We start from the raw sequence: 51,969 nt of genomic DNA, 5'->3' as shown, positions 1-51,969 counted from the left end.
GCATTGCCTCCAGGAGACTGTCGATCTCCTCGGTAGTGTGTCTCCCGAGTTCGCCGCCCTCGATCACGGGGTGTTTGATGCCCTCGTGACCGCCGCGGGGGGCGTGGAGCCGGAGCGTCGGCGAGATGCCCTGCTCGCGCAGGGTCGTCTCCTCGTCGACGAGCGCCTCGGCCAGCGCCTCCAGGTCGGCGTAGTCGGTGTTGTCGTCGATCCACTCGTCGTCGATATCGGCCGAGCCCTCGACGGGCTCACCGCGTCGCGCGACGGTGCGCGCGACGCTCTCGACGCTCGGTTCCCCGAACGCGACGACATCGTTGACCTTCGTGATCATGCCGCGGTACGAGTCCGTCTCGGGAACGAGCGTCGCGTGGTTGACGCGCCCGATGTTCAGCATGTCGAGGGTGTCCTCGACGCCGTGCCCGAGGTTGACGTCACCGCGGAGCTGGACGATCGCTTGCATCACTCGCTCACCTCGTCGTAGTGGACTTCACGCGCGTGCTGCGGCGTACGGGACTGTGCCGCGTTCTCTAAGGCGTTGAACGTCGCTTTCGCGAGGTTCACAGTGGTACGCGTGTTGCCGTCGGAGTTCGTCCAGGCGTCCTCGACGCCGGCGAGCTCCAAGATGTTTCGAACCGTCTCCGCGGCCGCGAGGCCCAGCCCCTGCGGGGCGGGCTTGATCTCGACGGTGACGGAACCGGCCTTCCCTTTCGCCGTGCGGGTCAGGGAGTTCGTGCCGCCAGGCTGGTCCTCCCACGAGCCCGAGCCGCGGTCGACCTGAATCACGTTCAGCTTCGCGACGTCGATGGCCTTCTCGATGGCGCCGCCGACCTGATCGTCGCGGGCCTGCGCGTAGCCGAGGTAGCCGTCGCGGTTCCCCACGGCGACCACACAGCGGAATTTCACGCGGCGACCGGAGTCGGTCATGCGCTGGACCATGTTAATGTCCAGCACTTCGTCTTCGAGCCCCGGAAGGAGCTGGTCGACGATCTCGGCCTCCTTCAGCGGGAGGCCGGAGTTGAGCGCCTGTTCCATCGACGTGATGTCGCCGTCCTGTACCTTGCGGCCGAGTCGCGTCCGCGGTTCCCAGCCGTCGTTGTGTCTACTCATGGTCCTCCTGGATGGTCGCGAGCACGTCGTCGAAGTGCTCGGGTAGCTCGCTGGCGTCGAACGAGCCGCTGTACAGCGGCTCGTCGAGCTGCTCGGCGTACGAAGCGATGTGCTCGCCCCGCGTGCGCGACCAGTCGGCCAGCACGTCGTCGTTGTGCGGGATCTCGAGGCCCGCGTCGATCGCTCCTTCCTGTACCGCGAACGTCTTATTGCCGGGGGTCGCCGTGTTGAGCCCGATGTCGAGGACGGCCTCGTCGAGGCCGGCTTCGACGGCGCGAGCGCCCGCGAGGTACCCGGTGAGGTACGCGCTGGGGAGGTTGCCCGTGGGGGCGTCCCAGCCGTACTCGCCGAGCTCCTCGCTGGAGGCGGCCGCGTGGGTCTCGTCGCCGTCGGGTCCGGGGGTCACCAGCTGCGCCCTGACGTGAGCGTTGCTCACCCGGGCGACCAGGCGAGGCTTGCCCGATTTCAGCAGGCGCAACCTCTGGTGGTAATCCGTCCGGACCTCTCGGCGGCGCCGCATCGGCACCTTGTATCGTGGTCCTGTCGCCATTAGTCCGTCACCTCGTAACCGTACTGCGTCCGAATGTACGCCTCGAGACGGGCGACGTCCTCGAAGTCCCCACCGCTCGCCTTGTTGTAGAGCGTGCGGTACTCGGAGGCGTCGAGCACGTCTTCATCGTCGCGAAGCTCCTTCAGGCGCGCCCGCTGTGCGCGGATCCGCGCCTTCCAGTCGTCTTTCGTGTTCTGCCGCGCGCCGGACTTCCCCTTCCGGGTACCGGCGCCCGACTGATGCCCGTACGAGCGCTTCTCAGCGCGCTCACGGGCGCGACCGCGCGAGTTCGTCTTCGAGTCGGCCTCGCGGATCGTTCCCTGTTCGATGAGCTCGCGGATGTCCTCGCGGGTGATCGCGTCTTCGATCTCTTCCTGTGCGTCGGGGTCGAGCCAGACGCGGCCCTTGCCGACGTCCAGCTCGTCCGCTGCGAGTCGTTTCTGCGCCTTCAGATCACTCATCGTCGACCTCCACTTCGACGTAGGTCGGGTTCAGCACGCGAATTCCTCGCTCCTCCGCCTCGTCTTCGATCAGTTCGCGCTTGCGGCCGCCGACCTTCGAGGCGATACGCACCGCCTCCGTGTCCCCGTCGACGCCCTCGAGGTCGTCCGTGTTGTGAACGCGGACTTCCTCGAAGCCGCTCGGGTGGAGGTCGCGCGACGCCGTCGGCGAGCGGAAGCCGGCCTCGACGACCGGCCCCTTCGATTTCATGCGGCGGCGCTGCTTGGAGAGCCCGCCACGCGGCTTGCGCCACGACGTCGGGATCCGCTTTTTCTTGTGGTAGTCCTGCCGGTTGAACTGCGGTTTCCCCTCGCGGTGCTTCTGTGCGAGCGCGCGAGCGGTCTCGTCGTCCAGTTCCGGCGTCTTGTCGGCGTGACCGCGGGGGCGAAGCTCCGTCTCGACGGATTCGGACTCCTCGGTCTCCTCGACCGGCTCCTCCTCTTCCGTCTCGTCTTCGATCTCCGCGTCCGCCTCCTCGTCGACCTCCAGCCCGCCGACGTCGGCCTTGATACGCGCGGCGAGCGCGTTCCCGACGCCGTCGACCTCGGAGAGCTCCGACTGGGAGGCGGCCTTCACGTCTTCGACCGTCTCGTAGCCGGCCTCGCGAAGCGCGTCCGCCTTCGAGGGACCGACACCGCTGATGTCTTCCAGTTCGTCTGCCATGTGTTAGGCACCTCCGGTGGGCTTCTCGACGATGTACACGCCGTCTTGGAAGACGCGCGTGTCCTTGTCGGTCACCTTCGTCAGCTGTTCGATGTCGGCGGCGGTCTGCCCGACGGCCTCCTTGTCGGAGCCCGAAAGCGTGACCGTCTCGCCGTCGACCTGTACGTCCGTGTCTCCGCGGATCGGGGTGCGCCGCGCGGCGCTCTCTCCGAGGAAGTTCTCGATGACGACCTCGTCGCCCTCCACGGTCACCTGCATCGGGAAGTGGGCGTAGTACACTTCCATCGCGTACTCCCATCCGTCGGTGACGCCGTGGATCATATTGGCGACGTGGCTCTCGAAGGTACCGACCGTGGCGTTGGTCTTCGCGTCCTCGTTCTCGGAGGCGATGACCACCGCACCGTCCTCGACGGTGACCTCGACGTCGGGGTACCAGAGGCGTCGCGTGACGCTCCCGTTCGGCCCTTCGACGGTGAGTTCGAGGTGATCGATCTCGGCGGAGACGTCGTCCGGAATCTCGATTTCGACTCTGTTCATTGTTAGTAGACGTATGCGATCACTTGGCCACCGATGCCCTCTTCGCGGGCCTCGTAGTGGCTCATGACGCCGTGGCTCGTCGTGACGATGAGCGTCCCGTAGTCACGGGCGGGGAGGTATCGCTTCTCCCACTTCTCGAACTCGTCCGCACCCGCCGAGTAGCGGGGCTTGACGGCGCCACACTCGTTGATCGCGCCTTTCAATTCGACCTCGAACTTCCCGGCTTTCCCGTCGTCGACGTACTCGAAGCCGTCGACGTACCCGCGGTCGTAGAGGACCTCGAGGACGGAGCCGATGATGTTCGAAGCGGGCTCTACCGTGTACGACAGGTGGCCAACGCTCTCGGCGTTGTCCATGCCGGCGAGCGCGTTGGTGAATGGATCGTTTCCCGTCATAATCAGCTGTACTTCTCGAATCCCATGTCTCGAGCGACCTCGCGGAAACACTGCCGGCAGAGGTTGATGTCGTACTTGCCGACGAGTCCCTGCTCGCGGTCGCACCGCCGGCACGTGTGCCGGGAGTCGGTGCGTTTCGCGGCGTGCTCGCCCGTGTCGTTGTTCGCTTCGCTCATTCGGTTACCTCGACGTCGAAGTTCGTTTCGAGGAACGCGGCCGCGTCCTCGGCTGTCATCCGGTGGCGCGCGGGAATCGTTCCCGTCGCCTTGTCGCGTTTCGAGACGCGGTAGCCGGGACGGACGATCGTCGTCGTCACGTCGAGGCCGTAGATCCCGGTGTTGGGATCGTACTCCTGGCTCGGGAAGTCGGTGTGGTCCTCGACCCCGAAGCTGAGGTTGCCCGTGTCGTCGAACTGGCTCCGGCCGACGTCGACCAGGTCCAGCGCGGTCTGGAGGAACGCGTGCGCGTCCTCGCCCCGCAGCGTCACCTTGACGCCGATCGGGTCACCCTTGCGGATGCCGAACTCGGCGATGGTTCGCTTCGAGGTCGTCCGGACCGACTGCTGGCCCGTGATCTCCTCGATTATCTGCTCTGCGTCGGCGAGGGGTTCACCGCCCTGCCCGACGCCCATGTGGACGACGACCTTCTCGAGGAACGGCTCGCGCATCTCGTGAGCGGCGCTCTCGGATTCACTCATCCGAATCACCCGCCGTCTCGTCGTCGGTGAAGTTCTCGTCGATCACGACGACGTACTCCTCGACCGTCTCGTAGCCGTCGTCCTCGTCGGCGACGGAAACGGTGTTGTCTCCGGAGCCGAGCGTCACGTCGATGGCGTCGATCTCGCCGATGTGGCCGGCGTGCTGGCCGGCGACGGCGGTCACGAGCGCCCCCTCTTCGTACTCGAAGTGGGCGACGATCTCCTTCGACTCGTTGTCGACGACGATCGAGTCGTTCGTCTCGTAGTCGGCGTCGTCGTCGACGAGCACGTTCGTCCCGTCGTGGAGCGTCAGCTGGACGTCTCCGCCGGGGACGACGGTCTTGTTCGTGATCTTCCCGAGCCGGCTGCTCGCGGCGTCCTCGTCGACGGGAGTCAGCGCGAGCCGACCGCCCTCGTCGGGGAAGACGCGGAAGAACTCCCCGCGCTCGGGGAACGCCAGGATGTCGAACATCCCGATCGGACGCTGTTCGTCCGAGATCGCGTCGCCGTTGACGAGGATCGAGTCGTTGTTCAGCGCGTAGCGCGCCTCCTTCGTCGAGTCGACGTAACCGAGCACGTCCCGCAGCAGGACGACGAGCGGAACGCCCGCCTCGCCGTGCGGGCCCGCGCCCGCCTTCACGGTGAACGTGTCGGTCTTGCGCTCGACCGGCCAGGAGTTCGGTACTGACAGTCGCTTCTGGTGTCGCGTCATTCGTTGTCCTCCTGGAGCCGCGCCTCACGGCGCTCGTCTTCAAGGTCCAGTTCGGTCACCCGGATGTTACTCGCCGGGATGGGGCGGGGAACTTCCTCCCCGTCCGCCTTCTCGACGGTGACGTCCTCGACCGTGATCCGCTCTGCGGACAGGTCGACCGAAATGACTTCGGCCTCCGTCCCGGCCGCGTCGCCGCGAAGCACCTCGACGGTGTCGCCGGCGTTGACGCGGACGTTCCGCTGCCCGTACTCCTCGCGGAGATCCTCGGTGAGGGTGGCCCGGACCTGATTCTGCCGCTCGTGGAGCGGCGCGGTCTCCGACCGTTTTCGTTGTTTGCGTGGCTGTTTCGTCATAGTTAGACGATCATCGTCGCGGTCGAGGCGATGCTCCCGAATCGTTCGGCGACCTCGCGGGCGACGGGGCCTTTGATCTCAGTGCCCCGCGGCTCCTCGAGGTCGTCGATGATGACGGCCGCGTTGTCCTCGAACTTCACGCGCGTGCCGTCCGGACGGCGGATCGGCTTGCGCTGGCGGACGACGACCGCCTCCAGCACCTGCCGCCGCATCTCCGGCGTCCCTTTGGTGACCGAGACGGTCACCTTGTCGCCGATTCCTGCCTTCGGGTGGCGGTTCTTCGTGCCGGAGTAGCCCGACACGGAGATCACCTTCAGCTCACGGGCGCCGGTGTTGTCGGCGCACGTGATGAGCGAGCCCTTCGAGAGCCCCTGCGTGACGTCGGCCTTGAGCGCCTCCATCACTGATCACCCGACAGAATCTCGACGACGACGTGGGACTTCGTCTTCGAGAGCGGTCGCGTCTCCGCGATTTTCACTTCGTCACCGACTTCGAGCGAGTCGAGCACGCCCGGCACGTGAGCCGGGATGCGCGAGCGACGCTTCATGTACCGATCGTATTTCGGTACGAACACGTCGTACTCTCGCTCGACGATGACGGTCTTTGCCATATCCGTCGACACGACCGTTCCCTCGCGGGTCTGGCCGCGGACGGAGAGCTGCCCGTAGAACGGGCACTTCTCGTAGTCGTAATCCTCCGGGTTGTCTGGCTCCGGAGGCGTGGGTACGTCGATTCCTATCGCCATTGTGTGGCACCTCGTTCGGTGCGTTCGGCGGGTCGATATCGCAACCGATCGCCATCCACCGTCGCGTAGACCGCGTCTTTGCACTCGCCTCGTCGGCTCGCCGGACCCGCGCCGTCACCGGTGACGACGCTTGTGGACCCGGACGGGCCAGACTGACGGGGGCGTACCCCCGTAGTATCCGACCCGAGTTGGGACGCGGACCCCGGCGACTGATCGTCGCCGGCGGCTTCATCTGTGCGAGCGGTCGGCGTCTCGACGACGCCGAACTCGAACGTCGCGCCCGACTTGGGCACGCGTTTGTCCCCCGACGCCGTTCGGACCACGAGGGTGCCGAACGTCTCGTCGAGCACGCGACCGGCGATACCCACGTGGGCGTCGCTGTCGGCGTCGACCACCCGAACCGGGAGGCCGACGAGTTCGTGTCGAACGAGCTGGTCGGGGGAGATCATCTTACTGTTCGTCCTCGTCGAAGTCGCCTTCTTCCGCCTGGATCGTCTTGATCCGCGCGATCGTCTTCTTCAGCTCGTTGACGCGTCCCGGGCTCTCCGGCATGCCGCCGGCCGCCCGCTGCGCCTTCGAGTTGAGCAGCTCGGTCTCGAGCTCCTCGAGTTCGACCTGCCGCTCGGCGGCGGTCATGTCGCGGATCTCGTCCGTGTAGAGTATCGCCATTTACTCGTCCTCCTCGTCTTCTTCGTCGGCCGCTTCCATCTCAGCGACGAGGTCGGCCGCCTCGGACTCGATCTCCTCGTCGAGTTCGTCGAGCTCGTCGGCTTCGACGTCGTCGTCGCCGACCGGCTCCTCCGCGGCGACGTCGGTCGCCTCGGTGGCCGTGTCTTTGGTCTCCTCGACGACCTCTTCGACGACCTCCTCGTCGATTGCGTCGGCCGGGTCCTCGTCGGGCACGTCGACGTCGTCGTCGGCGCCCACGTCCGGGACCTCTTCGGGCTCGTCCTCGAGGAGCGCCTCGACGCCCTCGTCGTCGCCCGCGTCGACCGTCGCCTGCTCGACCTCCGGAACCTCGGCGTCCTCTCGGATGTCGAAGTCGTCCGGGAGCTTCGCGCCCGGCGGAATGATCTTCACGTTGACGCCGATCGTCCCGAGCTTCATCACCGCGACGCCCTGACCGTGGTCGACGACCTCCTCTGCGGGCTCGCCGTTGTGCTTGATGTAGCCGCGGTTGAACTTCTCGACGCGCGAGCGCGCCCCGGTGACCTTCCCACTCAAGACGATCTCGGCGCCCAGCGCGCCGGCGTCCATGATCCGGTCGATCGTGGTGTGACCGGCCTTCCGGAAGTACCAGCCGCGCTCTAAGGCGTTCGCGAGACGGTCCGCGACGATCTGCGCGTTCAGGTCGGGCTCGTCGACCTCCTGAACGTCGATCTGCGGGTCGTCCATGTCGAAGCGGTCCTCGAGCTCGGTGGTGATCTTGCGGATGTTCTTCCCGCCCTTTCCGATCACCATCCCGGGCTTTTCGGCCTTCAGGACGATCTGCGTGCCCATCGGCGTCTGGGCGACGTCCATCCCGCCGTAGCCGGCGCGGCCGAGCTCGTCCGCGAAGAACTCGTTGATCTGGGAACGGCGCAGGCCGTCCTCGATGAATTGGTGTTCGTCAGCCATTAGTTGTCAGCCTCCGGCTCCTCGATGATCAGTTCGACGTCGGCGAGCGTGGTGTTCCACTGCGTCGCGCCCGCGGCGCGGGGGTTCCGGCCGGGTCGTTCGCCGACCTTGTGGGGGGCGACGTGTTTGATGATCATATCCTCGCCGTCGAAGCCCTGTTCGATCGCGTTGTTCTTGACGTTCTCGAGGAGCTTGAGGAAGTCCTTGGCGGCCTTCTCCGGGTATCGGCCGGCGTCCCAGCCGTCGATGTCGGAGCGGTGGCCCGCGCCGGCGTTGTGCTGGCGCATCGGCACCGACGTCTCCTCGTCGATGACCTCCTGGAGGAACGCTTCCGCGTCGGCGACCGTTTCGCCTTTGATCTCCCGGGAGATCTCCTTGCTGTCCTTCACGCTGATGGGCCGGTCGCGGAGCATCCCCTTGGCGGTGGTCTCCGGGTCGGCCTCGACGCTGTAGTTGATTCCCATGGGTTACTTGAGCGGCACGAACTTCGAGGACCGGGTCGCGCCGATGCCGGCCTGACCGTGTTCGACGGTGCTTCGCGTGAGGTGGAACTCACCGAGGTAGTGCCCGATCATCTCGGGCTCGACCTGAACGCGCTCGAAGCTGTGTCCGTTGTACACGGAGAAGGTGACGCCGACGAACTCCGGCAGGACCGGCATGTCGCGCAGGTGCGTCCGGATCGGGTCGTCCGCCGTCGTCTCCTTGTCGCGGCTTCGGACCGTCTCCAGCAGCTTCTGCTGTTCGGTGCCGAGACCGCGAACGATGCTTCGCCGCTGGCGTGCGGGGAGCAGTTCCGCGACTTCGTCAACGTCCATCTCCTGCAGCTCGTCGAGCGAGTGACCGCGGTAGGCGAACTCCTTGTCCTCGCGGCCGGTTCGGTAATCTGAACTCATTTGTTGCCACCTCGTCCGGTGCGCTTGGATGCGATGTCACCGACCTTGCGTCCCGGCGGGGCGTTCCGCGAGACGGACTTCGGCTGTCCGGGGTGTTGGCGACCACCGCCACCGAAGGGGTGGTCGACGGCGTTCATCGCGACGCCGCGTACGCGCGGGTACTTCGTGCCCCGCGACTTCATCTTGTGGTGCTTGTTGCCGGCCTTGACGAAGGGTTTCTCCGTCCGGCCGCCCCCCGCGACCACGCCGATCGTGGCGCGGCACTGCGGGTCGAGTCGCTTCACTTCGCCGCTGGGGAGCTGAACGACCGCGACGTCGCGGTCGTGGGTGAGCAGCGTCGCCGACACGCCGGACGCGCGGGCGAACTTGCCACCGTCCCCACGGTTACTCTCGACGTTACAGACCGGGACGCCCTCGGGGATCTCCGCCAGCGGGAGCGTGTTTCCGGGCTTGATCTCCGCGCTCACGCCGACCTGAATCGTCTCGCCCACGCGCACGCCTTCCGGCGCGAGCACGAGACGACGGTCGTCGTCCTCGAACTCCACTTCCGCGAGGGGAGCCGAGCGAGCGGGGTCGTGTTCGATCCCGACGATTTCGCCGGTGATCGTGTCCACGTCCTCGAGTTTCTTGTGCGACAGTTCGGCCTTGTATCGGTGGGACGGGGCCCGGAACGTCGGGCCGCCGCGTCCACGTCGTTGTCCTTGAATTCGTCGTCCCATCTCAGAACACCCCGATCCGCGATGCGACCTCGGTCGCGTCGTCGTCCTCGGAGAGGGTGACTATCGCCTTCTTCTCGCCCTGCGGTGTCACCTGCGTGTTCACGTCGACGACGCCCACGTCGTAGCGCTCCGCGACCTCGGAGCTGATCTCCGGTTTGGTCGCGTCGACGTCGACGAGGAAGAGCATCTTGTTGTTGAAGTCCATCTCGTTCATCGCCTGCTCGGTGACGATCGGATGGTCGATGAGCGAGTTCATCGGTCGGCCACCTCCGAGACGGCGCTTTCGGTCCACAGCGTGAGTCGGCCCGGGTGCGCGCCCGGCGCGAGGTCTTCCGCGTTGACCTCTGCCGCGGTCGCGACGTCGACGCCCGCGAGGTTGCGGGCGGCGCGGGACGGCTCCTCGCTGGTGACGACGAGCACGGACTTGGGCTGACGGTACTTGCGGCCGCGGGCCTTCCCCTGTCCGGCGCGGACGGAGCGGCCGTCCTCGGCGCGCTCGATGTCGGCGTCGGCGCCGACGGCTTCGAGGACGCCGAGAGCCTCCTGCGTCTTCTGGAGGTCCTCGAACTCGTCGCTCACGACGAGCGGGAGGTCGAGGTCCTCGTCGAACGCGTGCCCGCGCTCGGCGACGAGCTCGGCGTCGGTCGTGGCCGCGATGGCCGACCGGATGGCGAGCTGTCGCTCCTTGTCGTTCAGTTTCTTCGACTGGTCTTTCTCGGCCTTCGGGGGATGCGCGGCGCGGCCCGACACGGCGTGCGGGACGCGGCGAGCGACGTTCTCCGAGCGCGGGACGTGCGCGAGTCCGCGGCCGGAACCGAACGACTCGGCGGGCGTTCGAAGCCCGGCGAACTCGTCGGCCCCGTAGGCCTGCTTCCGGTTTGCCTGAGCGGCGTCGACCGCGCGACCGATGAGGTCCGGTCGGAACGCGGTCTCGAAGACGGACGGCAGCTCGATGCTGCCCGCCTCGTCGCCGTCCAGGTCGTGTACTGTTGCGTTCATTGGTTATCCTTGGTTGGATTCGGTGGAAACGTACCGGACCTCGGGGTCGAGGCGCGGCTGGTCGTTCGGCCGGATAGCCGGGCGGAACCGAAGCAGGCGCTGGTCCGGTCCCGGCAGCGAGCCCTTGATGAGCGCGTACTCACCGTCGACCTCGCCGTAGTTGACGAAGCCGCCGTCGACGGAGGCGTCGTCGCCCTCGCCGAAGTCGATGAGGCGCTTGTTGAGCTCGGTGCGCTGGTGGTAGCCGGTCTGCCCCTGCTGGGGCACGGTGGAGCGCACACGGGAGGGGTTCCACGGACCGAGGTTGCCGATCCGGCGCCGCCATCCCTGACGGGCGTGTTTGCCCTTCCGCTTTTGAACGCCCCATCGCTTGACGGGGCCCTGCGTCCCTTTGCCCTTCGTGATTCCGGAGACGTCGGTGTACTGGCCGGCGCGGAAGACGTCGCCGAACTCGTGGGCGCCGCCGTCGGCGACCAGGTCCAGCCCGAAGTCGGCGCGCTCCTCGAGGGAGCCGCCGCCGACGCGTGTCTCCATGACGTCCGGCTTCTTCTTCGGGACGTTCGAGAGCTCCGAGGGAGCGGTGTGCGTGATGACGCGCAGGTCGTCGACGACGCCGTCGTCGAGCAGCGCGCGCAGTTCGTCCGCGTCGGCCTCGAAGGTGTCTTCGGCCGGCAGGTCGAGCGCGCGGTCGAGCTCCTCGTGGAACTCACCGCTCCAGACCTCAGCGACCGGCTTCTGTCCGTACGGCGTGTCTTCGTAAGCGCGCAGGGCGACGGCGTACATCTGCGGCGTCTCGACGACGGTGACGGGGACGGCCTCTTCCATCCCCTCACGCGGCGAGTTCGCCTCGTCGTTGACCATCATGACGTGGGTCATTCCGGCTTTGTAGCCGGCGAATCCCTGCAGCGCAGGGGCCCCATCGTCTTCTGGCCACGAACGGATGCGCGGCACCTCGCTGTCTGCGCGGGTGCGCGGGCCGTAGCCCAGCGAGCCCTTTCGTGGTCGGCTTGGTTGTGGCATGTGTTTACTCCGTGAGTGTGAGCGAGCCGAGGGTCGCGAACAGAGCCTCCTCCGTCCGGACGACCTCGCTCGCTTGTGCCGGGATCGTGTTCAGCCAGAGGTCGAACCCCGGATCGGGTTCGACCGAGCGGCCGTCGGCGACGGCCGCCCGAATGCGGTCGGGCGAAAGCCCGAGCATCTCCGGAAGCCCCCGCTCGGGCGCCCCGAAGGCGACGGTGTAACCGCCGGCCTCGCGGGCATCCGAGACGAGGTCGCCGAGCCGCGAGACGGAGAGTTCCGCTCCGTGTCGCGACGTCGCGACGGCCAGTCCGTCGCCGGCGAGCGCTTCCGACAGGTCCGCGTCCACGACCTGGAAGCCGACCTCCGGCTTCCCGGTGATGCGGGCGCGGACCGGTTCTCTCGAAGAGACCCTGATGGTAACGCGCTCCCCCTGCTCGACCTCCATTCCGGAGGGAACGAGCAGGGAGATCGGGTGTTCCCCCAGCGGGGAATTGACCCGGACGCGGCCTTCAGGTCCGACCTCGGTCACGAGTCCCTGTGTTTTCGACTCTTCCCCGCTAGGGGTCGAGCCGGTCCGCCACGGCACGCGGAGCGGGGGGAGCACGCCGACGTACCGGAGTTCGTCGCGTTGCCCCCAGAGGTCCTTTCGGAGTTCCGGCGGCGTCGCGGCGTACCCCAGCACGGTGCGGACGTACTCCCCGCCCCGTCGACCGTCGCCGTCCCCGTCGGGGAAGACGACCAGCCGATCCGCCCGGAAGACCGCCGCCGCACGGGCGACGTAGCCGAGTTTGCGAGTCGCCTCGCGATCGTCCTCGGCTTCCCGGACGACCGAAGACGGAACACAGATCGTGAGTCCGTCTTCGGTACGCATCGTGGCGAGACTGTACACCTCGATTTCGGACGGCACCGTAAAAGGATAGCGGTCCCGATTTCGGGCTGTGCCGCGTTCACACGGGGTCTGGCGGTCGATTTCGACCCCGAAACCGTGCGAACCGTCACCGCGATCGGCGGCGGACCGTCGTCGGGCCGGTTACTCACTCGGGGACGAGCCTGACCACCGGCGCGTCGCCGTCGTCGACCGCGACGTAGAGGTGTCCGGAGTCGGGTTCGACGGCGAGCGCGCGAACGCGCCACCCGCGGTCGGCGAGCAGGGGATCGCGCTCCGTGACCGACGCCCCCTCGGCACCGGTGCCCGCGACGGTGAACCGACCGAGGTACCGGGCCGCCAGCGTGCCCGCGAAGAGGTCGCCGCGCCACTCGGGGAAGGCGTCGCCGTCGTAGAAGACGGCCCCGCTCGGCGGGAACCCGCCGGAGCCGCACGGCCAGTAGTGGACCGGCGCGATCACGTCGTCGCGCTCGCCGTGCCCGGGCGCGAACGGGTCGTCGGTCCCGTAACGGCAGGCCTCGCTGGCGACCGGCCAGCCGTAGTTCCCACCGGCTTCGACGACGTTGATCTCGTCGCCGTCCTCCTCGCCGTGCTCGCACTGCCAGATAGCGCCGGTCTCGGGGCGCACCGTCATCGCCTGCGGGTTACGGTGGCCGTAGCTGTAGAGCGCGTCGGCCGCGTCCGGGTCGTCCACGAAGGGGTTCTCGGGGTGGGCGTCGCCGTCGGCCGTGAGCCGCAGCGTCGCGCCGAGTCCGTTCGAGCGGTCCTGCGAGACGTGGTCGGGACCGAAGTCGGTGTCGCGCCGGTCCCCGACCGTGAGGAACAGTGCCCCGTCGGGACCGAAGGTCGCCCGCGACCCGAAGTGGTTCGCGCCCTCGCGGAACGGCTCGGCGACGCGGATCGGCTCGAACCCGTTGAGCGTCGGAGCCCCGTCGCCGTCGAGCGGGAGCCGCCCGGCGCCGAGGTGCGTCGTCGACTCGCCCGCGTCGTTCGCTCCCGAGTAGGTGAGGTACACCCGCGGGTCGTCCGGGTAGTCCGGGTGAACCGCGACGTCGAGCAGGCCGCCCTGCCCCTCGGCGAACACCTCGGGCGCGCCCGCGACCCCCTCGACCGTCCCGTCGACGGGATCGACCACGGAGAGCCGCCCCGGACGCTCGGTGACGAGCAGGCGGCCGTCCTCGGGGAGAAAGGCGATCCCCCAGGGGTTCTCGAACCCCTCCGCGACCGTCTCGACCGCGTACGCGACGTCGGCACCGTCGTCCGGCGGGGGGTCCGCGTCGGTTCCGTCGCCTCCGTCGGTGCCGTCGGCGTCGTCGGAGCCCTCGCCGCCGAGACACCCGGCGAGCGCTGGGAGAGCGGCGGTACCGGCGAAGCCCGCGGTGGCGCGGAGGACGCTGCGTCTGTCGGCTCGATCGGGGAGGCGAGTCATGGGTCGGAGTACGAACGGACGTGGGGACGCGGTACCGATGACCCTTCCGCCGACCGTCGTTCGGAACCCTTATATCTCCGACCCGGGCTACGATCGAGTGCGAAGCACGCACCGGTAGTGTAGTGGTATCACGCAACCTTGCCATGGTTGCAACCCGAGTTCAAATCTCGGCCGGTGCATTTTCCGAGCGAAGCGAGGAAATCTCCGAGAGAGAGGTTTGAACGCTATCAGTCGCGCGCAGCGAGCGCCTCGAAGTGCGAGCGGCGAAGCCGCGAGCGAAGCGAGCGTGAGCGAGCACGTCTGATTCTGAGTTCAAATCTCGGCCGGTGTACTCCTTTCAGTCGTGCCCCGGCCTGACTCCCGTTCGCTCCGCTCACGGGAGTCTCGGCCGGCGCGTTTCCGAACTACGCGAGTCGACCCCGAGAGCAATTCGTCTCGTTCGGAGTAGCCCCGTAGATCCGCTTTCTCTCGCAGCACCGCACCTCACGCCTCCCCAGCCTCGCGGTTCGCGCTCTCCGAGCGCTCACCGCGTCCCTCGCGCGGCGCTCTTTCGCGGTCGCCGGGGGCGACCGCTCGGAGGCGCGCGCCATCGCACGATGTTTGAGCGGGTCCACTGTTCCCCGACCGGTAGTTTCAATCGGCGATCCGCCGAACCCCTTCGGTGTGACCGTTCCAACGAAAACGCTGCCGAGCGGCGCCGAGCTGCCGGCGCTCGGACTGGGTACGTACGACCTCGCGGACGACGAGACGGCCGACAGCGTGCGCGCGGCGCTCGACGCCGGCTACGCGCACATCGACACCGCGGAGGGGTATCACAACGAGGCGGCCATCGGCGACGCGCTCGCGGAGTACGACCGCGACGACGTGTTCCTCACCTCGAAGGTGCTCGCGAAGAACCTCAACTACGAGTCGGTGATCGAGTCCTGCGAGGCCTCGCTCGACCGGCTCGGCACCGACTACCTCGACCTGTACCTCGTCCACTGGCCCAACCCCGCCATCTCGCTGCGCGAGACGCTCCGGGCGATGGCGGAGCTCCGCGAGCGCGGGCTCGTTCGCGACGTCGGCGTCTCGAACTTCAGCGCGTACCAGCTGAGCTGCGCCCACCACGTCTCGGACGTACCGATCGCGGTCAACCAGATCGAGTTCCACCCGTGGTTCCAGCGCCCGGACCTCGTCGACTACTGCCGTGAGACCGACACCGTGGTCGAGGCGGCGGCACCGCTCGCGCGAACCGACGTGTTCGGCGACGAGGTCGTCGCCGAGCTGGCCGAGAAGTACGACAAGCACCCGGCGCAGGTCGTCGTCCGGTGGGCGATAGACAGCGGCGTGGTCCCGCTGCCGCGGTCGTCGACGCCGGACCACGTCCGGGCCAACGCCGACCTCGACTGGGAGCTCGACGCGGCCGACCGGCGGCGGCTCGACGAGCGCGACCGCGACGCGCCGGTGTACGACACCCCGGCCCGCGACTGGACGAGCGACGTGTACGGGATCGAGCAGTAACGGGCTCGCGGCCGCAAGCGGGCCTCAGTCGTCGAGCACCACCGACTGCCCGGTCTCGGCCGACTCGTAGACCCCGTCGAGCGCGCGCATGTCGGTGAGGGCGTGCTCGCCGTCCGCGTGGAACGGTTCGTCCGCCAGCAGGTGGTGGCCGAAGTACGCGAACTCCTCTTCGATCTGGTGGACCTGATCGAAGTCCACGTCGACCCGAGTACCGTCGCGGACGACGGCGAACCCGCGGTCCTCTCGCTCGTAGAACGCCGGATCGAGGACGAGCCTGGCGTCGGTGCCGGTGACCTCCAGCCGGCTCGCGTGCTGGGCGTTCTGACTCACGGTACACAGCGCGTCGACGTCCCCGGGGAACGCCAGCCGGAACGTGGCGTGCTCGTCGACGTCGGCGAACGCCTCGTGCTCCGAGCGGGTCCGCCCCGACACGCGAACCGGGTCGGCGCCGAGCACGAATCGGGTCGTGTTGAGCGGGTAGACGCCGAGGTCCATCACGGCGCAGCCGCCGGACAGCTCCGAGTCGAGGCGCCACTGGTCGTGGTCGCCGCCGAGCTCGCCGAGCATCGTCTGCGACATCGTCGCGTGGACGTGGATCACCTCGCCCGCGACGCCCGCGTCGAGGAGGTCCCGGAGCCGACGCACGGCGGGGTCGGTCTGCATCCGGTAGCCGACCATCAGGGGGACGTCGGCGTCTCGACACGCCGCCACGAGCCGTCGGGCGCGCTCCGGCGTCGCCTCCAGCGGCTTCTCGCAGAGGACCGCCTTCCCCTGCTCCGCGGCGGCCTCGACGTACTCGAGATGCGTCGCGTTCGGGGTCGCGACGTACACCGCGTCGTAGGCGTCCGCGGCGGCGCCGGCGCGGAACCCGTCGGGCGTGACGCCGGTCACGTCGCGCTCGGCGGCGACCGCCTCGACGGCGTCGGCGTCGACGTCGGTGACGACGGTCGCCTCGGTGTACGCCGACCGCGCGATGCCGGGCAGCGCCCACTCGCGGGCGAACCAGCCGAGGCCGACGACCGCGACTCGGACGGGGTCGGTGACGGCGCCGGGGTCGAGCGTCTCCCAGTCCCGGCGCGCGAACTCGTCGAGGTACTCCGCGAAGGCGGCTTCCATGTCCGGGTCTGCGAAGGCGGGCGTCAAATAACCACGGCGACGCCGGCGCTCACCACGACCCGTCGTAGTCCACCCGCGGCCGGTCGACGTCGATCCCGATCTCGCGGAGCGTCGCGGCCGCGTTCTGGACGGGAGCGGGGTCGGCGCGGTCGAGCGCGCCGGCCGTCGCCTCGGCGAACCGAACCGTCCAGTCGTCGTCGATCACGACCGCCGCGCGGCGCGGGATGTCGGAGTGCCCCTCCCACGCGTCGGCGAGGAGGTCGTACGACTCGGCGACGCCGCCGTGGAAGTCCGAGACGACCGGGAACGGGAGCCCGAACCGGTCGGCGTACGCGAACGCCGCGTACAGCGAGTCGCCCGTGAGCGCGACGACGGCGAGGTCGTCGCAGTCGTGCCACCCGGCGTCGCGGACCGCGGCGAACGCGGCGGTACAGGTCGGCACGAACGTCGCGGGCGCGGTACAGACGACGACGGCGTCGTGCGACTCGACGAGGCGGAACAGCTCCAGCTCGGCCCCCGCGCCGTCGACGACCGCGGGGGCGATGAAGTCGGGCGCCGTGGCACCGGTGTCGATCATGGTCGCACGTGAGCGCGGGCGGGTAAATACGCACCCCCGTCGCGGGGCGTCCGGTCCGTGCGTTTTCGACAAATTCTGTGGTATGGCGGCTGAGAGCACCGATCACGGTGGAAGAGCTATACGTGTGGCCGTCGATGGTCGACGCGTGCTCGGCCCTCACGCCGCCACGGCGCTCGCCCTCGTCGACACCTACGGCGCCGTCGCGGTCTTCGCCGTGTTCGCGCTCGAGGGCGCCCTCGTGGGGAAGGTGTTGCCGGCGCGGACGCTGTTCGTCGCCGCGGTGGTCGCCGTCGGCGTCGAGGCGGTCGCGGTCCTGCCGGTGTTCGCCGCGGCGGTGGTCGGCGCGACCGTCGGCCAGTCGGCCGTCTTCGTCGCCGTCCGGCGGTTCGACGCGGACCCGACGTCGCTCTCGGTGGTCCCCGTCAGCGACGACGCGGTCGACGGCGTGGGTCGCTGGTTCGACCGCTGGGGACTCCCCGCGGTGGCGGCCTCGAACGCGGTCCCCGGCACCCGCGGCTGGCTCGCCGTGCCGACCGCGAACGCGCCGTCCGTCTCGGCGCCCCGGTTCGCCGCCGCGTCGCTCGTCGGGTCCGCGGTGTACGCGGGCGCGCTGCTGGCGGTCGGGATCGCCGTCGCCCTCGGGTTCGGGAGCGCGTCGGCGCTCCTCGGCGCGGACCTGACGGCGGCCCTGCTGACCGCGGCGCCGTAGTCGGCCGGGGCGGGTCGACGCGCTCGCAGGAGGTCGCGCTCACGTTCGCGAGCGGGCCGGCGAGCCTTACGGGCCGCCCGGTGTGTCACAGGACCGTCCCGTGTTTCTTCTCCGGGAGGTCCTTTTGCACCTCCTCGTAGAAGTCGAACCGAGCGGCCAGTTCCGCGCGGAGGTCGGACGGCGGGACGATCTCGTCGATGACGACCTCGCTCGCCATCCGGTGGACGTCGATCCCCTCGCGGTACTCGTCGCGCAGGCGCTCCTCCTCGGCCGCGCGCTCCGCCTCGTCGTCGATCTCGGCGAGCTTCCGGGCGTAGACGGCGTTGATAGCGGCCTCCGGCCCCATGATTCCGATCTCGCCGGAGGGGAGTCCGATGACGCTCTCGGGGTCGTAGGCCGGACCGCCCATCGCGTAGATGCCCGCGCCGTACGCCTTCCGGGTGACGACGGTCTGCTTCGGGACCGTCGCCGAGGAGGTGGCGTAGATCATCTTCTTCCCCTTCTCTAAGATCGCGTCCTTCTCGACCTGCGAGCCGGCCATGAAGCCGGGGGTGTCACAGAGGTACAGGAGGGGGATCTCGTAGGCGTCACAGGTCCAGATGAACTCGGCGGCCTTCTCCGCGGCGTCCGGGAAGATGGCGCCGGAGCGCTCAGTGGGCTGGTTGGCGACGACGCCGACCGGCCGCCCGTCGATCCGGCAGAACGCCGTGACGATCTCCGGCCCGTACCCCTCCTTCAGCTCGAACACCGACTCGGCGTCGGCGATCCGCTCGATGAGGTCGTGAACGTCGTACGGCCGGTTCGGCGCCTCTGGGATCAGCTCGTCGATGCCGTCGGGCGAGAACTTCGGCGGCTTCGTCTCGCGTTTCGGGGGCTTCTCGCCGGCCCGATCGGGGAGGTAACCGATCAGCTTCGAGACCAGTTCGCGGGCGTGTTCCTCGTCGCGGGCGATCAGGTCGGCAGAGCCGGACTCCTCGGCGTGAACGCGGGGGCCGCCGAGTTCGTCCAGATCGATGTCCTCGCCGGTGACCATCTCCACCATCCGCGGGGAGGCGATCGCCATCGCCGACATCCCCTCGACCATCACGGTGAAGTCGGCGAAGACGGGCGTGTAGGCGGCGCCGGCGATACACGGCCCGTAGAGGACGCAGACCTGCGGCACCGCGCCCGAGAGCATCGAGTGGTTGTAGTAGTACTTCCCGATCCCCTCGCGGTTGGCGAAAAAGCCCGTCTGCTGATCGATCCGACCGCCGGAGGAGTCCATCAGGTAGAGCACCGGATTGCCAGTCTTCAGCGCGCGCTGTTGCATCCGGAGGAACTTCTCGACGCCCTTCGCCGCCATCGACCCCGCCTTCACCGTGAAGTCGTTGGCCATGAAGTGAACGTCGCGCCCCTCAAACTCCGCGGCGCCGGTGAGCAGCCCGTCGCCCGGGAGGCGGTCGCCGCCGGCCTCGTTTTCCGCGCCGTCCTCGTCGGCCGGCGCGTTCGGGTGCCAGTCGTCGAACGCGGCGAACTTCCCGTCCTCGAACTTCACGCCCGCCGGGCCGCCCTCCGCGGCGCTCGCGTCGCCGGCGCCGCGGGTCCCGCCCTCGCCGCCGAACCAGAGGTCGAGCCGGTCGCGGACGAACAGCTTCCCCTGCTCTTCGAGCCGGTCGCGGTACTTCTCTGGGCCGCCCTGCGAGATGTCGTCGATCTCGGCCCGCAGGTCGCGCTCGCGGTCCGTGGGACCGAGGTCGTCGTCGAGCGGGTAGTCGGGCTCCGGCGGGGCGGCGCTCGCGACCGGCGCCTCCCCGTCATCGATGTGGACGTCGACGTCGACACCGAGATGTTCGGCGAGCGATCGCGCGATCGCTTCGGCCTCTTCCGGCGTCGCCGCCGCGCCGACGTTGACTTTCATGGACGCAACACTTGCGGAGAGTCCTAAACAGTTTTCCATGCGGGATCCGCCTCGGCCGAGGCGAGCGTCGGCGCGAACGGTCGACGACCGACCCGAGAACCGCGTCCTCAGTCGAGCCGGTCGCCCAGCCGCTCGGCGACCCGGTCGAGGTGGTGACGGCCGACGACGGCCACGACGTCGCCGTCGTCCCGGAGGGCGTCGAGCCGGTCGGCCATGTGCGCCTCGCGCACGTCGTCGCTGAACGAGGCGGCCCGCGAGGGCTCGAACGCGTCCATCACGGCGCGGGCGCGGTCGATCTGGTCGCGCTCGCTCGCGGCCTGTCGCCGGGGGTCGTCGGTCCGGTCGACGTCGTAGGCGACCGGCGAGTCGGCCTCGACCCGGACCGACGTCGCCGCGGCGAGCGCGCCCGCGAAGCGGCAGCGGACGGCATTGCGCGTCACCGACGCGAGCCCGTCGACGACGCCGGGAAGCGTCTCGAGCGACCGGTCCTCGCGGTACAGGGTCGCGGCGAGCCGGCGGAGGAACGGGAGGGTCGGCCCGTCGATCCCGACGACCCGGTCGGTGGCCGCCGCTTGGATCGCGGCGCTCGCCTCGCCGCCGAACGGCGGCGGGGTCCGAGTAGCCTCGGCGTACCGCTCGAAGAGCGGCAGCGAGAGCGGCGGCAGTTCGAGCGCGAGGACGTCCGGAGACTCGTTCGCGACGACGGTGCGGGCGCGGAATGCGCTGGCGGGGTGGTCGTGGACCGTGCCGATCAGCGTGACGGCGCCGGTGGGAGTCTCGATCGAGCGACGGTGGTCGCCCGTCAGTCGCGGGTCGTCGTAGTAGGAATCCATGTGTCGGCCGGTATCTTCGGCATACCGGCGCGTAGCTCCGCTAAGAGCATGCTTCGCATAAGGATTCCTGATATCTCCGGCACCGATAATTTATATTTTCTTTGTTTGAATATAAAATAACGAGCGATCCGATAGAAGTATCTCGGCACGGGGGCGTCTGTGAGGGATCGGTCCGCGGCACGGGGGCGTCTGTGAGGGATCGGTCCGCGGCACGGGGGCGTCTGTGAGGGATCGGTCCGCGTCCCGGCGTCGGAGTCGCGTCGGCGGTCGGAGGGACCCGAAGTCCCGCCCGAGACGACGCCGAGAGCGCTCGGTCGTCAGAAGCGGGCGGGCGTCAGGGGCGGGCAGGCGTCAGAGACAGGTGGCCGTCAGAGGCGGGCAGCCGGCCCGACCCGGGCTGTCGGCCCGACCCGGGATGCCGGCTGTCCGGTGCGGCGTTATCGCTTGAGCCGTATCCCGTCGTTGTCGATCGATTCGATGTCGGCCTCGTCGATGGGATAGGTGTCCTCGTCGGCGTCGCCCCAGCCGAGTTTCGACTTGATCGTGTCGCCGATGCCCGGGTCCGGGTCGACGTGCGCGCGGTTGCCCTCGACTTTGGACACCATTCCGACCTTCTTTCCCGCCTTGTTCACGACGCGTTTCCCCTCTTCTTGTGCTGTGAGCTTCATTCGTTGTTCCTCCGCACAGAGCCCTTCGCGGGGACGGGGTATTGTAATCGCCACCATAGCGGCACGTAGGCTCGGCGAAGTCATCGGCGGCCGGACCGCCGGGATTACCCGCCGCACGTCACCGCGAACGCGACGGAGAACGCGGTCGGGGAGACCGAGAAACGGCGGCTTTCGCGGGCCCGTCGGCGGATCACTCGTCGGCGAGCGCGTCTTCGAGCCGCTCGACCAACGCCTCGTTACCGACGTAGAGGGGGACGCGGTCGTGGACGCCGTCCGGTTCGACGTCGAGGATGTCCGTCTCGCCGTCGGTGGCCGCGCCGCCCGCGCGCTCGACGATGTACGCGATCGGGTTCGCCTCGAAGGAGAGACGCAGCTTCCCGCGGGGCGCGTCGACCAGGGCGGGGTACGCGAAGATCCCGCCGTAGGTCAGCACCTGATTTACGTCCCCGACCATGGCGCCGCCGTACCGCAGCTTCAGTTCGTCTTCGACCTCGCGGGCGAAGGCGGTGAACGCCGCCGGCCAGTCGGGGACGCGCCCGCCGAACCCGTAGACGAGGGGGTCGTCGGGGAGCCGCAGGTCCGCCTCGACGACCGACCGTTCGACGTCGCCGTCGTCCTCGCGCGTGACGACCTCCTCGCGCACGCCGGACTCGTCGGCGACGACCATGGTCGTGATCGGTCCGTAGAGGACGTAGCTGGCGGCGACGAGGTCGCGGCCGGTGGCGGGCAGCGGAGCGTCGTACACGCCGACCACGGTGCCCATCGCGTTGTTCGACCGGAGGTTCGAGGAGCCGTCGAGGGGGTCGATCGCGACCGCGTAGGCGCCCTCGCCGACCGCGCCGCCGGCGTCGACCGCGGTCTCGCGCTCCTCGCTCACGAACGAGCCGACGCCGTCGACGGCGGTGATCGCGTCGCCGAGCAGTTCGTCGGCGTACAGGTCGCCGGCCAGCACCGACTCCCCGGAGGCGTTCTCCGTCCCGCTCTCGACGCGACGACCGGGGAGGGCGGCGCGGATCTCGGGGGCCGTCGCCGCGACCGCGTCGAAGACCGCCTCGGCCGTGGGGTCACCGTCGGGGGCGCCGCCGTCGGCGCGGGGGGCGTCGGGGACGGTCATCAGTCGTCGCTCTCGGCGACCGCGAGCGCCTCCGCCGGCGGGGTCTCGTCGAATATCACGGCCTCCAACGCGTCGAGGATGCGCTCCGGGTCGTCTCGCTGGAAGACGTTCCGCCCGACGGCGATGCCGGTCGCGCCCGCGTCGATGGCGTTCGAGACGTTTCGAAGGAACGCCTCGTCGTCGCGCATCGTGCCGCCCGACATCACGACGTCGGCGGGACCGGCCATCTCGACGGCGTGGCCCATCGCCTCGGCGGAGCCGGGGTACTTCACCTTCACCACGTCGGCGCCGATCTCCAGGCCGAGCCGCGCGCCGTACGAGATGACGTCCGGGCTCCCGTCGTTGCGGAGCCCCTGTCCGCGGGGGTACGACCACATGACGACGGCCATGTCGTGTTCGCGGGCGCCCTCCTGCGCCTCGCGGAACTCCTCGGCCATCTCTACTTCGTGGTTCGAGCCGCCGTAGACGGTGAACCCGACCGCGTCGGCGCCCAGCTCGGCCGCGTACTCGGCGGTACAGTTGACCGCGCTGTTCGGCTCGCCCATCCAGAGGTTCGAGGTCCCGTTGAGCTTGAGGAGGAGGTTCACCTCGTCCTCGTAGTCCGGGTAGTACGCCTCCGCGAGCCCCTTCTGGACCGCCAGCGAGGTGACGGCCTCGTGCGTGGCGAGCTCGAAGATCCGCTCGGGGTCGGCGGTGTCGGGGTTCGGTTCGAAGTCGACCGGCCCGTGTTCGAGCCCGTGGTCGTACGCGAGGATGAGCGACTTACCGTCGCGCGAGATGGGGTCAGCGGCGTGTGGGAGCATCGGCTCAATCATACGCATACAGACACAAAAAGGACGGTGGTGAACGGCGACCGCGTCGTTGAGAGAGCGACTGAAATGAGGCCGCTACTCCTCCTTTGCGTGGTTCTCGGGTAACAATAACACTACGAGAATAGTAAATTTCTGGCCGTCATGAACGGTGGCTGAAACTCCTCGCAGCGGATCGCGGGCGCGGCGAGTCAGTGTTGGGCGTCACGGGCCGCCGCGTGCCAGCGGTTGACGCGGTCGGCGTCGAGCGCTAACACGTCGGCGACGCGGTCGGGGTCCGCCGCTGCGAGGCTCCGGACGGAGCTGATCCCGGCGTCCGCCAGTAGGTCGACCGCGTCCCCGTCGTCGGCGACCGCCGAGAGCGTCGACAGCGGCGTCGGCGCTGACCGCGTGCGCCACGCCGCCTCGGCCGCGACGGGGTCACCGCTTCCGTCGGCCGCCGCGGCGTCGTCGGGCGCGTCGTCATCGCTCGGGGGAGCGTCGGCGGCTCCGCCGACCGACGGCCAGTCGCCGGCGGTCTCCCAGTCGCCCGTAGTCGAGTCCGCGCCGTCGCCCGCGTCGTCGTCCGGTTCGGAGTCGTCCGACGCCCAGTCGCCGGCGCTGGCGGCCACCCAAGCCGCTTCCTCGCTGCCGAGTCCGCGCACCTGAGCCGAGCGGCGGTCGAGTCCGTCACCGGCCTCGAACGACCACGACAGGGAGTGCTCGCGACGGATCTTCGCCGCGACGCCGGGGTTCACGCCGGCGTCGACGAGGGCACGGTAAGAGACGCCTTTCTCGCGGATGGCGGCGGCGGTCAGGTCGGCGTCCGAGAGAACCCTCTCGGTCGCCGGCCCGACCCACTTCAGGTCGACGAGTTCCTCGCTCTCGCGGTCCGCGGCCTCGTCGTCCATCTCGATCAAATCTTAGCGGACGTTCTTAAGAATCTTCCCCCGTCGACGGCGCTGAATGATAATCAGCGGGGTCGCAACGCGTCGGTTAGGGGTCGGTGCGGCCGGGACGAAGAGCCGCGTCGCGTCCGCAATACTTACGATCCGCGCGGGGGTTGGACGTGGCATGCCGTCACTCTCTGCTGTCGAAACGATCGGTGTCGTGGGCGCCGGGACGATGGGCAACGGGATCGCGCAGGTCGCGGCGACGGCGGGCTACGACGTGGTGATGCGCGACGTCGAGCGGGAGTACGTCGACCGCGGCCTCGACAGCGTCGAGGACAGCCTCGACCGGTTAGCCGCGAAGGACGCGCTCGACGAGGAGCCCGAAGCGATCCGCGACCGGATCGCGGGCACGACCGACCTCGCGGACCTCGCGGACGCCGACCTGGTGATCGAGGCCGTGATCGAGGACCTCGACGTGAAACGCGAGGTGTTCGCCGACCTCGACCGCGTCACCGACGAGGACGCGGTCCTCGCGACGAACACCTCCACGCTGTCGATCACGACCATCGCGAGCGCCACGGAGCGCGCGAGCGACGTGGTCGGCCTCCACTTCATGAACCCCGTTCCGATCATGGACGGCGTCGAGGTCGTGGTCGGCGAACGGACCGACCCGGCGGTCACCGAGTTCGCGCACGCCTTCGCCGAGGACCTCGGGAAGGAGACGTGGGAGGCCGACGACAAGCCCGGCTTCGTCACCAACCGCATCCTGATGCCGTGGATAAACGAGGGGATCCGGGCGTACGACGAGGGCGTCGCCGACAAGGCGGACATCGACCGCGGCATGAAACTCGGCACGAACGTGCCGATGGGGCCCCTCGAACTCGCCGACCACATCGGCCTCGACGTGGCGCTCGACGCCAGCGCGACGCTCCACGACGAGCTCGGCGACCGCTACAAGCCGGCGTACCTGCTCAAACGGAAGGTCGAGGCCGGCGACCTCGGGAAGAAGACGGGCCGCGGCTTCTACGAGTACGAATAGCCGGATATCGGCTCTGCGGGGGGTTACGCCCCCTTCGCGTCCGCGTCGCGGTCGTCGTCGGCCGTCCACCGGCGCGCGCCCGGAAGGAGCCCGACCAGTTTCGTCACGTAGCCGAACTTGAAGAGGCCGAGCTGCGAGAGCGCGCCGAGGACGAACACGCCGAGGAAGGCGGGCGCGGAGAGGTCGAAGAGGAGGGGTTCGACGGTGGTCTCCGCGGCGGCCGTCTCGAAGCTCGCCGGCGTGAGCGACCGCGACGCGAACGCCGCGCCGATGAGCGCGGTCGAGACGACGAGCGTCGTCCGCGTGAGCACGAACCCGAACAGCGCGCCGACCGCGACCCCGGCCAGCGTCGCCCCGACGAGGAGCGCCGTCCCCTCGAGCCCAGCCGCGTCGGCCGCGTACAGCGGCCCGACGGCGAACCGTCCGGCGAACCCGCCGACGACGCCGCCGATCCCCAGTACCGCGAACGAGAGGCCGGCGTACGCCAGGAAGCCGCCGAGGAGCCCGCCGACCGCGACCGCACCGGCGGTGAGGACCGCCCCGTCGACCGCGAGGAGCCCGACGACGTTCGGGGCGAACAGGTACCCGGCGCCGGCGCCGACGAGCAGCCCCGTCAGCGTCACCGCGTAGACGGAGACGGCCGCGCCGACGAACGCGAGCGCCAGCCCCGCGAGGACCAGACCGCCGTTGAGTGGGGTGAGCATACGCTATCGTGGCGCGCGCTCGCACTTAAATTGTCGCGGCCGAGAGGACGGGAAGGGCGAACGGCGCTGCGGTCGGGGACTCCGCGTCCCAGAACCGACAGTCACCGCGCGCGGCTCGCCGCCTGCCGGTCGACGTACCGCGTGTAGCCGCCGACGGCGAGCCCGAAGCCGACGAAGAGCAGTGCGAGCCCGAAGAGTCGGCTGGTCCCGGCGGTCATCACCGCGAGGACGACGCCGAAAAGCAGCGCGAACACGCCGGCGACGACGACGCCGACGTCGAGCAGCGGCGACGGCTGAACGGCTCGGCAGTGCGGACAGACGCGCGCGTCTCCGACGATCGGTTCGCGGCACTCGACGCAGCGGACGCGGTCGCTCGACACGGCAGGGCTTCGGCCGCGACGGGAATAAAAGCGCTGCGGCGTCTCAGTCCGCCCCCGCGGCCGCGGTCGGCTCGTCGTCGGCGTCCAGCGTCTCCTCGACCTGCGTGAACACCACGACCAGCGCGAGGGCGGCGGCCGCGGCGCCGACCGCGAAGGGGACGACGAAGCCGAAGCCGTAGAGCCACCCGGACGCGAGCGGGCCGAGCGCGACGCCGAAGCCGAAGCCCATCGTCAGCACCGACAGCGTGGTGCCGGACTCGCCCTCGCGGGCGAGGTCGCCGGCGAGCGCGAGCGACGGCGCGAACACGCACGCGACCGCGACGCCCTGCCCGAGCCGGACGATCAGCATCAGGACGGGTTCCACCACGAGTCCCTGAAGCAGGGTCGTCGGCACGAGGAGGACGAACCCGACGAGCAGGAACGGCCGGCGACCGATCCGGTCGCTGGCGCGCCCCACCGGGACCTGAAAGACGACGTTGGCGATGGTCACGGCCGCGAACTGCGCGCCGAACCACACCGGCGGCTGGTCCAGTCGGACGTTCACCTGGTTCTGAAGCGTCGCGAACAGGGCGATACACGCCCCCATGGCGACGGTCGCGAGCCCGAGCGTGAACACGGGGTCGAGCAGGCGGTCCTCGCCGCGGACCCGGATCGACACGTCGTCGCCCGCCTCGGCCACGTCGTCGGCGTCGTGGACGAGCAGGAAAACGAGGGCGAAGCTGAGGTACGCCCCAGCGCAGGCCGCGACGAACGCGGCGTCGAACCCGTCGAGGACGGGTAGCCCCACCGGCGAGAGGTCGTACGGCCCGGCCTCGACGACCGCGCCGGCGAGGACCGGACCGAAGCCGAACCCGATGAGGCGGAACGTGTTGTACACCCCGAAGTTGCCGCCGCGGTCGGTGTCGGCCGCGGCGTACTCGTTGACCAGCGCGACCGTGGCGGGGATGATCAGCGCCGCGCCGAGGCCCTGGATCGCGCGCAACGCGACCAACATCGGGTAGCTCGTCGCGACCGTGTAGAGCCCGCTGGCGGTCCCGAGGAGGAGGATGCCGGCGAGCACGAAGGGGCGCCTGGAGCCGGCGCGGTCGGACAGTCGCCCCGTAAACGGCTGTGAGAGGCTGTTGAGGAAGCCGAAAAGCGAGAGAACGATCCCGATGAGCAGCGGCTCGGTCAGCGTGATCGCGGCCGCGCCGACCCCGACCTCGGCGCCGAGCAGGCTCTCGATGTCGACGAGGTCGCTGGCGATGTACAGCGGGAGGACGACGATGAGAAAGGAGTTCCCGGCCGCGCCGACCATCCGCGCGAGCGCCAAGACGACCACGCGGCGGTCGGTGTCGGTGACCCCGGAGAGCAGTCCCATTCGCCCGAATTTCGCAGCGAAGGATAAAATCGCTTGTGAACGGGGGGAGTCGATCCGCTTTCAGGGCGCCACCGGCGTCCGCTTGTCGACGCCGCGTACCTCGAACCGCGCGCCGCCCGCCTCGCTCGCCGTCGCCTCGACGGTCCAGCCGTGCGCGGTGGCGATCTGCTGAACGATCGCGAGGCCGAAGCCGGTGTTCCCGGCCGCGCCGCTCTCGCCGGGCTCGAAGAGGGAGTCGGCGACGTCGGGCTCGATTCCCGGGCCGTCGTCCTCGACGTAGAAGCCGTCTGAGAGATCGCCGACGCGGACGGAGACGTCGTCGCCGGCGTGGTCGACCGCGTTCCGCATCAGGTTCTCGAAGAGGCTCCGGAGCCGGTCCGGGTCGGCGAGCACCTCCTGGTCGGTCTCGACCGAGAGGGTCGCCGACTCGGTGTGGACGGTCGACCAGCTGTCCTCGACGACGCCCGCGAGCGCGACGGGCTCCGGGTCGCCGACCGTCTCCCCCTCCCGAGCGAGGGTGAGGGTGCGTTCGACGATCGACTCCATGCGTTCGAGCGCGGAGAGCGCCGCGTCGAGGTTCTCCGCGTCGCCCGAGGCGTCACGGGCCAGTTGGACGCGCCCCTGCGCGACGTTCAGCGGGTTCCGCAGGTCGTGCGAGACGATGCTGGCGAAGGAGTCGAGCCGGTCGTTCTGTCGTTCGAGGGCGTCCTCGCGTTCCTTGAACGCCGTGATGTCCTCCTGGAACCCGACCCAGTGGGTGACGGTCCCTGTGGCGTCGGTGATCGGCGCGACGCTCACCCGGTTCCAGAACTGGGTGCCGTCCTTCCGGTAGTTCAACAGTTCGACGGAGATCGGCTCGTCGGCTTCGATCGCGTCGCGGAGCGTCTGGACCGACGCCTCCTCGGTGTCCGGCCCCTGGAGGAAGCGACAGTTGACGCCGATCGACTCCTCGCGGTCGTAGCCGGTCATCTCGACGAAGCGGTCGTTGACGTACACCATCGGGTTGTCCTCCTGTTGCGGGTCGGTGATGGTGATCCCGACCGGCGCCTCGTCGAGCGCGCGGGTCTTCGTCTCCAGCTCCGCGCGGCGCTCGCGCTCGTCGGAGACGTCACGCAGGATGCCGACGCTGCCGTCGAAGTAGTCACCCTCGTACGGCAGCGCCGCCATGTGGTCGCGACAGGGGATCGGCTCCCCCTCCTTGGGCACGATGTCGACGCCGAAGTGCTGGACGTCGGGGCCGGAGTCGGAGAGGATCGTCCCGAGCCGATCTTCGGCCTCCTGGACCGCGGCGTCGTCCTTGATGAATCCGGGCGTCTGCCCGATGATCTCCTCGCGGTCGTAGCCGGTGAGCTCGGCGAACGGCTCGTTGACGAACCGGAACTCGCCGGTCTCGTCGACGACGTAGACGGGGTAGCCGAGCGCCTCGATGACCGTCGAGTAGCGCTCGGCGATCTCCTTGGTCCGGTGTTCCTCGACGGCCTGGTCGACGCGGTTCGCGAGCCGGCGGAGCTGTTCGGGACCGCCCTTCTGGAAGTAGCCGGTGACCCCGGCGTTGAGCGCCTGGCTCGCGATCTCCTCCGACCCCTTCCCGGTGTACAGCACGAACGGGAGCTGCGGGCGGCGCTCGCGGAGCGCGTCGAAGAACTCCAGCCCGTCCATCGGGGGCATGTCGTAGTCGCTGACGACGCAGTCGAACGAGTCGGCTTCGAGTCGTTCGAGCGCGGCCCCCGGGTCGGTCACGCTCGTTACCGCTACCGCGTCGAGCTCGCGCTCGAGGTACGCCTCCGTGAGATCGAGGACGGACGGGTCGTCGTCGACGTGGAGCACGTCGATCGCTACGGGCATGCGCCGGACTACGGGTGCGTCGAATAAACGACTACCGACCCGGATATCGGATCTGGATCTAAGCGTCGAACCCCCGCGACACCGTCCGGCGCGTCGGTTCACTTCCGGCGCGGGTGGCTGATTCTTAAGGCCGCGGAGCGCGGAGCCGAACGCGATGAACGGCGGGAGGCCCGGCCGCGGGGTGACGACCCCGTGAGCCTAGAGGAGTACGCTCACGAGGCGGAGAGCGACGCCCCCGATCGCGTCGTCTGTCACGTCGACATGGACTGCTTTTACGCCTCCTGCGAGCGACTGCGCCACGACGACCTCGACGGCGAGCCCGTCGTGGTCGGCATGGGGTACGAGCCGGGCGAGTCGATCGGCGCGGTCGCGACCGCGAGCTACGAGGCCCGCGAGTTCGGCGTCGAGAGCGCGATGCCGATCTCCGAGGCCCTGGAGCTGCTCCCGCGCCGCGCCGACGCGGATCCGAGCGATCCGGACGCGCCGGACCCGGCCGAGACGGGCCGGTACCTCCCCGTCGACCTCGACTTCTACGAGGACGTGGCGAGCGAGGTGAAGGCCGTGTTGCGCGACTGCGCCGACACGCGCCGGGAGGTGAGCATCGACGAGGCGTACCTCGACGCCACCGACCGGACCTCGTGGGCGGTCGCCGGCGACGACGGGGACCCGCCGCCGAGCGGCGCGGCCGGCCCCGCGGACGCCCGAACGCTCGCGGAGGGGTACGCCCGACACGTCAAAGACCGGATCGACCGCGAGGCGGGCGTCCCGGCGAGCGTCGGCGTCGCGCCGAACATGTCGGCCGCGAAGGTCGCCAGCGACGCCGACAAGCCGGACGGCCTCGTCGTCGTGCCGCCGGGGTCGGTCGCCGAGTTCCTCGCGCCGCTGCCGACCGCCGACGTCCACGGGGTCGGCCCCGTGACCGAGCGGACGCTGGCGGAGCAGGGGATCGAGACCGCCGGCGATCTGGCCGCCGCCGACCGGGACCGGCTCGCCGAGGCGCTGGGCGAGCGCGGCCCGGAGCTCTCCCGGCGCGCCGCCGGCGACGACGACCGCGAGGTGACCCCGACCGGCCTCCCGAAGAGCCTCTCGCGCGAGTCGGCGCTGCCGACGACCGCCGACGAGCCGACGAAGCGGGAGACCGTCTCCGCGCTCGCCGCCGACGTGGCCCGCCGCGCCCGCGAGCGAGGGTGTCTGTACCGCACCATCGGGATCAAGGCGGTCGAGCCGCCGTTCGACGTGAACACCCGCGCCCGGAGCCTCCCCGGACCGGTCGACGACCCGGACCTCGTCGAGGAGGTGGCGCTCGACCTGCTCGCGGAGTTCGACGAGACGCGGGTCCGCAAGCTCGGCGTCCGGGTCTCGAAGCTCGACTTCGCCGAGAGCGACCAGGCGACGCTCGGCGGGTTCGACGCGAGCGACGGAGCGGGCGGCGACGGCGGTGGCGACCGCACCCGCGGGCCCGACTCCCGACCGACCGCCACCGACGGCGACGGTGGGAAGCTCACCGACTGGATCGGCGGGGAGCCGACCGCGGAGGCGACGGAAAGCGGCGCGACGGGAGACGACGCCGAGCGCCGGACGGGCGACGGACAGGCGTCGCTCGGCGAGTGGTCGTGAGTGGCTGCGAGACCGCTGGGGAGTCCCCGCCGACGGGGTTTTTATCACGCCGCCGAAACGACGCGGAGCCGTGTCCCTCGCTCGCCGCGTCCTCCTCGGCTCGGACGCGGACGGCTCGCCGCGTCGACGCCGGCTGCTCGTCCCGCCGCTGCTCTTCGTCTGCGTCTTCGCCGCCTAGGCGTTCGGGGTGGTTTCGATCTCCGGCGGGGTCGTGTTCCTCGCGGGCCAGGCCGCGGTTCTCGGCGTCCTCGTAGCCGCGGTCCTCGCCTACCGCCGGGCAGGGGTCGCGCTCGCCTGGGCCACCGTCTACGGCGCGCTGCTCGGGCAGAACGCCGACCACTACCTCCTGGGCCTCCCGGGACGCCCCCTCGGCGAGCGGGTCGTCGCGCTCGTCGGACTCGACGGACTCGTCTTCGTCGGCGTCGAGGCCCTCGCGTTGGGGACGATCGCCTGGGTCGTCGGGGCGGGCGGCCGCCTCGCCGTCGAGCGCGTCCGGGCCGCGTGACTCGCCTCGACCCCGCGACGGTCGGGTATTTAGGCGACGAGCGACGACCAAGTGTATGGACGACTCCGGCGACCTCTCGTGGGAGACGCTCGACTCGGCCGTCGATTACGCCTGTCCCGGCTTCGACGTGCGGCGCGACGAGGTGCGGTTCCCGGACGGCGAGACCGACGGGTTCCACTACGTTGACGAACCGCCGGCGGTCGTCGTCTTGCCCTTGACCCCCGACGGCGACGCCGTCGTCATCGACGAGTGGCGACAGGCGGTCGGCCGGGTGAACCGCGGGATCCCCGCGGGGACGATGGAGCCGACGGACGCGGAGTCGGCGAGCGACGCGACAGACCCGAGCCCCGACGCGGTCGAACGCGCCGCGGCCCGCGAACTGGCCGAGGAGACCGGCTACGAGGCCGACTCGTTCGAGCGGCTGACGACCGTCGAGCCGACGAACGGGATGGCGAACGCGGTCCACCACCACGTGCTCGCGACCGGCTGCGAGCCGACGGCCGACCGCGACCTCGATCACAACGAGTCGATCGCGGTCGAGACGGTGCCGTACGACGACCTGCTCGCGGCGGTCGTCGACGACGAACTCCGCGACGGGCGGGCCGTCACCGCCGTGCTGTGGTACGAACTGCTCCACCGCTGAGACCGGGTCCTTCGGTCGGCTCCGGCGCGTGGCGGACGATCCGGCACGGACAATCATTTTGCCCGTCGACCCGTAGGTCGGGCGATGACAACACCCTCCGGCGATCCGGTCCCCGACGGCGGCGTCCGCGACGAGATCGACGAGGTGGCCGGTGACCCCGTAGACGCGGACGGCCCGGAGCGATCGGGCGGGTCGACGGGGATCGCGGTCGCGACCGCCCTCGCGCTCGGCGTGCTCGGCCCGCTCATCGCGCTGGCGAGCGGGGTCGCCATCCTCGCGATCGACGCGCTGGCCGGCGGGCTATCGCTCGCCGTGAGCGTCGTTCTCACGCTGATATTCGGCCAGTACGTCGCGTTCGGCGGGCTGGCGATCGGCTACCTCCTGTGGCGCGGCTTCGACCGCGAGGGGATCGTCTCGTACCTCGGCGTCCGGGTGCCGAGCCTCAAGGAGATCGGGATCGTCCTCGGCGGGTGGGTCACGATCCTGATTTTGATCCTCGTGGTCTCGACCGTCGTCGGCCTCCTGGGCACGGAGACCGCCTCGAACCAGAGCGCCGAGCTGGCGATGGGGAACCCGAGTATCATCCCGCTTTTCATCGCCGCGTCGTTCCTCGTGATCGGCCCCTGTGAGGAGATCCTCTACCGAGGGGTCGTTCAGGGGCGGCTCCGCGAGTCGCTGCCGGCGGCCCCGTCGATCCTGCTCTCGGCCGCGATCTTCGCCGCCATCCACGTGATGGCGCTGACCGGCGGCGCCTCCGCGCGGCTGACGACCGTGGCCATCCTCTTCGTCCCGAGCATCGTCTTCGGGGCGGTGTACGAGTACACCGAGAACCTCGTCGTCCCCGCGCTGCTTCACGGGCTCCACAACGCCGTGATCTTCACCGCGCTCTACATCACCGCGACCCAGATCGACCCGAGCGATCTGCCCGCTGTCCTCGGGTTCCTCCCGCTCTGAGCGACGGCGAGGCAAACCGCGGATCGGCCGCGGCTCAGTACAGGTCCCCTAGCTCCTCCTCGACGTGCGAGTGCTCCTCGGCGGGGAACTCGCCGCTCGTCACCGCCTCCCTGTACGCCTCCACGGCGTCGACCATCTCGCCGCGCACGTCGCCGAACTGCTTCGCGAACGGGGGCGACCACTCCCCCAGCCCGACCGCGTCGTTGATAACGAGGACCTGGCCGTCGCAGTCGGGGCCCGCGCCGATACCGATCGTGGGGATGTCCAGCGCCTCGGTCACCGCGCCAGCGAGGTTCGCCGGCACGTGCTCCAACACGAGCGCGAACGCCCCGGCATCGGCGTGGGCGCCCGCGAGGTCGATTATCTCCTCGGCCGCGTCCTGATCGGTCCCCTGCCGGGTGTAGCCGCCGAGCCGGTTCACGTGCTGGGGGGTCAAGCCGAGGTGCGCCATCACCGGGATCCCGACCTCCGCCATGCGGCGCGTGGTCGAAACGGTGTGGGGGCCGCTCTCGATCTTCACCGCGTCCGCGTTCGCCTCCTTCAGCAGTCGTCCCGCGTTGCGGACGGACTCGGCCTCGTCGACGCCGAACGAGAGGAACGGCATGTCCGCGACGACCAGGGCGTCCTCGGTGCCGCGCGCGACCGCGGCGGTCCGGCTCGCGACCTCGTCGAACGTGACGGGGAGCGTGGAGTCGTAGCCGAGCGCCGCGTTGCCCATGCTGTCGCCGACGAGGACGACGTCGATCCCGGCCTCGTCGACGATCGTCGCCGTCGGCGCGTCGTAGGCGGTGAGCATCGTGATCGGCGCGTCGGCGTCCCGGAGTCCCCGCGTCGTGGTCATGCCTCGGAGTCACCCCCGCGCCGCCGTAAAATCGTCGGGAACCGGAAATCGAGCGCGGCGAGGCGGCCGCCCGCGTGCCCGCCGCCCTCGCCGCCGACCGCCACCGATTTGCCGGTCGACCGCCGAGGGGGCCACGTGCAACCAGTCGAGCAGGCCGAGTACGAGGGGGTCGACTACGCGTGGGTGATGCAGACGACGTTCGTCGTCACCATCCTCGTCGGCGCCCCCGTCGTGGCCCTGCTGTCGACGGCCGTCGCGCTGGAGTCGTGGGGCGCGCGGGCCGCCTTCGCGGTCCGGGTCGGCGCCCCGATCTGGTTCGTCACCGCGGTCGCCGTCGCGCTGTACGCCAGGCGGAACGACGCCGGCGACGGCGGGGCGGAGGAAGACGGAGCGGAGGAAGGCGAAACGTCCGGGTCGGAGGAAGACGGAACGTCCGAGGAGAGAGGGAACGACGACGCCGAATCGGACGCCCCGGAGGACGACCCCGCGGACGACCCGCCGGCCGAGGAAACGGACGACGGCGAGAAGGGCTGATTCGAGAGCGACGCGCTTCGGTTTCGCGGTGCCGCGACCCGACGGCGCTACTCGGCGAGCAGGTCCGCCACCCACGCGAAGTCGACGCCGCCGCGCTCGGCGGCGACCGCGTCCCGTGGCGAGTCGCCGACGAACAGCGCGTCCGCGGGGTCGGCCCCGAGACGGTCTATCGCCGCGAACAGCGACTCCGGGTCCGGCTTGTGGCTCCCGACGGTGTCGCGGCCGACGATGGCCTCGTCGACGAGCGCGTCGTCGAGGTCGTGGGTCGCCGCGGCGATCCGACAGGCCTCCTCGCAGTTGAGCGAGCAGACGCCCGCCGGCGGGTGGGAGTCGGCGGCGGGCGAATCGCCCTGGGTGCTGTCGAACGCGGCCGCGAGCCGGTCCCCGAGCGGGAGGCGCGCGGACTCGCTGGCGCCGGCCCGCTCGTGGACCGCGATGGCCTCCTCGACCTCCGCTCGGATGCCGTACCCGTCGGCCGCGCCGAGTAAGCCCCACAGCTCCTCGGTCGGGGGGATGAGCGCGCGCTCCGCGTACGCGTCGAGGACCGAGTCCGCGACGGCGTCCCAGTCGACCGCGAGTTCGACGAGCGTCCCGTCGAGGTCGTAGACGACCGCGTCGTAGCCGGCGAACGGCGAGTCGCCGTCGGTCACTCGCCGAGCACCCCTCGGGCGATGATCGTCTTCTGGATCTCGGTGGTGCCCTCGTATATCTCCGTGATCTTCGCGTCGCGGTAGAACCGCTCGACGTCGAACTCGGTGGTGTACCCGTAGCCGCCGTGGATCTGGACCGCCTCGTTCGTCACCGACATCGCGGTCTCGCTGGCGCGGTACTTCGCCTTCGAAGCGGCGACGCGGTAGTCCTCGCCCGCCTCGGCCTGCCGGCACGCCTCGCGGACGAGCAGCCGGGCGGCCGACACGTCCGTCTCCATCTCCGCGACCTTGTGCCGGACCGTCTGGATGTCGGCGATGGGGCGGTCGAACTGCTCGCGCTCGCCCGCGTACGACTTCGCCTCGTCGAGCGCGGCCTGCGCGACGCCGACCGCCTGCGCCGCGATGCCGATCCGCCCCTCCGTGAGCGTGCGGAAGGCCGCCGAGAGCCCCCGTCCCGGCTCGGTGAGGCGGTTCGCCGCGGGGATCCGGCAGTCGTCGAAGGTGATCCCGGTCGTGTCCGACGCGCGGAGGCCGAGCTTCTCCTCCTTCTTGCCGACCTCGAAGCCATCGGTGTCGGCGGGCACGAGGAACTGCGTGATCGCGTCGTCGTCGGGGTCGCGCTCGTCGTCGACGACCTTCGCGAAGACGATCGCCACGCCGCCGCGTTTCCCGTTCGTGATCCACTGCTTGTCGCCGTTCAGCGCGTACTCGTCCGTCTCGGGGTCGTACGTCGCGGTCGTGGACATCTCCGCCGGGTTCGATCCCGCCTGCGGCTCCGAGAGACAGAACATCCCGACCGGACGCCCGGTCTCGGCCATCTCCGGCAGCCACGCCTCGCGCTGGCTCTCCGTGCCGAACTCGGCGATACAGGAGGTCGCGAGGCAGTGGACGGAGAGCGCGGTCGCGACCGCGAGGGACCCGTGCGCCAGCACCTCGTTCGCGACGGCGTAGGTCGTCTCGTCGGCGCCGAATCCGCCGTACTCCTCCGGCACCGTCAGGCCGGTGAGGCCGAGTTCGGCGAGCCCGTCCCACACGTCCTCCGGGAACGTCTCCGTCTCGTCTGCCTCGGCCGCCGTCGGTCGGACCTCCTCGGCCGCGAACTCGCGGACGAGGTCGCGGACCGCCTGCTGTTCGTCGGTGAGCGCCGAGCCGACGCGTGCTCCGGTCATGCCGACGACTTCGATCCGCCACGGAAAAAGATGAGCGATCGGCCGGGGTGCCGGAGCGGCGTCGACGCGCCCTACTCGTCCGCGTCGCGCGCCTCCCAGAGCGGATACAGCTCGTCCCGCGGCGGCGTCGTGAGGGCCGCGCCGTCGATCCTGACGGTCCCAGGCGACGCGTCGTCGGTCGGCGGTTCGACCGCGCCGATCTCGGCGCCCTCGACGCCGACCGCGTCGAGCGCGTCGAGCGCGTCCTCGACCCGGCTCGGGGGGACCGCCGCCAGCAGCGCTCCGGAACCGAACGTCGCGAGCGGGTCGACGCCGAGCGCGTCACAGCAGGCGCGGGTCTCGGGCCGGACGGGTACCCGGTCGCGTTCGACCGCGAAGACGGCCTCGCTCGCCGACGCCGTTTCGACCAGCGCGGTCGTCACGCCGCCCTCGGTCGGGTCGTGGAGCGCGGTCGCGGCGTCGCGGACCGCGGCCGCGTCGGGGACGACGCTCACCTCGCCGAGGAACTCGGCGGCCGAATCGAGCGTCGCCGCCGGAACCCCCGCGTCGAGGCACTCCTCGCGGAAGTCGGTCGCGAGGATCGCGGTCGCCTCGATCGCCGCCCCCTTCGTGAGCAGGAGGCGGTCGCCCGGTTCGGCGCCCCCGCTCGACACGAAGCGGTCGGTCGTCCCCATCGCCGTCATCGAGCAGAGGGGGCGGTCGAGCGCCGGCAGGACCTCGGTGTGGCCGCCGACGACCGCGACGCCGAGCTCCCGTGCCGTCGCGTCGACCTGATCGGCGACCGCCCGGAGCCGGCCGGGGTCGTCGTCAGGGAGGAACAGCGTGTGGGTGAGCCACCGCGGGTCGGCGCCGCTGGCGGCCACGTCGTTACAGGCGACGTGGACGGCGAGCGTCCCGACCGACTCGGCGGCCAGCGACAGGGGGTCGGCGGCGACGACGAGCGTCTCGCCGGTTCCGGCCAGATCGATCGCGGCCGCGTCCTCGCCGTAGGCCGGCCCCTGCGCCACCGCGGGGTCGTCCGCGCCGGTCGCCGCGAGCGCCGCGCCGAGCGCCTCGGGACCGAGTTTGCCGGTCATCGCTCCCGGAGCCACGCCGCGACGGCCTCGGGGTCGGCGTCGAGCCCGCCGCCCTGCGCGTACGTCGGGCCGCCGCCCCCGCCGCCGCCGAACTCGTCGGTGACCGCGCCCACGAGGTCGCCCGCGTCGACGCCGGCGTCCGGGCGAGCCGCGACGACGACGAAGGGCGCGTCGCCCGTGCCGACCGCGGCCAAGACGGCAGGCGCGTCGGCGTCCGCGGGGTCGTCGCCGTCACCCGTCGCCGAGTCGGCCCCGTCACCGACGACCGCGCTCGCGGGCTCCCGGAGTTCGTTCGGGTCGGCGTCGTCGACGGTGCCGATCGCCCACCGCGCGCCGTCGACCGCGACGGTCGGGAACTCGCGGAGGCGGGCGTCGAGCAGTTCCTCGCGGGCGGCCCGGAGGTCGGCCTCCAACCGGTCGGTCTCGTCGCGGAGGCGGGCGACCGCGTCGGGGAGGTCGCCGACGCGCGCGTCGAGCGTCGTCGCGGCGTCGAGCGCGGCGGCGTGGACCGCGCCCAGCTCGTCTATCGCGGTCGGGCCGACGGCGAACTCGACGCGGGTCACGCCCTCCCCGGGGTTCGAGCGGTCCAGTACGGTCACCGGGCCGATCTCCGCGGTGTCCGACACGTGCGTCCCGCCGCAGGCCGCGACGTCCCACGGGTCGTCCGCGTCGCCGACGGTCACGACGCGGACCGCGCCGTCGCTCATCGCGCCCTCCTCGGTCTTGGTGTTGAACGCGATCCCGTCGACGTCGCGGGCCGCGTCGGCCGAGTGGCTCTCCCACGAGACGGGCAGCGAGTCCCAGACGGCGCGGTTGGCGAGCCGCTCCAGCTCGATCAGGTCGTCGTCGTCGAGCGGTTCGGCGGTCGTCAGGTCGACGCGGACCTTCGTCTCGGAGATGTCGAAGCCGGCGTAGCCGAGGTCCTCCGTGATCCGGCGGGCGGCCCCGTACAGCACGTGCGAGGCGGTGTGAGCGCGGGCGCAGTAGGTCCGGAAGGCGTCGTCGATCAGGCCCGTGACGGCGTCGCCGGGCGCGAGGTCGTGCTCCGCGTCGGGCGCGAGCGTGTGGACCACCTCGCCGTTGCGCTCGACCACGCCGTCCACGAGGTGACCGTCGAGCGTGCCCCTGTCGGCCGGCTGGCCGCCCGACTCGGGGTAGAAGTACGTCTCGTCGAGGACGACCTCGCGGCCGTCGGCGGACTCGACCGTCGCTTCGAACTCACGGACCGTCGGCTCGGCCGGCGCGCGTGAAGCGGTCATTGCCGGGTGGTGGGTTCGGGCGGGTAAATAGGTGACCGCCGAGCGGTCGTGTCTCGCTCGGTCCTCGGAGGGAGCCGTCCGAGACGCCTACGGGGACGGGGTGGGCCGTTCCCGGCCGGTATCGGCACCGGGTACGACCCCGATTAGTGTTACCCGAATCATCACAAAAGAGTATTATAGAGTCGCCGCGGAGGGGTCGTATGGCTAGAAGGCCCGAACTGGAGATATACAGAAGCTGTTCCGTAGTCGGAGATGCGACGTTCGAGGGGGACACTGGGAGAACGCTTACGGAGGCCTTCGTCGGTGCGATTGCCGACGCCGAAGGGATCGCGCCGACCGACGTGCCGCCGTTGTACGGCTCGGTCGACTTCGACGCGCTCGCTCGGTTGGTCGAAACGACCGGTGAGACCGCTGATAGCGATCTGCTCATCGCGTTCCGTATCGACAGGTGGAACGTGTTCGTGAACGGCGAGGGCCTCATCCGCGTCTGTGACGCGACGATAGAGATCGAACCCGAAGCGATCTTCGAGGGGTATATCGCATGAGGCAACCGCTCACCCGGCGCACCGGCGCCTCCGGTGCGTGATCGGAGCGCCGCTCGCTACCGACTCGCTCGCCGGGCGTGACGATACGCCGCCGAAACGAACTCACTCGTCCGATCCGACGGCTCGCAGCCGAACGGGGACCGACCGACTCCCGAGTTCCGGTCAGCCCTCCAGCTCGAACGCGACCTCGACTTCGGCCTGATACTCGCGGTCGGCGGCCGAGTCCAGTTCGACGCCGAACTCCTCTACCTCCACCCAGTAGACGTTCTCGAGCGTGTCTTCCGCGCGGTCGATGGCGTCGTCGGCCGCGGCGTCGAAACTCTCCTCGCTCGTCCCGATCAGCGTGATCTTTTTGAAGACCATGTCACGTGCTGGTACGACGCACGGGGGGATAAAAATACGCGTCGGGGACGACGGGGGAGGCTGCGGCGGGGCTACGGACTGCCCGGCGCGCCTTCCATCACGGCGAAGTCCTCGCCGCCGCGCTCGATGCCGATGACCGCCCAGTCGTAGGGCGGTTTCGCGGAGACGAGTCGCTCCTGGAGGGAGTCGGCCGTGTCGCGCCACGTGACGAAACACCGGAGTCTCGGTGTGTCACCGCCGTCTGCGAGATACGGGTCGAGGTCGTCGTCGTCGAGACACAACACCGTCACGAGCACGCGCCGCCATTTGCGTTCCGCGACGAACTCTCGTCCGCCCTCGGAGACGGTGTATCCCAGTTCGCGGAAGACGTCTCTGGCCTCGGTCGTCGGGGGGATGCTCGCAGTGGCCATCTACCTCGATGTTCGGTTCCATCCGTGATAAACTTTCCCACGATTTCGGTCGGAGAGAATCGGCGGCTCCGGTCGGAACGGCCCGGAGAACCTCGAACGCGGCTCACTCGTGGGCCGCGTCCCACTCGTCCGGCTTCCGGATGTTCCCGCACTCGGTGCACTGGATCCGGCCCATGGTGTCCATGGCGATGTCGAACGACTCGCAGTTGCCGCAGCGGAACCCCCAGCGGGACTCGCCCGTCTCGTCCGCGAACACGACGTAGAAGGGGCCGTCCGCGCCGCGCTCGGTGCGCGTCCGGTCGGTGTACACCCGTTCGCCGCTCGGCGTCGTCGACGCTTCGAGAGTCATGGCTCTGGCTACCCGGCGGAGCGACTTAAGCGGGGGACTCGGGAGCGGAGAAAACGGAGCGTCGCCGGACCCGTTACGTGCGGAACGACTCGCCGCAGCCGCACTCGGAGACGACGTTCGGGTTCTCGACCTCGAAGCCGGCGGCCTGAAGCCCGTGTTCGTAATCGAGCGTGCTCCCGCCGATGTAGTTCCGACTGGCGGGGTCGACGAACACGCGGAGCCCATGGTGCTCCACCACGAGGTCGTCGTCTTCCGGCTCGTTGTCGAACCGCATCCCGTACGACAGCCCCGCGCAGCCGCCCTGCTGGACGAACAGCCGCAGGCCGGCGATGTCGGTGTCGAGCCCCTCGCCTTCCAGCAGCGAGAGCGCCTCCTCCGCGGCGTCCGGGGACACTTCGATCGCCGGGTCGCTCTCCTCGGTCCCGGTGTCGGCTGATTCGGTACTCATGCGAACGCGTTCGGTGTCGACACTCAAAACCCTGCCGGCGGGATCGGTCCGGCGAGCGGCGACGGCCGGGCGACGGTCGATACGGTTCGCGAGCCGACATCACGGCGTCTCGCCGGCGGTTCCGGTCCGCTCGGCGTCCGGATCGACCTCCGGCCGCGCGTCGGGGTCGGCGTCCGACTCGGCGCCGGGAGCGGCGCCCGATTCGGCGTCGGGAGCGGCGGCGGGAGACGCCGCGGCCGTCGCCCCGACCGCGCCGGTGACGGTCACGTCGCGTTTCGGGTACGGGATCTCGATGTCGGCCTCGCCGAGCGCCACGTACAGCGCGCGGTTGAGCCGGTGTTGCGCGCGGCGGCGACGCGTCGGCCCGTTGACCCAACAGAGGAGTTCGTACTGGAGCGCGGAGTCCCCGAACGACCGGAAGCGGGCGCGGGGTTTCGGCGAGTCGAGGACCAGCGGCTCCGCGGCCAAGACCTCCATGGCGAGCGCCTCGAAGGCGTCGACGTCGGTGCCGTAGGCGACGCCGACGGGGACCCGGATGCGCCGGCGGCGCTGGGGCGCGGACTCGTTCGTCACCTTCGCGGCGTTGAGCGCCGCGTTCGGCACCGTCACCAGCACCTCGTCGCGTGTGAGCAGCGTCGTCGAGCGCACGCCGACCTTGATCACCGTGCCCGCGGTGCCGTCGTCGAGGACGATGTAGTCGCCGATCTTGTACGTGTCGTCGAAGTAGAGCGCGATGCCGCCGAAGAAGTTCGCGACGGTGTCCTTCGCGGCGAAGCCGACCGCGATGCCGGCGACCCCCGCCGCGCCGAGCAGGGGCGTGATCTCGATGCCCCAGAGCCACAGCAGGGTGCCGGCGCTCCCGACGACGACCGCGAGCGTCCAGACGTTCGAGAAGACGGGCGCGAAGTCGAACCGGTTCCCCTCGGCGTTGACCGCGGCGACCAGCCGGTTCACCACGGCGTTGGCGGCGTACGCCCAGACGAGGACGATGATCGACAGCGACGGGCGGCCGAAGGCGGCGTCCAGCACCGACGGCGAGACGACGACCGACGTGCGCACCGACGGGACCTGCGTGAGCACGTACACGCCCGCGAGCGCGGCGGTGACGACGAGCGGCGGGCGCAGCGATGCGATGACGATGTCGTCGTACCCGGACTCAGTGTGCGAGACGTACCGACGGGCGAGCCGGAGAACGACGAACTCCATCGCCACGGCGGCGACGACGGACACGAGGAGGACGGCGACCGTCGCCTCGACGGCGGTCAGCCCGTCGAACAGCGCGGCAAGCGACGGTATCATGAGTGTCAGAGACGCGACAGCGGGAGATAACCGTTTCTGGGGCCGAAGCGCGCGAGCGGAGGAGCGGGAAATGACCGAGCGGAGGCGCTGAGGACGACCGAGCGGAGGGCCGCAAGGCGCCCGAGCGGAGGGCCGCAAGGCGCCCGAGCGGGCGGACAGGGGACGCCGCGCGCCCTACTCGGACGAGCGCCCCCGGTCGGTTGCGGAGTCGGCCGACCGAGTCGCGGACGCGTCGGGGGGCGAGGCGCCAGCCAGGGCCAGCAGGTCGCGGAGGCTCTCGATCTCGACGGTCGGCTCGACGTCGAGGTCGCGGGCCGCGTTGTGGTCGCGCCGCAGGAACGCGCTGTCGATCTCGGCGCGCTCGGCGGCGATCACGTCGGTCGCGCGGTCGCCGACGTAGATCCCGTCGGTCGCGTCGAGCGCGTCGAGCGCCTCATCGAGGTAGTGCGGGTTCGGCTTGCGCCGCCGGTAGCCGTCGGGACCGGGGTCGCGGCCGCGGACGAACGCGAACGCGTCGAGCCGGAAGTGGTCGACGACGAACTCGACGGTGGAGTGGTAGTTGTTGCTCACCAGCCCGAGCGTCGCGCGGTCGGCCAGCGCGTCGAGGACCTCGACGTCCCGGTGGAGACGCCGCGCCCCGGCCGCCAGCCGCTCGACGGCGCGTTTCGCGCTCCGCGCCTCGCGCGCCCGAAAGAGCGGCCCGGAGTCGACGCCGAGCTCCGCGCAGGCCGAACGGAACGCGTCGTCGTACGCGTCGCGCTCCAGCGGCTCTCGGAGCGACGACGGCACGGTCAGCTCCCGGTCGTCGAGCACGTCGTCCAGAGCGTGGGAGTAGACCGCGGGGTCGGTCCCGCGCCCCTCCAAGACGACGCCGTCCATGTCGAACAGCACCGCTTCGTAGCCGTCCGACCGAGGCGGACTCATCGGACCAGCCCCCGCGTGTACGCCGACAGGCTCTCGGTGACGACCACCACCCCGAGGATGACGATCAGCACCGTCGCGACCGACTGCCACGCGAAGGCGTTGACCGCGCGGAACAGTTCGACGCCGATGCCGCCAGCGCCCACGAAGCCGAGCACCGTCGAGTCGCGGATGTTGATGTCCCACCGGTAGATCGACAGCCCGACCAGCGCGGGCTTGACCTGCGGGAGGATACCGTAGAGCAGCACTTGCGCCTGCGACGCGCCGGACGCCCGCACCGCCTCGACCTGCCCGAAGTCGATCTCCTCTATCTCCTCGCCGAGCAGTTTCCCGAGGAAGCCGACCGAGCGGAACACGATGGCGACGGCGCCGGCGAGCGGTCCCGACCCGAACAACACGACGAAAAACAGCGCCCAGATGATGGTGTTGACCGACCGGCTCACCGTCACGATGAGCTTCCCGAGCCAGAAGGTCGCGCCGTTCGGCGTGGTGTTCTCGGCGGCGAGCAGCGCCACCGGGACCGCGAGCACCAAGGCGCCGAGCGTCCCCAGCGCGGCGATCTGGACCGTCTCGATCAGCGGCCGGACGATCCGAGTCGTGTACGCCACGTCCGGCGGGTACATCCGGGTCAGGAGGTCGCCGACCTCCCGCGGGATCGTCTCCGGCCTGACGACGCCGGTGTCCATGAACTGCCACGAGGCGATCACGGTGACGGCCGCGGTGAGCAGGAGGACGAACCGAGTGATCCGCCGGCGTCGGTCGAACCGCTCCCAGCTCGGTTGCTCCACCGCCATCAGTTGTACCTCCGTCGGACGACCGCGCTGACGCCCTCGGCCACGAGGACGACCGCGATGATCGCGAGCAGGATGGCCGTGACGTACTGGTAGTCGTAGCGGTTGAACGCGGTCAGCAGCACCGATCCGATCCCGCCCGCCCCGACGATGCCGATGATCGTCGAGGTGCGGATGTTGATGTCCCACCGGTACACCGAGAGCCCGGCGAATCGGGGGATGATCTGCGGCACGACCCCGTAGAGGAGCGTCTGGATCGGCGAGGCGCCGGACGCCCGCACCGCGTCGACCGACCCCATGTCGATGTCCTCTAAGTCCTCCGCTAAGAGCTTCGAGAAGAAGCCGACCGTCTTGAACGTGATCGTGAGGATGCCCGCGAGCGGTCCGAAGCCGATGGCCTTGACCGCGATGATGCCGACGATGATCGCGTTGAACGCCCGAGAGACGGAGATGAATCCCCTGTTGATCGCGTACAGCGGCTTCGGCGAGAGGTTCTCCGCGGCCATGAACGCGATCGGGACGCTGAGCACGATGCCGGTGAGCGTCGACACCATCGCCATCGCGACGCTCTCGAGCATCTTATCGAGGATCCGCTGGGCCTGCCGCGGGGTCGCCGACGGCGGGAGGAAGTCGCCGACGAGCGAGCCGGCGCTTCCGAGCCCCTGTGCGATCCGCCCTGGGTCGGCGCCGACCCCGACGCCAGACCAGACGAAGAACCCGACGACGCCGGCGTACACCGCCCACTTGACCCCCCGTCGCGGGAAGACGGTCGGCCGTTCCCAGGTCCGGTTGCCGGCGGCCATTCAGGTCTCCCCCGCGAGCGGCCGGTCCGTGTCCGTCAGTGGGTCGCCGTCGGACCGGGACCGCGGCTCCTGGCCGTCGGTGTTCTCCGGGACCTCCGCGCCCCGGTACACCTGGTCGAGCCCCCGCTGGTCGAGCGCCGAGGGCGGGCCCTCGAACACGAGCTCGCCGTCGTGGAGCCCGACGATCCGGTCGGCGTGCTCCATCGCGAGGTCGACCTCGTGGATGTTGATCAGCACCGGCACCCCCCGTTCGGCGGCGATGTCGGTCAGCAGCCGCATCACCGTGTCCGAGGTCTCCGGATCCAGGCTCGACGTGGGCTCGTCGACCAGCAGGATCTTCGGCTGTTGGATCACCGCCCGCGCGATGCCGACCCGCTGGCGCTGGCCGCCGGAGAGCTCGTCGACGCGTTTGTTCTCCATGTCGGCCAGGCCGACCCGGTCGAGGATCTGGTACGCCCGCTCGATGTCGTCGGCGGGAAACGACCGCCTGAACGCCTGCCACGCGGAGACGTACCCCAGCCGGCCCGTGAGGACGTTCTCCATTACGGTCAGCCGCTCGACGAGGTTGTACTCCTGGAAGATCATGCCGATGTCGCGACGGGCCGACCGCAGCGCGTCGTCGCCGAGCCCGGTCAGCTCCGTGTCGTCGAGGAGGACCTGACCGCCGCTCGGCTCGGTCAGCCGGTTGACACACCGGATGAACGTGGACTTCCCGGCCCCGCTGGGCCCGATCATCGCGACGGTCTCGCTGCCCTCGACCGACATCGTGACGCCCTGTAGCGCCTCGTCGCCGGTGGCGTACGTCTTCCGGAGGTCGGTGACTCGCAGCATTTACGATCCGAGCGCGCTCCGCTCGTACTCGACGCCGTTGTACCGCTGGATGATCATGATGTCCTTCCAGACCGTCTCGTAGTCGATCGGGACGAACTTGTTGTACCCCGTCCGCTCCTGGTAGTCCGTTCCCGAGAAGTCGGATTCGAGGTACGCCCGCTCGATTCCCTCCTGGATCTCGGGCTTGAGGTTGTAGCGATACGCGACCGGGCCGCTCGGGAACGGCGCCGACGCCCACACCACTTTGAAATCGTCGAAGCTGAGGTCGCTCTGCGCCTCGACGGTGTCTACCATACAGGTCGAACAGATCGGGCCGGCGTCGTAGTCGCCGGCCGCGATGCCGCGCGTGGTGTTGCCGTGGCCGCCCGAGAAGTTGACCTCGTAGTCCTCTTCGGCGGTCACGTCGAAGTACTGGTCGAAGAGGGCCGAGGGGGCCTGGTGCCCGGAGTTCGAGGCGGGCTCGGAGTGACCGACTTTCACCTCGTCGCGGGCGAAGTCCTCGACGCTCTGAATGTCGTCGGCGTCGGCGCGGGTGGTCGCGAACAGCCGGTAGCCGAACTCCTCCTCGGGGGTGAGCCCGACCCCGAACGGGACCGCGCCGCCGAGGTTAACCGCGAACGCGGTCGTGCCGGTCGAGAAGTTCGCGATGTGGGCGCGCTCCGAGCGCATCGCCTCGACGGACGCCGCGTAGCTGTCGACTTTACTGAATTCGACCGGCTTCCCGGTCTCCTCCTCGATGCGGTCGAAGACCGCCTGGAAGTCCTCCTCGAACCGACCCTGGACGTCCTCGCTCGGGCTCTCGGTGAACACCAGGGTGTCGGGGTCCAGCAGCTCGCTCTCGTCGCTCGGGGTCTCCCGGACCGGATCGCCGTGCGGGACCTCCTCGACCTCGCGGTTCCGCATGTTCTCTAAGTCGGTCGTGGATCCGCGCTGGTAGCCCGCGTCGACCAGCGCCGACGACAGGTAGTTGTTCCCCTCCCAGGCTGGTTCCGCGGGATCGAACGCGCTCGCGTCGGCCAGCATCGGGTCGCCGGACTCGCCGCCGCTCCCGCCGGTGCCCGAATCGGCACCGTCGCTCCCGTCGGAGCCGTCCGAGCCGCCGCCGTCCGAGCCCGACCCGCCGGAACAGCCGGCGAGCCCGGTGAGGGCTGCCGCGCCGCCGGCGATGAGGAACGCCCGTCGCGAGTTCGATTCCTGCCGTCCGTCGGTGTTGTCCACCATTACGGCTCGAACAGGAGTGGTGTCGAGTATGAAGGCTGCTATGAGCCCAATACGGCGGCGTATACCCGTCCTGACCGGGGTATACCGATGTTGTTGTTACTTATACAATAACTCACCTCAGATAACTATATACCGCTATCGAGGCCGGGCGAGAAGACGAGCGGCTACTCGAACCGCTTCCGGACGCTCTCGGCGTGGGCCTCTAACCCCTCGGCCTCGGCGAGCGTCGTGATCGTCTCGGAGAGGTCGTCGAGGGCGTCGCGGTCGAGCCGCTGGACCGTCGACGACCGGAGGAAGGTGTCGACGGAGAGCCCGCCGTACCGCTTCGCGCCGCCGTTCGTCGGCAGCACGTGGTTCGTGCCGGTCGCGTAGTCGCCCGCGGCGACCGGCGAGTACGGGCCGAGGAAGACGGAGCCCGCGTTCGTGATCCGGTCTAAGAGCGCCTCGTCGTCGTCGGCGACGATCGAGAGGTGCTCGGCGGCGTACTCCTCGGCGAACAACACCGCCTCGGGCATCGAGCGCGCGTGGAGGACGCCGGAGGCCTGGTTGTCGAGGGCGGCGCGGATCGTCTCTTCGCGCTCGCGCTCGGCCGCCTGCTCGTCGACCGCGTCGGCGACGGCCGCGGCGAGGTCGGCGTCGGCGGTGACCGCGACCACGGAGGCGTTCGGGTCGTGTTCGGCCTGCGCGACCAGGTCGGCCGCCACGAGGTCCGGGTCCGCCGTCTCGTCGGCGAGGACGAGCACCTCGCTCGGGCCGGCGAGGAAGTCGATCCCCACGTCGCCCTGAACGATCGACTTGGCGGCGGTGACCCACTTGTTGCCCGGGCCGACCACCTTCTGGACCCGGGTCACGGTCTCGGTCCCGTACGCGAGCGCGGCGACGGCCTGCGCGCCGCCGACCTGATACACCGCGTCGGCGCCCGCCTCGTGGATCGCCGCGAGGGTGACGGGGTCGAGGTCCTCCGCGGGCGGGGTCGCGACCGCGACGTGGTCGACGCCGGCGACGACAGCGGGGATGATCCCCATCAGCGCGCTGGAGGGGTACGCGGCCGCGCCGCCGGGCACGTACACTCCGACGCGGTCGAGCGGCCGGAACCGGCGGCCGAGCTCCCGGCCGTCGAAGTCGTCGCGCCAGTCCTCGGGGCGCTGTCGCTCGTGGAACGCCCGCACGTTCGCGGCCGCGTCTCGAACCGCGTCGAACACCGGGTCGTCCGCCTCCGCCAGTTCCTCGTGTGCGCGCGCCGCGTCGTCGGTGATGTCGACGTTGCCGACGGCGACGCCGTCGAACTCCTCGGCGAACTCGCGGACCGCGACGTCCCCCTCCTCGCGGACCCGGTCGACGATGCCGCGCACGTCCTCGCGGACCGCGTCGACGCCCGCGTCGCGCTCGAAGAAGGCGCGTCGCTCGGCCGGCGAGAGGTCGGCGACGGTTCGTACGTCCATACGCGTCGTGGGAGGCGACGGGGCAAGGGCGTTCCGACTTGGCCGAACAGCGGCCGCGGACAGGCGGTTACTGCCGGCCGATACGGCGGTGACTCGCGTTGCCCGGCCCCGCCCTCACTCCAGCCGACGAATCCCCGTCACGTCGAGGACGGCGAGGACGAAGAGCGCGACGAGCAGCGCGGCCGCCGCGAAGAAGGGCGGTGCCGACACGGCGACGGCGACCTCGTAGGGGGCCACCAGCCGGGTGGTTCCGCGGAGGACGAACGAGACGAAAACGAGTCCGAAGGCGGCGATGACGAGGGCGACGAACCGGGAGCGATCCATGCGGACCGCCGCTCAGTCGGTCTGTGCGACGCCCTGGCCGTGGGGGCCGTGGTCGTGGCGCTCGCGGCTGCGGTCGAGGTCGGTACACATGTCGTAGAACACCGCCTCCGGGTCGCGGTTCCACTGCCACTTCCACCGGGTGCGGACGAGCAGCGACAGCTTCCGGGTGAGCGAGAGCTCCGGCGTGGCGGACACCGTGTCGTAGCCGCGGTTCCGGATGAGGCGGTGGTGGTCGACGTACAGCACCGCCGCGAGCAGCACCGCGAGCTGGCAGTCCTCGGGGAGGTATTTGATCCCCGCGACGCCCTCCTCGTAGAGCCGCTCGGTGCGGCTCATCTCCTCGCGGATCGCGGCCGCGACGCTCTGGTCGAACTCCAAGTCGAGGATCTGCTCTTCGCTCACGCCGTGTCGACGGAGCGTCTCCAGCGGGAGGTAGATCCGGTCGCGCTCGACGACGTCCTCGCGCACGTCGCGGAGGAAGTTCGTCATCTGGAACGCCTCACCGAGCTTCGTGGCGTGCGGGAGCGCCTTGGCCTCGGTCTCCGGATCGAGGTCCATGATAGCCGTCATCATCCGGCCGACGGCGGCCGCGGAGCCGTCCATGTACGCCTCCAAGTCCGCGTAGGTCTCGTAGCGGTCGGTGTCGATGTCGCTCTCCATCGCGTCGACGAAGGTGTGGACGTCCTCGTCGGGGATGCCGTTGCGTTCGCACACCTCGGCGAACGCCTCCAACACCGGGTCGTCGGTCGGCTCCTCGCCGAGCGCGGCCGCCCGGAGCCGGTCGAGTTCCGCCCGCTGCTCGGCCGGCGTTCCGGTGTCCTCGGCATCAACGACCTCGTCCGCGATACGGAAGAATCCGTACAGCACGTAGGTCGGATGACGGATCCGCTGGGGAAGCAGCCGGGTGGCGACGTGGAACGTCTTCCCGGTGCGGCGCTGGATCCGCTTGCTCCGGGCAACCTGGTTTTGCTCTACCATGCTGACCTCGGAGGGTCGGCAAGGAGGGTCACGTACGGGTCGCCCATCATGTGAGAAAAATCGGACTCCAAGAACATAACAGTTCGCACGACCACGTTTGGTTCCCCTTCGTGTCGCTTAATTCCGGCGACTCGCGCGGTGCGCGAAGCGATCGCCGAATCAGTAGAACGTGTCGCTACAGTCGTAAACGACGCCGTGCGCCGGGCAGACGTACTTACAGTGCCGGTGGTACATCGGCGTCTCACAGACCGGACAGGGGCGGCCGCCGTCGGCAGCGGTTCGGTCGCTCACGGCGGAGGGACGTGACACGAGGGCAAAACTCTGGCCCCGCGACGGCGGCCGGACCTAACCAGTCAGTCGGCGAGCGCGCCGCGGATCAGTTGTCAAGCGCGCCGCCGATCAGTTGTCGGCCAGTCGGTCGTAGACGGACCGAGCGACCGACTCCTCGCCGAACGGGAACGTCAGCACGCCGCCCCACTCGGAGTCGGTGAGCGCGTCGACCGTCTCGCGGTCGAGTTCGACGCGCCGGACCTCGGTCCCGTCGAGCGTCATCGACACCACGAACGCCGCCGGATCGTCGGTCGCGCCGGCGTCTTCGAGTCGGCTCCGGAAGGACTCGATGCCCGCGTCGGAGAGCGCGGCGTAGACGAGGTACTCGTCGTTCTCGGTGAACACGCCCTCGACGCGGTCGAGGTCGCTCGCGTCGAACAGGCGGCGATCGGTGTCGTCGTCCCCGGTCAGTCGCGCCACGAAGGGCGCGTCGGGGTCGACGGCGACCGATCCCGTCCCGGAACCGTCGGTCCCGCCACCGGCGCCGTCGGTCGACCCTGCGCCGCCGTCCGTCGGTCCCGGGCCGTCGCCGAGGAGGCCGGGGACCGACTCGCCGTCCGACACCGTCGTCGCGCCGGCGAAGCCGACGGCGCCGACGGCACAGGCCGCGCCGAGACCCCCGAGTATGCCCCGTCGAGAGATGTCCATACCCGGCGGTCGTGACGAGCGGCAAAAAGGGTTACACGCCGATTGACACGCGTGATAATCGCGGTCGAGGGACGGGATCTCGGGGACCGACAGTGGAGCGGCCGCGACTACGCCGAACCGAAGCCGACCGCGTCGCGGGTCGCCGTCTCGCCGAACAGCCAGTCCGCGTGGTCGACCGCGTACTCGCGGTGGTCCTCGGTGATGTAGCCGAGCGCGTCCTCGACGACGACGGGGCGGTAGTCGCGGAGCCCCGCGCTGCCCGCGGTGTGGAGGACGCAGACGTTCGCGAGCGTGCCGCAGATCAGCAGGTCGGAGATCCCGTGTGCGTCGAGATACCCCTCCAGATCGGTCTGATAGAAGGCGTCGTAGGTGTGCTTCTCGACGACGTGGTCGCCGTCGCGCACGTCGAGGTCGGCGACGAGTTCGGCGTCCCACGACCCCTCGACGACGTGTTCGCCCCAGCGGTCGAACTCGTCGTAGTAGTGAGCGTCCGCGAACTGCTCGGGCGGGTGAACGTCGCGGGTGTAGACGACCGACGCGCCGGCCTCGCGGGCGCGGTCGACGAGCGCCGTCACGGGCTCGACCGCCGCCTCGCTCGGCTCGGCGTAGAGGCTCCCGTCGGGGTGACAGAACCCGTTTTGCATGTCGACGACGATCACCGCGGTCTCGGTCGGGTCGAACGCCATGCCGCGAGTTGGAGCGCGCTCGGCAAAAACCGTCGCCCCGCCGCGGGCGGAGCGGCGGACCGACCGGAAAAATCCGCCGGCCGCGGCGGTGAAGGAACCGACAAACTACTTATCTGCGCGTCCGGTACGATTCCCATGCGACGGGTTCTCACCCCCTCGACCGCGGCCGCAGTCGTCGCCGCGGTCGCCGTCCTGTGTGTCGCGTTCACCGCCGGCGTCGCGGCCGCGCCGGACGCCGGGCCGCCGGGCGCGGAAGGAGGTACCCTCCCCTCCGCCTCCGCCGAGGAGTGCGGGCCCGGAGACGGCACCGAGCTGGTCGGGTGCTGGAACGGGACGCACTACGAGGACTCGCTGTCGTTCGAGCAGTCCGACGGGCTCAACGAGACGCAGCTGTCGGCGCTGACCGACCTCACGATGGCGCGGGTCGAACACGTCCGGCAGCGGCCGTTCAAGGAGGACGTGCCGGTCGAGACGGTCTCGCGGAGCGAGTACGCCAACGACACCGCGGGCGGGGGGAACGGCTCCGAGGCGTTCCGCCGCTGGAACGACCAGGTGTGGGAGGCGCTGTTCGTCGTCGGCGACGAGACGAACGCTAACGACGAGATCGACTCCGTGTTCGGCGGCGCGGTCTCCGGCTTCTACTCGCCGTCGAGAGACGAGATCGTCATCGTCGTCCCCGACGGCGAGTCGCCCGACATCGACCCCTCCACGCTCGCGCACGAGCTGCTCCACGCGATGCAAGACCAGTACCACGACCTCACGAGACCGCGGTACGTCGGCGTGACCCAAGACGGCGACCTCGCGGTCGACGGCATCGTCGAGGGCGAGGCGGTCCACGTCGAGGAGCGGTACGCCGCTCGCTGCGCGGACAACTGGACCTGCGTCGAGGCGCCCGCGAGCGGCGGGGGCGGGGGTGGCGGCGGGACGCCGGACTACAACTTCGGCATCCTCCAGACCGTCCTCCAGCCGTACGGCGACGGCGCGCTCTACGTCCGCGAACTCGTCGACGAGGGCGGGTGGGCCGCCGTCAACGAGACGATGAACGACCCGCCCGAGTCGACCGCGGAGGTCATCCACCGGGATCCG

At 70.0% G+C, this 51,969-nt stretch carries 65 protein-coding genes, 1 tRNA gene and 2 pseudogenes (2 of these 68 running past the window's edge); 11 read left to right on the top strand and 57 right to left on the bottom strand.

Going from position 1 to position 51,969, the window contains the following annotated elements; all coding sequences use genetic code 11:
* From ACZ5KW_RS05220 to ACZ5KW_RS05105, 24 genes are all read right to left on the bottom strand, one after another.
* Nucleotides 1-460, bottom strand: partial view of a 50S ribosomal protein L30 gene (locus ACZ5KW_RS05220; protein WP_343775725.1) — the 5' portion only. Its footprint begins 5 nt before the window's first position; the window shows 460 of its 465 coding nt (coding positions 1-460); the start codon lies at nt 458-460; its stop codon lies off the left edge, out of view.
* Nucleotides 460-1,107: a 30S ribosomal protein S5 gene (locus ACZ5KW_RS05215; RefSeq protein WP_343775728.1), complete on the bottom strand. Its 648-nt coding sequence runs from the start codon at nt 1,105-1,107 to the stop codon at nt 460-462. Before ACZ5KW_RS05215 ends, ACZ5KW_RS05220 begins: the two co-directional genes overlap by 1 nt.
* On the bottom strand, nt 1,100-1,657 hold the full coding sequence (locus ACZ5KW_RS05210; protein ID WP_343775730.1) for a 50S ribosomal protein L18: 558 nt from the start codon (nt 1,655-1,657) through the stop codon (nt 1,100-1,102). Before ACZ5KW_RS05210 ends, ACZ5KW_RS05215 begins: the two co-directional genes overlap by 8 nt.
* A complete protein-coding gene (locus ACZ5KW_RS05205) occupies nt 1,657-2,118 on the bottom strand; it encodes a 50S ribosomal protein L19e (RefSeq protein ID WP_343775733.1) in 462 nt (153 codons plus the stop codon). Before ACZ5KW_RS05205 ends, ACZ5KW_RS05210 begins: the two co-directional genes overlap by 1 nt.
* Nucleotides 2,111-2,821 (bottom strand): 50S ribosomal protein L32e, encoded by a 711-nt coding sequence (locus ACZ5KW_RS05200; RefSeq protein ID WP_343775736.1) that lies wholly within the window; start codon nt 2,819-2,821, stop codon nt 2,111-2,113. The genes ACZ5KW_RS05205 and ACZ5KW_RS05200 overlap by 8 nt, the downstream gene beginning before the upstream one ends.
* Before the next feature lie 3 nt (nt 2,822-2,824).
* Entirely contained in the window at nt 2,825-3,358 is a 534-nt protein-coding gene (locus ACZ5KW_RS05195; protein WP_343775739.1) for a 50S ribosomal protein L6, read from the bottom strand.
* A gap of 2 nt (nt 3,359-3,360) precedes the next feature.
* Nucleotides 3,361-3,753 carry a 30S ribosomal protein S8 gene (locus ACZ5KW_RS05190; protein WP_004047215.1) on the bottom strand — a complete coding sequence of 131 codons (393 nt, stop codon included), beginning with the start codon at nt 3,751-3,753 and terminating at the stop codon, nt 3,361-3,363.
* Between the two features lie 2 nt (nt 3,754-3,755).
* On the bottom strand, nt 3,756-3,929 hold the full coding sequence (locus tag ACZ5KW_RS05185) for a 30S ribosomal protein S14 (RefSeq protein WP_004597423.1): 174 nt from the start codon (nt 3,927-3,929) through the stop codon (nt 3,756-3,758).
* On the bottom strand, nt 3,926-4,450 hold the full coding sequence (locus ACZ5KW_RS05180) for a 50S ribosomal protein L5 (protein WP_343775744.1): 525 nt from the start codon (nt 4,448-4,450) through the stop codon (nt 3,926-3,928). Before ACZ5KW_RS05180 ends, ACZ5KW_RS05185 begins: the two co-directional genes overlap by 4 nt.
* The gene (locus ACZ5KW_RS05175) at nt 4,443-5,162 is read right to left on the bottom strand and encodes a 30S ribosomal protein S4e (RefSeq protein WP_343775747.1); all 720 of its coding nucleotides are present in this window, start codon (nt 5,160-5,162) and stop codon (nt 4,443-4,445) included. The genes ACZ5KW_RS05180 and ACZ5KW_RS05175 overlap by 8 nt, the downstream gene beginning before the upstream one ends.
* On the bottom strand, nt 5,159-5,515 hold the full coding sequence (gene rplX, locus ACZ5KW_RS05170) for a 50S ribosomal protein L24 (protein WP_343775750.1): 357 nt from the start codon (nt 5,513-5,515) through the stop codon (nt 5,159-5,161). The genes ACZ5KW_RS05175 and rplX overlap by 4 nt, the downstream gene beginning before the upstream one ends.
* 2 nt (nt 5,516-5,517) lie before the next feature.
* Nucleotides 5,518-5,916 carry a 50S ribosomal protein L14 gene (locus tag ACZ5KW_RS05165; RefSeq protein WP_004597429.1) on the bottom strand — a complete coding sequence of 133 codons (399 nt, stop codon included), beginning with the start codon at nt 5,914-5,916 and terminating at the stop codon, nt 5,518-5,520.
* Nucleotides 5,916-6,260 carry a 30S ribosomal protein S17 gene (locus ACZ5KW_RS05160; RefSeq protein ID WP_343775753.1) on the bottom strand — a complete coding sequence of 115 codons (345 nt, stop codon included), beginning with the start codon at nt 6,258-6,260 and terminating at the stop codon, nt 5,916-5,918. The genes ACZ5KW_RS05165 and ACZ5KW_RS05160 overlap by 1 nt, the downstream gene beginning before the upstream one ends.
* The gene (locus ACZ5KW_RS05155) at nt 6,251-6,709 is read right to left on the bottom strand and encodes a ribonuclease P protein component 1 (protein ID WP_343775756.1); all 459 of its coding nucleotides are present in this window, start codon (nt 6,707-6,709) and stop codon (nt 6,251-6,253) included. Before ACZ5KW_RS05155 ends, ACZ5KW_RS05160 begins: the two co-directional genes overlap by 10 nt.
* 1 nt (nt 6,710) lies before the next feature.
* Nucleotides 6,711-6,929: a 50S ribosomal protein L29 gene (gene rpmC / locus ACZ5KW_RS05150; RefSeq protein WP_343775759.1), complete on the bottom strand. Its 219-nt coding sequence runs from the start codon at nt 6,927-6,929 to the stop codon at nt 6,711-6,713.
* Nucleotides 6,930-7,877 (bottom strand): 30S ribosomal protein S3, encoded by a 948-nt coding sequence (locus tag ACZ5KW_RS05145; protein WP_343775761.1) that lies wholly within the window; start codon nt 7,875-7,877, stop codon nt 6,930-6,932.
* Complete coding sequence (locus ACZ5KW_RS05140) at nt 7,877-8,341, bottom strand: 50S ribosomal protein L22 (RefSeq protein WP_343775763.1); 465 nt, start codon at nt 8,339-8,341, stop codon at nt 7,877-7,879. Before ACZ5KW_RS05140 ends, ACZ5KW_RS05145 begins: the two co-directional genes overlap by 1 nt.
* A 3-nt stretch (nt 8,342-8,344) precedes the next feature.
* Nucleotides 8,345-8,770 carry a 30S ribosomal protein S19 gene (locus tag ACZ5KW_RS05135; RefSeq protein WP_343775766.1) on the bottom strand — a complete coding sequence of 142 codons (426 nt, stop codon included), beginning with the start codon at nt 8,768-8,770 and terminating at the stop codon, nt 8,345-8,347.
* On the bottom strand, nt 8,767-9,489 hold the full coding sequence (locus ACZ5KW_RS05130) for a 50S ribosomal protein L2 (protein WP_343775769.1): 723 nt from the start codon (nt 9,487-9,489) through the stop codon (nt 8,767-8,769). The genes ACZ5KW_RS05135 and ACZ5KW_RS05130 overlap by 4 nt, the downstream gene beginning before the upstream one ends.
* A 1-nt stretch (nt 9,490) precedes the next feature.
* Nucleotides 9,491-9,745: a 50S ribosomal protein L23 gene (locus tag ACZ5KW_RS05125; protein WP_343775771.1), complete on the bottom strand. Its 255-nt coding sequence runs from the start codon at nt 9,743-9,745 to the stop codon at nt 9,491-9,493.
* On the bottom strand, nt 9,742-10,488 hold the full coding sequence (gene rpl4p / locus ACZ5KW_RS05120) for a 50S ribosomal protein L4 (RefSeq protein WP_343775773.1): 747 nt from the start codon (nt 10,486-10,488) through the stop codon (nt 9,742-9,744). Before rpl4p ends, ACZ5KW_RS05125 begins: the two co-directional genes overlap by 4 nt.
* A 3-nt stretch (nt 10,489-10,491) precedes the next feature.
* Nucleotides 10,492-11,508, bottom strand: coding sequence for a 50S ribosomal protein L3 (locus ACZ5KW_RS05115; protein WP_343775776.1), 1,017 nt, complete (start codon nt 11,506-11,508; stop codon nt 10,492-10,494).
* A 4-nt stretch (nt 11,509-11,512) separates the two neighbouring features.
* On the bottom strand, nt 11,513-12,379 hold the full coding sequence (locus ACZ5KW_RS05110; RefSeq protein ID WP_343776233.1) for a putative RNA uridine N3 methyltransferase: 867 nt from the start codon (nt 12,377-12,379) through the stop codon (nt 11,513-11,515).
* Between the two features lie 163 nt (nt 12,380-12,542).
* Nucleotides 12,543-13,823: a PQQ-dependent sugar dehydrogenase gene (locus ACZ5KW_RS05105; protein WP_343775779.1), complete on the bottom strand. Its 1,281-nt coding sequence runs from the start codon at nt 13,821-13,823 to the stop codon at nt 12,543-12,545.
* A 108-nt stretch (nt 13,824-13,931) separates the two neighbouring features.
* Here ACZ5KW_RS05105 and ACZ5KW_RS05100 point away from each other — a divergent pair.
* Both ACZ5KW_RS05100 and ACZ5KW_RS05095 read left to right on the top strand, forming a co-directional pair.
* Nucleotides 13,932-14,002 (top strand) — tRNA-Gly (locus ACZ5KW_RS05100).
* 484 nt (nt 14,003-14,486) lie between these two features.
* Nucleotides 14,487-15,323, top strand: coding sequence for an aldo/keto reductase (locus tag ACZ5KW_RS05095; protein WP_343775782.1), 837 nt, complete (start codon nt 14,487-14,489; stop codon nt 15,321-15,323).
* A gap of 24 nt (nt 15,324-15,347) precedes the next feature.
* On the opposite strand, the gene gfo6 is transcribed toward ACZ5KW_RS05095, so the two are convergent.
* Both gfo6 and ACZ5KW_RS05085 read right to left on the bottom strand, forming a co-directional pair.
* Nucleotides 15,348-16,439: a D-xylose 1-dehydrogenase Gfo6 gene (gene gfo6, locus ACZ5KW_RS05090; protein ID WP_343775785.1), complete on the bottom strand. Its 1,092-nt coding sequence runs from the start codon at nt 16,437-16,439 to the stop codon at nt 15,348-15,350.
* 49 nt (nt 16,440-16,488) lie between these two features.
* The gene (locus tag ACZ5KW_RS05085; protein WP_343775788.1) at nt 16,489-17,016 is read right to left on the bottom strand and encodes a redoxin domain-containing protein; all 528 of its coding nucleotides are present in this window, start codon (nt 17,014-17,016) and stop codon (nt 16,489-16,491) included.
* A 145-nt stretch (nt 17,017-17,161) separates the two neighbouring features.
* Here ACZ5KW_RS05085 and ACZ5KW_RS05080 point away from each other — a divergent pair, with 145 nt between their 5' ends.
* Entirely contained in the window at nt 17,162-17,725 is a 564-nt protein-coding gene (locus ACZ5KW_RS05080) for a DedA family protein (protein ID WP_343775791.1), read from the top strand.
* An 85-nt stretch (nt 17,726-17,810) separates the two neighbouring features.
* On the opposite strand, the gene ACZ5KW_RS05075 is transcribed toward ACZ5KW_RS05080, so the two are convergent.
* The 6 genes from ACZ5KW_RS05075 to ACZ5KW_RS05050 all read right to left on the bottom strand — a co-directional run bounded on the left by ACZ5KW_RS05075 (nt 17,811) and on the right by ACZ5KW_RS05050 (nt 23,936).
* On the bottom strand, nt 17,811-19,622 hold the full coding sequence (locus ACZ5KW_RS05075; protein ID WP_343775794.1) for an acyl-CoA carboxylase subunit beta: 1,812 nt from the start codon (nt 19,620-19,622) through the stop codon (nt 17,811-17,813).
* Nucleotides 19,623-19,729: 107 nt separating this feature from the next.
* On the bottom strand, nt 19,730-20,455 hold the full coding sequence (locus ACZ5KW_RS05070) for a TraB/GumN family protein (RefSeq protein ID WP_343775796.1): 726 nt from the start codon (nt 20,453-20,455) through the stop codon (nt 19,730-19,732).
* A 437-nt stretch (nt 20,456-20,892) separates the two neighbouring features.
* Entirely contained in the window at nt 20,893-21,123 is a 231-nt protein-coding gene (locus tag ACZ5KW_RS05065) for a PRC-barrel domain containing protein (protein ID WP_343775799.1), read from the bottom strand.
* Between the two features lie 190 nt (nt 21,124-21,313).
* Nucleotides 21,314-22,237, bottom strand: a complete 924-nt coding sequence (locus tag ACZ5KW_RS05060) for a class 1 fructose-bisphosphatase (RefSeq protein WP_343775802.1) — start codon at nt 22,235-22,237, stop codon at nt 21,314-21,316.
* A complete protein-coding gene (locus ACZ5KW_RS05055; RefSeq protein WP_343775805.1) occupies nt 22,237-23,040 on the bottom strand; it encodes a class I fructose-bisphosphate aldolase in 804 nt (267 codons plus the stop codon). Before ACZ5KW_RS05055 ends, ACZ5KW_RS05060 begins: the two co-directional genes overlap by 1 nt.
* Nucleotides 23,041-23,237: 197 nt before the next feature.
* Nucleotides 23,238-23,936 carry a helix-hairpin-helix domain-containing protein gene (locus ACZ5KW_RS05050; protein ID WP_343775808.1) on the bottom strand — a complete coding sequence of 233 codons (699 nt, stop codon included), beginning with the start codon at nt 23,934-23,936 and terminating at the stop codon, nt 23,238-23,240.
* A 163-nt stretch (nt 23,937-24,099) separates the two neighbouring features.
* Between ACZ5KW_RS05050 and ACZ5KW_RS05045 the strand changes: the two genes are divergently transcribed.
* Nucleotides 24,100-24,957 carry a 3-hydroxyacyl-CoA dehydrogenase family protein gene (locus ACZ5KW_RS05045; protein WP_343775811.1) on the top strand — a complete coding sequence of 286 codons (858 nt, stop codon included), beginning with the start codon at nt 24,100-24,102 and terminating at the stop codon, nt 24,955-24,957.
* 23 nt (nt 24,958-24,980) lie between these two features.
* On the opposite strand, the gene ACZ5KW_RS05040 is transcribed toward ACZ5KW_RS05045, so the two are convergent.
* The 4 genes from ACZ5KW_RS05040 to ACZ5KW_RS05025 form a co-directional block, all read right to left on the bottom strand.
* Nucleotides 24,981-25,661, bottom strand: coding sequence for a phosphate ABC transporter permease (locus ACZ5KW_RS05040; protein ID WP_343775815.1), 681 nt, complete (start codon nt 25,659-25,661; stop codon nt 24,981-24,983).
* A 101-nt stretch (nt 25,662-25,762) separates the two neighbouring features.
* Nucleotides 25,763-26,041 (bottom strand): zinc ribbon domain-containing protein, encoded by a 279-nt coding sequence (locus tag ACZ5KW_RS05035; RefSeq protein WP_343775818.1) that lies wholly within the window; start codon nt 26,039-26,041, stop codon nt 25,763-25,765.
* Between the two features lie 43 nt (nt 26,042-26,084).
* Complete coding sequence (locus ACZ5KW_RS05030) at nt 26,085-27,401, bottom strand: MFS transporter (RefSeq protein WP_343775821.1); 1,317 nt, start codon at nt 27,399-27,401, stop codon at nt 26,085-26,087.
* Between the two features lie 60 nt (nt 27,402-27,461).
* Nucleotides 27,462-29,246, bottom strand: a complete 1,785-nt coding sequence (locus ACZ5KW_RS05025; RefSeq protein ID WP_343775824.1) for a hybrid sensor histidine kinase/response regulator — start codon at nt 29,244-29,246, stop codon at nt 27,462-27,464.
* Between the two features lie 154 nt (nt 29,247-29,400).
* On the opposite strand from ACZ5KW_RS05025, the pseudogene ACZ5KW_RS05020 reads away from it, so the two are divergent.
* The 4 genes and pseudogenes from ACZ5KW_RS05020 to ACZ5KW_RS05005 all read left to right on the top strand — a co-directional run bounded on the left by ACZ5KW_RS05020 (nt 29,401) and on the right by ACZ5KW_RS05005 (nt 32,965).
* Nucleotides 29,401-30,863 (top strand): annotated as a pseudogene (locus ACZ5KW_RS05020) (DNA polymerase Y family protein).
* 70 nt (nt 30,864-30,933) lie between these two features.
* A pseudogene (locus tag ACZ5KW_RS05015) lies at nt 30,934-31,368 on the top strand (hypothetical protein).
* Between the two features lie 55 nt (nt 31,369-31,423).
* Entirely contained in the window at nt 31,424-32,011 is a 588-nt protein-coding gene (locus ACZ5KW_RS05010; RefSeq protein WP_343775832.1) for an NUDIX hydrolase, read from the top strand.
* An 84-nt stretch (nt 32,012-32,095) separates the two neighbouring features.
* Nucleotides 32,096-32,965, top strand: a complete 870-nt coding sequence (locus tag ACZ5KW_RS05005) for a CPBP family intramembrane glutamic endopeptidase (RefSeq protein WP_343775834.1) — start codon at nt 32,096-32,098, stop codon at nt 32,963-32,965.
* A gap of 34 nt (nt 32,966-32,999) precedes the next feature.
* Here the strand turns inward: ACZ5KW_RS05005 and panB are convergent, their stop codons facing one another.
* A complete protein-coding gene (gene panB, locus ACZ5KW_RS05000) occupies nt 33,000-33,806 on the bottom strand; it encodes a 3-methyl-2-oxobutanoate hydroxymethyltransferase (protein ID WP_343775836.1) in 807 nt (268 codons plus the stop codon).
* Between the two features lie 135 nt (nt 33,807-33,941).
* On the opposite strand from panB, the gene ACZ5KW_RS04995 reads away from it, so the two are divergent.
* Complete coding sequence (locus tag ACZ5KW_RS04995) at nt 33,942-34,340, top strand: DUF5822 domain-containing protein (RefSeq protein ID WP_343775838.1); 399 nt, start codon at nt 33,942-33,944, stop codon at nt 34,338-34,340.
* A gap of 47 nt (nt 34,341-34,387) precedes the next feature.
* Here ACZ5KW_RS04995 and ACZ5KW_RS04990 read toward each other — a convergent pair whose 3' ends face one another.
* The 4 genes from ACZ5KW_RS04990 to ACZ5KW_RS04975 all read right to left on the bottom strand — a co-directional run bounded on the left by ACZ5KW_RS04990 (nt 34,388) and on the right by ACZ5KW_RS04975 (nt 38,494).
* The gene (locus ACZ5KW_RS04990; RefSeq protein WP_343775840.1) at nt 34,388-34,990 is read right to left on the bottom strand and encodes an HAD family hydrolase; all 603 of its coding nucleotides are present in this window, start codon (nt 34,988-34,990) and stop codon (nt 34,388-34,390) included.
* Nucleotides 34,987-36,159, bottom strand: coding sequence for an acyl-CoA dehydrogenase family protein (locus tag ACZ5KW_RS04985; protein ID WP_343775842.1), 1,173 nt, complete (start codon nt 36,157-36,159; stop codon nt 34,987-34,989). Before ACZ5KW_RS04985 ends, ACZ5KW_RS04990 begins: the two co-directional genes overlap by 4 nt.
* Before the next feature lie 71 nt (nt 36,160-36,230).
* A complete protein-coding gene (locus ACZ5KW_RS04980; protein ID WP_343775844.1) occupies nt 36,231-37,235 on the bottom strand; it encodes an AIR synthase family protein in 1,005 nt (334 codons plus the stop codon).
* On the bottom strand, nt 37,232-38,494 hold the full coding sequence (locus ACZ5KW_RS04975) for an alanyl-tRNA editing protein (protein ID WP_343775846.1): 1,263 nt from the start codon (nt 38,492-38,494) through the stop codon (nt 37,232-37,234). The genes ACZ5KW_RS04980 and ACZ5KW_RS04975 overlap by 4 nt, the downstream gene beginning before the upstream one ends.
* 146 nt (nt 38,495-38,640) lie before the next feature.
* On the opposite strand from ACZ5KW_RS04975, the gene ACZ5KW_RS04970 reads away from it, so the two are divergent.
* Entirely contained in the window at nt 38,641-39,039 is a 399-nt protein-coding gene (locus ACZ5KW_RS04970; RefSeq protein ID WP_464388584.1) for a HalOD1 output domain-containing protein, read from the top strand.
* A 162-nt stretch (nt 39,040-39,201) separates the two neighbouring features.
* Here ACZ5KW_RS04970 and ACZ5KW_RS04965 read toward each other — a convergent pair whose 3' ends face one another.
* From ACZ5KW_RS04965 to ACZ5KW_RS04890, 16 genes are all read right to left on the bottom strand, one after another.
* Entirely contained in the window at nt 39,202-39,402 is a 201-nt protein-coding gene (locus ACZ5KW_RS04965) for a dodecin (RefSeq protein WP_343775852.1), read from the bottom strand.
* Between the two features lie 71 nt (nt 39,403-39,473).
* A complete protein-coding gene (locus ACZ5KW_RS04960; protein ID WP_343775855.1) occupies nt 39,474-39,812 on the bottom strand; it encodes a DUF7116 family protein in 339 nt (112 codons plus the stop codon).
* A gap of 103 nt (nt 39,813-39,915) precedes the next feature.
* Nucleotides 39,916-40,161, bottom strand: coding sequence for a DUF5816 domain-containing protein (locus tag ACZ5KW_RS04955; RefSeq protein ID WP_343775858.1), 246 nt, complete (start codon nt 40,159-40,161; stop codon nt 39,916-39,918).
* Nucleotides 40,162-40,234: 73 nt separating this feature from the next.
* Entirely contained in the window at nt 40,235-40,609 is a 375-nt protein-coding gene (locus ACZ5KW_RS04950) for a HesB/IscA family protein (RefSeq protein WP_343775861.1), read from the bottom strand.
* 99 nt (nt 40,610-40,708) lie between these two features.
* Nucleotides 40,709-41,908: a mechanosensitive ion channel family protein gene (locus ACZ5KW_RS04945; protein ID WP_343775864.1), complete on the bottom strand. Its 1,200-nt coding sequence runs from the start codon at nt 41,906-41,908 to the stop codon at nt 40,709-40,711.
* Nucleotides 41,909-42,082: 174 nt separating this feature from the next.
* Nucleotides 42,083-42,832, bottom strand: a complete 750-nt coding sequence (locus ACZ5KW_RS04940; RefSeq protein ID WP_343775866.1) for an HAD family hydrolase — start codon at nt 42,830-42,832, stop codon at nt 42,083-42,085.
* Nucleotides 42,829-43,623 carry a phosphonate ABC transporter, permease protein PhnE gene (gene phnE / locus ACZ5KW_RS04935; RefSeq protein ID WP_343775869.1) on the bottom strand — a complete coding sequence of 265 codons (795 nt, stop codon included), beginning with the start codon at nt 43,621-43,623 and terminating at the stop codon, nt 42,829-42,831. Before phnE (ACZ5KW_RS04935) ends, ACZ5KW_RS04940 begins: the two co-directional genes overlap by 4 nt.
* Complete coding sequence (gene phnE, locus ACZ5KW_RS04930; protein ID WP_343775872.1) at nt 43,623-44,423, bottom strand: phosphonate ABC transporter, permease protein PhnE; 801 nt, start codon at nt 44,421-44,423, stop codon at nt 43,623-43,625. The genes phnE (ACZ5KW_RS04935) and phnE (ACZ5KW_RS04930) overlap by 1 nt, the downstream gene beginning before the upstream one ends.
* Nucleotides 44,424-45,254 (bottom strand): phosphonate ABC transporter ATP-binding protein, encoded by an 831-nt coding sequence (gene phnC, locus ACZ5KW_RS04925; RefSeq protein WP_343775875.1) that lies wholly within the window; start codon nt 45,252-45,254, stop codon nt 44,424-44,426. It abuts the gene before it with no gap.
* A complete protein-coding gene (phnD, locus tag ACZ5KW_RS04920; protein ID WP_343776234.1) occupies nt 45,255-46,277 on the bottom strand; it encodes a phosphate/phosphite/phosphonate ABC transporter substrate-binding protein in 1,023 nt (340 codons plus the stop codon).
* Between the two features lie 362 nt (nt 46,278-46,639).
* Complete coding sequence (hisD, locus tag ACZ5KW_RS04915; protein WP_343775878.1) at nt 46,640-47,917, bottom strand: histidinol dehydrogenase; 1,278 nt, start codon at nt 47,915-47,917, stop codon at nt 46,640-46,642.
* A gap of 114 nt (nt 47,918-48,031) precedes the next feature.
* Nucleotides 48,032-48,241, bottom strand: coding sequence for a hypothetical protein (locus ACZ5KW_RS04910; protein ID WP_343775881.1), 210 nt, complete (start codon nt 48,239-48,241; stop codon nt 48,032-48,034).
* A 12-nt stretch (nt 48,242-48,253) separates the two neighbouring features.
* Complete coding sequence (locus ACZ5KW_RS04905; protein ID WP_343775884.1) at nt 48,254-49,219, bottom strand: phytoene/squalene synthase family protein; 966 nt, start codon at nt 49,217-49,219, stop codon at nt 48,254-48,256.
* 159 nt (nt 49,220-49,378) lie between these two features.
* Nucleotides 49,379-49,510: an HVO_2523 family zinc finger protein gene (locus ACZ5KW_RS04900; protein ID WP_343775886.1), complete on the bottom strand. Its 132-nt coding sequence runs from the start codon at nt 49,508-49,510 to the stop codon at nt 49,379-49,381.
* Nucleotides 49,511-49,618: 108 nt separating this feature from the next.
* Nucleotides 49,619-50,197, bottom strand: coding sequence for a hypothetical protein (locus ACZ5KW_RS04895; RefSeq protein WP_343775888.1), 579 nt, complete (start codon nt 50,195-50,197; stop codon nt 49,619-49,621).
* A gap of 107 nt (nt 50,198-50,304) precedes the next feature.
* Nucleotides 50,305-50,883 (bottom strand): cysteine hydrolase family protein, encoded by a 579-nt coding sequence (locus ACZ5KW_RS04890; RefSeq protein ID WP_343775890.1) that lies wholly within the window; start codon nt 50,881-50,883, stop codon nt 50,305-50,307.
* A 135-nt stretch (nt 50,884-51,018) separates the two neighbouring features.
* On the opposite strand from ACZ5KW_RS04890, the gene ACZ5KW_RS04885 reads away from it, so the two are divergent.
* Nucleotides 51,019-51,969: the 5' portion of an Hvo_1808 family surface protein gene (locus tag ACZ5KW_RS04885; protein ID WP_343775892.1), read on the top strand. The gene runs 819 nt beyond the window's last position; only the first 951 of its 1,770 coding nucleotides appear in the window; it begins with the start codon at nt 51,019-51,021; its stop codon lies off the right edge, out of view.

Source organism: Halorubrum ejinorense (assembly GCF_055389685.1).
This window is presented reverse-complemented; position numbering and strand designations above follow the sequence as displayed.

Excerpts from the sequence above, each read along its gene's own strand:
- ACZ5KW_RS05005 (WP_343775834.1), top strand. The coding sequence starts at position 32,096 with ATGACAACACCCTCCGGCGATCCGGTCCCCGACGGCGGCGTCCGCGAC.
- ACZ5KW_RS04910 (WP_343775881.1), bottom strand. The coding sequence starts at position 48,241 with ATGGATCGCTCCCGGTTCGTCGCCCTCGTCATCGCCGCCTTCGGACTC.
- hisD (WP_343775878.1), bottom strand. The coding sequence starts at position 47,917 with ATGGACGTACGAACCGTCGCCGACCTCTCGCCGGCCGAGCGACGCGCC.
- ACZ5KW_RS04950 (WP_343775861.1), bottom strand. The coding sequence starts at position 40,609 with ATGAGTACCGAATCAGCCGACACCGGGACCGAGGAGAGCGACCCGGCG.
- ACZ5KW_RS05055 (WP_343775805.1), bottom strand. The coding sequence starts at position 23,040 with ATGCTCCCACACGCCGCTGACCCCATCTCGCGCGACGGTAAGTCGCTC.
- ACZ5KW_RS05185 (WP_004597423.1), bottom strand. The coding sequence starts at position 3,929 with ATGAGCGAAGCGAACAACGACACGGGCGAGCACGCCGCGAAACGCACC.
- phnC (WP_343775875.1), bottom strand. The coding sequence starts at position 45,254 with ATGCTGCGAGTCACCGACCTCCGGAAGACGTACGCCACCGGCGACGAG.
- ACZ5KW_RS05070 (WP_343775796.1), bottom strand. The coding sequence starts at position 20,455 with ATGGATTCCTACTACGACGACCCGCGACTGACGGGCGACCACCGTCGC.
- ACZ5KW_RS04965 (WP_343775852.1), bottom strand. The coding sequence starts at position 39,402 with ATGGTCTTCAAAAAGATCACGCTGATCGGGACGAGCGAGGAGAGTTTC.
- gfo6 (WP_343775785.1), bottom strand. The coding sequence starts at position 16,439 with ATGGAAGCCGCCTTCGCGGAGTACCTCGACGAGTTCGCGCGCCGGGAC.
- ACZ5KW_RS05155 (WP_343775756.1), bottom strand. The coding sequence starts at position 6,709 with ATGATCTCCCCCGACCAGCTCGTTCGACACGAACTCGTCGGCCTCCCG.
- ACZ5KW_RS05050 (WP_343775808.1), bottom strand. The coding sequence starts at position 23,936 with ATGGACGACGAGGCCGCGGACCGCGAGAGCGAGGAACTCGTCGACCTG.
- ACZ5KW_RS05060 (WP_343775802.1), bottom strand. The coding sequence starts at position 22,237 with ATGACCGTCCCCGACGCCCCCCGCGCCGACGGCGGCGCCCCCGACGGT.
- ACZ5KW_RS05065 (WP_343775799.1), bottom strand. The coding sequence starts at position 21,123 with ATGAAGCTCACAGCACAAGAAGAGGGGAAACGCGTCGTGAACAAGGCG.
- phnD (WP_343776234.1), bottom strand. The coding sequence starts at position 46,277 with ATGCTGGCCGACGCGAGCGCGTTCGATCCCGCGGAACCAGCCTGGGAG.
- ACZ5KW_RS05160 (WP_343775753.1), bottom strand. The coding sequence starts at position 6,260 with ATGGCGATAGGAATCGACGTACCCACGCCTCCGGAGCCAGACAACCCG.
- ACZ5KW_RS05135 (WP_343775766.1), bottom strand. The coding sequence starts at position 8,770 with ATGAGTTCAGATTACCGAACCGGCCGCGAGGACAAGGAGTTCGCCTAC.
- rplX (WP_343775750.1), bottom strand. The coding sequence starts at position 5,515 with ATGACGAAACAGCCACGCAAACAACGAAAACGGTCGGAGACCGCGCCG.
- ACZ5KW_RS04985 (WP_343775842.1), bottom strand. The coding sequence starts at position 36,159 with ATGACCGGAGCACGCGTCGGCTCGGCGCTCACCGACGAACAGCAGGCG.
- rpmC (WP_343775759.1), bottom strand. The coding sequence starts at position 6,929 with ATGGCGATACTCTACACGGACGAGATCCGCGACATGACCGCCGCCGAG.
- ACZ5KW_RS05075 (WP_343775794.1), bottom strand. The coding sequence starts at position 19,622 with ATGAAAGTCAACGTCGGCGCGGCGGCGACGCCGGAAGAGGCCGAAGCG.
- ACZ5KW_RS05125 (WP_343775771.1), bottom strand. The coding sequence starts at position 9,745 with ATGAACTCGCTCATCGACCATCCGATCGTCACCGAGCAGGCGATGAAC.
- ACZ5KW_RS05205 (WP_343775733.1), bottom strand. The coding sequence starts at position 2,118 with ATGAGTGATCTGAAGGCGCAGAAACGACTCGCAGCGGACGAGCTGGAC.
- ACZ5KW_RS05210 (WP_343775730.1), bottom strand. The coding sequence starts at position 1,657 with ATGGCGACAGGACCACGATACAAGGTGCCGATGCGGCGCCGCCGAGAG.
- ACZ5KW_RS05215 (WP_343775728.1), bottom strand. The coding sequence starts at position 1,107 with ATGAGTAGACACAACGACGGCTGGGAACCGCGGACGCGACTCGGCCGC.
- ACZ5KW_RS05045 (WP_343775811.1), top strand. The coding sequence starts at position 24,100 with ATGCCGTCACTCTCTGCTGTCGAAACGATCGGTGTCGTGGGCGCCGGG.
- ACZ5KW_RS04955 (WP_343775858.1), bottom strand. The coding sequence starts at position 40,161 with ATGACTCTCGAAGCGTCGACGACGCCGAGCGGCGAACGGGTGTACACC.
- ACZ5KW_RS05030 (WP_343775821.1), bottom strand. The coding sequence starts at position 27,401 with ATGGGACTGCTCTCCGGGGTCACCGACACCGACCGCCGCGTGGTCGTC.
- ACZ5KW_RS04960 (WP_343775855.1), bottom strand. The coding sequence starts at position 39,812 with ATGGCCACTGCGAGCATCCCCCCGACGACCGAGGCCAGAGACGTCTTC.
- ACZ5KW_RS05195 (WP_343775739.1), bottom strand. The coding sequence starts at position 3,358 with ATGAACAGAGTCGAAATCGAGATTCCGGACGACGTCTCCGCCGAGATC.
- ACZ5KW_RS05085 (WP_343775788.1), bottom strand. The coding sequence starts at position 17,016 with ATGATCGACACCGGTGCCACGGCGCCCGACTTCATCGCCCCCGCGGTC.
- ACZ5KW_RS05010 (WP_343775832.1), top strand. The coding sequence starts at position 31,424 with ATGGACGACTCCGGCGACCTCTCGTGGGAGACGCTCGACTCGGCCGTC.
- ACZ5KW_RS04905 (WP_343775884.1), bottom strand. The coding sequence starts at position 49,219 with ATGGTAGAGCAAAACCAGGTTGCCCGGAGCAAGCGGATCCAGCGCCGC.
- ACZ5KW_RS05040 (WP_343775815.1), bottom strand. The coding sequence starts at position 25,661 with ATGCTCACCCCACTCAACGGCGGTCTGGTCCTCGCGGGGCTGGCGCTC.
- phnE (WP_343775869.1), bottom strand. The coding sequence starts at position 43,623 with ATGGCGGTGGAGCAACCGAGCTGGGAGCGGTTCGACCGACGCCGGCGG.
- ACZ5KW_RS05110 (WP_343776233.1), bottom strand. The coding sequence starts at position 12,379 with ATGCGTACCGAAGACGGACTCACGATCTGTGTTCCGTCTTCGGTCGTC.
- ACZ5KW_RS04890 (WP_343775890.1), bottom strand. The coding sequence starts at position 50,883 with ATGGCGTTCGACCCGACCGAGACCGCGGTGATCGTCGTCGACATGCAA.
- ACZ5KW_RS05145 (WP_343775761.1), bottom strand. The coding sequence starts at position 7,877 with ATGGCTGACGAACACCAATTCATCGAGGACGGCCTGCGCCGTTCCCAG.
- ACZ5KW_RS04940 (WP_343775866.1), bottom strand. The coding sequence starts at position 42,832 with ATGAGTCCGCCTCGGTCGGACGGCTACGAAGCGGTGCTGTTCGACATG.
- ACZ5KW_RS05165 (WP_004597429.1), bottom strand. The coding sequence starts at position 5,916 with ATGGAGGCGCTCAAGGCCGACGTCACGCAGGGGCTCTCGAAGGGCTCG.
- ACZ5KW_RS05130 (WP_343775769.1), bottom strand. The coding sequence starts at position 9,489 with ATGGGACGACGAATTCAAGGACAACGACGTGGACGCGGCGGCCCGACG.
- phnE (WP_343775872.1), bottom strand. The coding sequence starts at position 44,423 with ATGGCCGCCGGCAACCGGACCTGGGAACGGCCGACCGTCTTCCCGCGA.
- ACZ5KW_RS04980 (WP_343775844.1), bottom strand. The coding sequence starts at position 37,235 with ATGACCGGCAAACTCGGTCCCGAGGCGCTCGGCGCGGCGCTCGCGGCG.
- ACZ5KW_RS04945 (WP_343775864.1), bottom strand. The coding sequence starts at position 41,908 with ATGATACCGTCGCTTGCCGCGCTGTTCGACGGGCTGACCGCCGTCGAG.
- panB (WP_343775836.1), bottom strand. The coding sequence starts at position 33,806 with ATGACCACGACGCGGGGACTCCGGGACGCCGACGCGCCGATCACGATG.
- ACZ5KW_RS04975 (WP_343775846.1), bottom strand. The coding sequence starts at position 38,494 with ATGACCGCTTCACGCGCGCCGGCCGAGCCGACGGTCCGTGAGTTCGAA.
- ACZ5KW_RS05025 (WP_343775824.1), bottom strand. The coding sequence starts at position 29,246 with ATGCCCGTAGCGATCGACGTGCTCCACGTCGACGACGACCCGTCCGTC.
- ACZ5KW_RS04895 (WP_343775888.1), bottom strand. The coding sequence starts at position 50,197 with ATGGACATCTCTCGACGGGGCATACTCGGGGGTCTCGGCGCGGCCTGT.
- ACZ5KW_RS05180 (WP_343775744.1), bottom strand. The coding sequence starts at position 4,450 with ATGAGTGAATCCGAGAGCGCCGCTCACGAGATGCGCGAGCCGTTCCTC.
- ACZ5KW_RS05115 (WP_343775776.1), bottom strand. The coding sequence starts at position 11,508 with ATGCCACAACCAAGCCGACCACGAAAGGGCTCGCTGGGCTACGGCCCG.
- ACZ5KW_RS05175 (WP_343775747.1), bottom strand. The coding sequence starts at position 5,162 with ATGACGCGACACCAGAAGCGACTGTCAGTACCGAACTCCTGGCCGGTC.
- ACZ5KW_RS05190 (WP_004047215.1), bottom strand. The coding sequence starts at position 3,753 with ATGACGGGAAACGATCCATTCACCAACGCGCTCGCCGGCATGGACAAC.
- ACZ5KW_RS05105 (WP_343775779.1), bottom strand. The coding sequence starts at position 13,823 with ATGACTCGCCTCCCCGATCGAGCCGACAGACGCAGCGTCCTCCGCGCC.
- rpl4p (WP_343775773.1), bottom strand. The coding sequence starts at position 10,488 with ATGAACGCAACAGTACACGACCTGGACGGCGACGAGGCGGGCAGCATC.
- ACZ5KW_RS05200 (WP_343775736.1), bottom strand. The coding sequence starts at position 2,821 with ATGGCAGACGAACTGGAAGACATCAGCGGTGTCGGTCCCTCGAAGGCG.
- ACZ5KW_RS05140 (WP_343775763.1), bottom strand. The coding sequence starts at position 8,341 with ATGGGAATCAACTACAGCGTCGAGGCCGACCCGGAGACCACCGCCAAG.